Annotated in this window: 60 protein-coding genes, 1 riboswitch and 2 other annotated features; of the genes, 18 read left to right on the forward strand and 42 right to left on the reverse strand. The window is 37.4% G+C overall.

Annotation, left to right across the window (positions count from 1 at the left end; all coding sequences use genetic code 11):
- Window positions 1–359: 359 nt before the first annotated feature.
- The 11 genes from AC6BKE_RS22205 to comGA form a co-directional block, all read right to left on the reverse strand.
- Window positions 360–1,268, reverse strand: coding sequence for a serine/threonine protein kinase (locus AC6BKE_RS22205; protein WP_499858065.1), 909 nt, complete (start codon window positions 1,266–1,268; stop codon window positions 360–362).
- Window positions 1,269–1,404: 136 nt separating this feature from the next.
- Window positions 1,405–2,868 carry an aminomethyl-transferring glycine dehydrogenase subunit GcvPB gene (gcvPB, locus tag AC6BKE_RS22210; RefSeq protein ID WP_089934849.1) on the reverse strand — a complete coding sequence of 488 codons (1,464 nt, stop codon included), beginning with the start codon at window positions 2,866–2,868 and terminating at the stop codon, window positions 1,405–1,407.
- The gene (gcvPA, locus tag AC6BKE_RS22215; protein ID WP_036120201.1) at window positions 2,861–4,207 is read right to left on the reverse strand and encodes an aminomethyl-transferring glycine dehydrogenase subunit GcvPA; all 1,347 of its coding nucleotides are present in this window, start codon (window positions 4,205–4,207) and stop codon (window positions 2,861–2,863) included. Before gcvPA ends, gcvPB begins: the two co-directional genes overlap by 8 nt.
- 25 nt (window positions 4,208–4,232) lie before the next feature.
- Window positions 4,233–5,336, reverse strand: a complete 1,104-nt coding sequence (gcvT, locus tag AC6BKE_RS22220; RefSeq protein WP_089934847.1) for a glycine cleavage system aminomethyltransferase GcvT — start codon at window positions 5,334–5,336, stop codon at window positions 4,233–4,235.
- A gap of 261 nt (window positions 5,337–5,597) precedes the next feature.
- Window positions 5,598–5,690: riboswitch (glycine riboswitch) on the reverse strand.
- A gap of 144 nt (window positions 5,691–5,834) precedes the next feature.
- Complete coding sequence (locus AC6BKE_RS22225; RefSeq protein ID WP_036120210.1) at window positions 5,835–6,350, reverse strand: shikimate kinase; 516 nt, start codon at window positions 6,348–6,350, stop codon at window positions 5,835–5,837.
- Window positions 6,351–6,548: 198 nt separating this feature from the next.
- The gene (comGF, locus tag AC6BKE_RS22230) at window positions 6,549–6,974 is read right to left on the reverse strand and encodes a competence type IV pilus minor pilin ComGF (RefSeq protein ID WP_330493181.1); all 426 of its coding nucleotides are present in this window, start codon (window positions 6,972–6,974) and stop codon (window positions 6,549–6,551) included.
- Window positions 6,967–7,284, reverse strand: a complete 318-nt coding sequence (locus tag AC6BKE_RS22235; protein WP_036120217.1) for a type II secretion system protein — start codon at window positions 7,282–7,284, stop codon at window positions 6,967–6,969. The genes comGF and AC6BKE_RS22235 overlap by 8 nt, the downstream gene beginning before the upstream one ends.
- Window positions 7,277–7,744, reverse strand: coding sequence for a competence type IV pilus minor pilin ComGD (gene comGD / locus AC6BKE_RS22240; RefSeq protein ID WP_051891606.1), 468 nt, complete (start codon window positions 7,742–7,744; stop codon window positions 7,277–7,279). The genes AC6BKE_RS22235 and comGD overlap by 8 nt, the downstream gene beginning before the upstream one ends.
- Window positions 7,713–8,051 (reverse strand): competence type IV pilus major pilin ComGC, encoded by a 339-nt coding sequence (gene comGC / locus AC6BKE_RS22245; protein WP_036120220.1) that lies wholly within the window; start codon window positions 8,049–8,051, stop codon window positions 7,713–7,715. The genes comGD and comGC overlap by 32 nt, the downstream gene beginning before the upstream one ends.
- 10 nt (window positions 8,052–8,061) lie before the next feature.
- The gene (gene comGB / locus AC6BKE_RS22250) at window positions 8,062–9,132 is read right to left on the reverse strand and encodes a competence type IV pilus assembly protein ComGB (protein ID WP_036120223.1); all 1,071 of its coding nucleotides are present in this window, start codon (window positions 9,130–9,132) and stop codon (window positions 8,062–8,064) included.
- Window positions 9,107–10,126 (reverse strand): competence type IV pilus ATPase ComGA, encoded by a 1,020-nt coding sequence (comGA, locus tag AC6BKE_RS22255; protein WP_036120226.1) that lies wholly within the window; start codon window positions 10,124–10,126, stop codon window positions 9,107–9,109. Before comGA ends, comGB begins: the two co-directional genes overlap by 26 nt.
- Before the next feature lie 328 nt (window positions 10,127–10,454).
- Here comGA and AC6BKE_RS22260 point away from each other — a divergent pair, with 328 nt between their 5' ends.
- Together AC6BKE_RS22260 and AC6BKE_RS22265 are read left to right on the forward strand one after the other, a co-directional pair.
- A complete protein-coding gene (locus tag AC6BKE_RS22260; protein WP_036120229.1) occupies window positions 10,455–11,165 on the forward strand; it encodes a helix-turn-helix transcriptional regulator in 711 nt (236 codons plus the stop codon).
- 118 nt (window positions 11,166–11,283) lie between these two features.
- Window positions 11,284–11,526, forward strand: a complete 243-nt coding sequence (locus AC6BKE_RS22265; protein WP_004231035.1) for a DUF2626 family protein — start codon at window positions 11,284–11,286, stop codon at window positions 11,524–11,526.
- Window positions 11,527–11,592: 66 nt separating this feature from the next.
- Here the strand turns inward: AC6BKE_RS22265 and AC6BKE_RS22270 are convergent, their stop codons facing one another.
- Entirely contained in the window at window positions 11,593–12,237 is a 645-nt protein-coding gene (locus tag AC6BKE_RS22270; protein ID WP_058844132.1) for an MBL fold metallo-hydrolase, read from the reverse strand.
- A gap of 169 nt (window positions 12,238–12,406) precedes the next feature.
- On the opposite strand from AC6BKE_RS22270, the gene AC6BKE_RS22275 reads away from it, so the two are divergent.
- Window positions 12,407–12,586, forward strand: a complete 180-nt coding sequence (locus AC6BKE_RS22275) for a DUF2759 domain-containing protein (RefSeq protein ID WP_036120238.1) — start codon at window positions 12,407–12,409, stop codon at window positions 12,584–12,586.
- A gap of 53 nt (window positions 12,587–12,639) precedes the next feature.
- Here AC6BKE_RS22275 and tyrS read toward each other — a convergent pair whose 3' ends face one another.
- From tyrS to rpmG, 5 genes are all read right to left on the reverse strand, one after another.
- Window positions 12,640–13,854, reverse strand: a complete 1,215-nt coding sequence (tyrS, locus tag AC6BKE_RS22280; protein ID WP_499858070.1) for a tyrosine--tRNA ligase — start codon at window positions 13,852–13,854, stop codon at window positions 12,640–12,642.
- Window positions 13,855–13,999: 145 nt separating this feature from the next.
- Window positions 14,000–14,240 (reverse strand) — a binding site (T-box leader).
- Window positions 14,241–14,365: 125 nt separating this feature from the next.
- On the reverse strand, window positions 14,366–16,261 hold the full coding sequence (locus AC6BKE_RS22285; protein ID WP_271910317.1) for an LTA synthase family protein: 1,896 nt from the start codon (window positions 16,259–16,261) through the stop codon (window positions 14,366–14,368).
- 280 nt (window positions 16,262–16,541) lie between these two features.
- Window positions 16,542–16,751, reverse strand: coding sequence for a YqgQ family protein (locus AC6BKE_RS22290; protein WP_036120247.1), 210 nt, complete (start codon window positions 16,749–16,751; stop codon window positions 16,542–16,544).
- Window positions 16,744–17,337, reverse strand: coding sequence for a 5-formyltetrahydrofolate cyclo-ligase (locus AC6BKE_RS22295; protein WP_036120249.1), 594 nt, complete (start codon window positions 17,335–17,337; stop codon window positions 16,744–16,746). Before AC6BKE_RS22295 ends, AC6BKE_RS22290 begins: the two co-directional genes overlap by 8 nt.
- A 103-nt stretch (window positions 17,338–17,440) precedes the next feature.
- Window positions 17,441–17,590: a 50S ribosomal protein L33 gene (rpmG, locus tag AC6BKE_RS22300; protein ID WP_008408521.1), complete on the reverse strand. Its 150-nt coding sequence runs from the start codon at window positions 17,588–17,590 to the stop codon at window positions 17,441–17,443.
- Between the two features lie 150 nt (window positions 17,591–17,740).
- Here rpmG and AC6BKE_RS22305 point away from each other — a divergent pair, with 150 nt between their 5' ends.
- Both AC6BKE_RS22305 and AC6BKE_RS22310 read left to right on the forward strand, forming a co-directional pair.
- Window positions 17,741–18,193: a hypothetical protein gene (locus AC6BKE_RS22305; RefSeq protein ID WP_308221987.1), complete on the forward strand. Its 453-nt coding sequence runs from the start codon at window positions 17,741–17,743 to the stop codon at window positions 18,191–18,193.
- A gap of 3 nt (window positions 18,194–18,196) precedes the next feature.
- Window positions 18,197–18,679, forward strand: coding sequence for a hypothetical protein (locus tag AC6BKE_RS22310; protein WP_036120279.1), 483 nt, complete (start codon window positions 18,197–18,199; stop codon window positions 18,677–18,679).
- A 45-nt stretch (window positions 18,680–18,724) separates the two neighbouring features.
- Here AC6BKE_RS22310 and AC6BKE_RS22315 read toward each other — a convergent pair whose 3' ends face one another.
- From AC6BKE_RS22315 to AC6BKE_RS22355, 9 genes are all read right to left on the reverse strand, one after another.
- A complete protein-coding gene (locus tag AC6BKE_RS22315; RefSeq protein WP_036120254.1) occupies window positions 18,725–19,297 on the reverse strand; it encodes an anthranilate synthase component II in 573 nt (190 codons plus the stop codon).
- A complete protein-coding gene (trpE, locus tag AC6BKE_RS22320) occupies window positions 19,294–20,679 on the reverse strand; it encodes an anthranilate synthase component I (protein ID WP_499858075.1) in 1,386 nt (461 codons plus the stop codon). Before trpE ends, AC6BKE_RS22315 begins: the two co-directional genes overlap by 4 nt.
- Window positions 20,680–20,965: 286 nt before the next feature.
- Window positions 20,966–21,177 (reverse strand) — a binding site (T-box leader).
- Window positions 21,178–21,216: 39 nt separating this feature from the next.
- Complete coding sequence (locus AC6BKE_RS22325) at window positions 21,217–22,287, reverse strand: mechanosensitive ion channel family protein (RefSeq protein WP_271910326.1); 1,071 nt, start codon at window positions 22,285–22,287, stop codon at window positions 21,217–21,219.
- A 75-nt stretch (window positions 22,288–22,362) separates the two neighbouring features.
- Window positions 22,363–23,235, reverse strand: a complete 873-nt coding sequence (locus tag AC6BKE_RS22330; RefSeq protein ID WP_089934838.1) for a vWA domain-containing protein — start codon at window positions 23,233–23,235, stop codon at window positions 22,363–22,365.
- A gap of 176 nt (window positions 23,236–23,411) precedes the next feature.
- On the reverse strand, window positions 23,412–24,071 hold the full coding sequence (gene phoU, locus AC6BKE_RS22335; RefSeq protein ID WP_036120292.1) for a phosphate signaling complex protein PhoU: 660 nt from the start codon (window positions 24,069–24,071) through the stop codon (window positions 23,412–23,414).
- A 13-nt stretch (window positions 24,072–24,084) separates the two neighbouring features.
- Entirely contained in the window at window positions 24,085–24,870 is a 786-nt protein-coding gene (gene pstB, locus AC6BKE_RS22340; protein WP_231745038.1) for a phosphate ABC transporter ATP-binding protein PstB, read from the reverse strand.
- Window positions 24,871–24,930: 60 nt separating this feature from the next.
- Window positions 24,931–25,809, reverse strand: coding sequence for a phosphate ABC transporter permease PstA (gene pstA, locus AC6BKE_RS22345; protein ID WP_036120300.1), 879 nt, complete (start codon window positions 25,807–25,809; stop codon window positions 24,931–24,933).
- Window position 25,810: 1 nt separating this feature from the next.
- Window positions 25,811–26,758: a phosphate ABC transporter permease subunit PstC gene (gene pstC / locus AC6BKE_RS22350; protein WP_036120302.1), complete on the reverse strand. Its 948-nt coding sequence runs from the start codon at window positions 26,756–26,758 to the stop codon at window positions 25,811–25,813.
- A gap of 64 nt (window positions 26,759–26,822) precedes the next feature.
- Window positions 26,823–27,797, reverse strand: a complete 975-nt coding sequence (locus tag AC6BKE_RS22355) for a PstS family phosphate ABC transporter substrate-binding protein (protein ID WP_036120305.1) — start codon at window positions 27,795–27,797, stop codon at window positions 26,823–26,825.
- A 533-nt stretch (window positions 27,798–28,330) separates the two neighbouring features.
- Here AC6BKE_RS22355 and AC6BKE_RS22360 point away from each other — a divergent pair.
- A complete protein-coding gene (locus AC6BKE_RS22360) occupies window positions 28,331–28,522 on the forward strand; it encodes a hypothetical protein (protein ID WP_058844127.1) in 192 nt (63 codons plus the stop codon).
- A 611-nt stretch (window positions 28,523–29,133) separates the two neighbouring features.
- Here the strand turns inward: AC6BKE_RS22360 and AC6BKE_RS22365 are convergent.
- The 4 genes from AC6BKE_RS22365 to AC6BKE_RS22380 form a co-directional block, all read right to left on the reverse strand.
- Window positions 29,134–31,338, reverse strand: coding sequence for a peptidoglycan D,D-transpeptidase FtsI family protein (locus AC6BKE_RS22365; protein WP_342503612.1), 2,205 nt, complete (start codon window positions 31,336–31,338; stop codon window positions 29,134–29,136).
- A 237-nt stretch (window positions 31,339–31,575) separates the two neighbouring features.
- Complete coding sequence (locus AC6BKE_RS22370; protein WP_036120319.1) at window positions 31,576–32,181, reverse strand: superoxide dismutase; 606 nt, start codon at window positions 32,179–32,181, stop codon at window positions 31,576–31,578.
- Between the two features lie 175 nt (window positions 32,182–32,356).
- Window positions 32,357–32,836 carry a DUF456 domain-containing protein gene (locus tag AC6BKE_RS22375; RefSeq protein ID WP_499858082.1) on the reverse strand — a complete coding sequence of 160 codons (480 nt, stop codon included), beginning with the start codon at window positions 32,834–32,836 and terminating at the stop codon, window positions 32,357–32,359.
- A 67-nt stretch (window positions 32,837–32,903) separates the two neighbouring features.
- Window positions 32,904–34,535 carry a Na/Pi cotransporter family protein gene (locus AC6BKE_RS22380; protein ID WP_036120325.1) on the reverse strand — a complete coding sequence of 544 codons (1,632 nt, stop codon included), beginning with the start codon at window positions 34,533–34,535 and terminating at the stop codon, window positions 32,904–32,906.
- A 194-nt stretch (window positions 34,536–34,729) separates the two neighbouring features.
- Between AC6BKE_RS22380 and AC6BKE_RS22385 the strand changes: the two genes are divergently transcribed.
- The 4 genes from AC6BKE_RS22385 (at window position 34,730) to AC6BKE_RS22400 (ending at window position 37,442) form a co-directional block, all read left to right on the forward strand.
- A complete protein-coding gene (locus AC6BKE_RS22385) occupies window positions 34,730–35,248 on the forward strand; it encodes a DUF1189 family protein (RefSeq protein ID WP_036120327.1) in 519 nt (172 codons plus the stop codon).
- 52 nt (window positions 35,249–35,300) lie between these two features.
- Complete coding sequence (yqfZ, locus tag AC6BKE_RS22390) at window positions 35,301–35,645, forward strand: protein YqfZ (protein WP_036120330.1); 345 nt, start codon at window positions 35,301–35,303, stop codon at window positions 35,643–35,645.
- A gap of 105 nt (window positions 35,646–35,750) precedes the next feature.
- Window positions 35,751–36,857: a flavodoxin-dependent (E)-4-hydroxy-3-methylbut-2-enyl-diphosphate synthase gene (gene ispG, locus AC6BKE_RS22395; protein ID WP_170829863.1), complete on the forward strand. Its 1,107-nt coding sequence runs from the start codon at window positions 35,751–35,753 to the stop codon at window positions 36,855–36,857.
- 12 nt (window positions 36,858–36,869) lie between these two features.
- Window positions 36,870–37,442 (forward strand): 5' nucleotidase, NT5C type, encoded by a 573-nt coding sequence (locus AC6BKE_RS22400; RefSeq protein WP_036120338.1) that lies wholly within the window; start codon window positions 36,870–36,872, stop codon window positions 37,440–37,442.
- 135 nt (window positions 37,443–37,577) lie between these two features.
- Here AC6BKE_RS22400 and AC6BKE_RS22405 read toward each other — a convergent pair whose 3' ends face one another.
- A complete protein-coding gene (locus AC6BKE_RS22405) occupies window positions 37,578–37,706 on the reverse strand; it encodes a hypothetical protein (RefSeq protein WP_255358828.1) in 129 nt (42 codons plus the stop codon).
- Between the two features lie 197 nt (window positions 37,707–37,903).
- On the opposite strand from AC6BKE_RS22405, the gene AC6BKE_RS22410 reads away from it, so the two are divergent.
- From AC6BKE_RS22410 to AC6BKE_RS22435, 6 genes are all read left to right on the forward strand, one after another.
- Window positions 37,904–38,389 carry a hypothetical protein gene (locus tag AC6BKE_RS22410; RefSeq protein ID WP_230593778.1) on the forward strand — a complete coding sequence of 162 codons (486 nt, stop codon included), beginning with the start codon at window positions 37,904–37,906 and terminating at the stop codon, window positions 38,387–38,389.
- Window positions 38,390–38,606: 217 nt separating this feature from the next.
- Window positions 38,607–38,948: a MerR family transcriptional regulator gene (locus tag AC6BKE_RS22415; RefSeq protein WP_036120344.1), complete on the forward strand. Its 342-nt coding sequence runs from the start codon at window positions 38,607–38,609 to the stop codon at window positions 38,946–38,948.
- Window positions 38,949–38,980: 32 nt separating this feature from the next.
- A complete protein-coding gene (locus tag AC6BKE_RS22420; protein ID WP_036120348.1) occupies window positions 38,981–40,318 on the forward strand; it encodes a hemolysin family protein in 1,338 nt (445 codons plus the stop codon).
- A 92-nt stretch (window positions 40,319–40,410) separates the two neighbouring features.
- Window positions 40,411–40,815, forward strand: coding sequence for a hypothetical protein (locus tag AC6BKE_RS22425; RefSeq protein ID WP_330493178.1), 405 nt, complete (start codon window positions 40,411–40,413; stop codon window positions 40,813–40,815).
- A 125-nt stretch (window positions 40,816–40,940) separates the two neighbouring features.
- Window positions 40,941–41,390, forward strand: coding sequence for a helix-turn-helix transcriptional regulator (locus AC6BKE_RS22430; RefSeq protein WP_036120355.1), 450 nt, complete (start codon window positions 40,941–40,943; stop codon window positions 41,388–41,390).
- A 261-nt stretch (window positions 41,391–41,651) separates the two neighbouring features.
- On the forward strand, window positions 41,652–42,386 hold the full coding sequence (locus AC6BKE_RS22435; protein ID WP_036120358.1) for a metallophosphoesterase: 735 nt from the start codon (window positions 41,652–41,654) through the stop codon (window positions 42,384–42,386).
- A gap of 85 nt (window positions 42,387–42,471) precedes the next feature.
- Here AC6BKE_RS22435 and cyoE read toward each other — a convergent pair whose 3' ends face one another.
- From cyoE to AC6BKE_RS22460, 5 genes are all read right to left on the reverse strand, one after another.
- Window positions 42,472–43,422 (reverse strand): heme o synthase, encoded by a 951-nt coding sequence (gene cyoE / locus AC6BKE_RS22440; RefSeq protein WP_036120361.1) that lies wholly within the window; start codon window positions 43,420–43,422, stop codon window positions 42,472–42,474.
- 312 nt (window positions 43,423–43,734) lie between these two features.
- A complete protein-coding gene (locus AC6BKE_RS22445; protein ID WP_058844801.1) occupies window positions 43,735–44,388 on the reverse strand; it encodes an alpha/beta hydrolase in 654 nt (217 codons plus the stop codon).
- Between the two features lie 38 nt (window positions 44,389–44,426).
- Complete coding sequence (locus AC6BKE_RS22450) at window positions 44,427–44,984, reverse strand: hypothetical protein (protein WP_058844802.1); 558 nt, start codon at window positions 44,982–44,984, stop codon at window positions 44,427–44,429.
- Between the two features lie 130 nt (window positions 44,985–45,114).
- Window positions 45,115–45,816, reverse strand: coding sequence for a tetratricopeptide repeat protein (locus AC6BKE_RS22455; protein WP_499858091.1), 702 nt, complete (start codon window positions 45,814–45,816; stop codon window positions 45,115–45,117).
- A gap of 659 nt (window positions 45,817–46,475) precedes the next feature.
- Window positions 46,476–46,955: a thioredoxin family protein gene (locus AC6BKE_RS22460; protein ID WP_036120381.1), complete on the reverse strand. Its 480-nt coding sequence runs from the start codon at window positions 46,953–46,955 to the stop codon at window positions 46,476–46,478.
- 196 nt (window positions 46,956–47,151) lie between these two features.
- On the opposite strand from AC6BKE_RS22460, the gene AC6BKE_RS22465 reads away from it, so the two are divergent.
- Window positions 47,152–49,446: a YhgE/Pip family protein gene (locus tag AC6BKE_RS22465; protein ID WP_499858094.1), complete on the forward strand. Its 2,295-nt coding sequence runs from the start codon at window positions 47,152–47,154 to the stop codon at window positions 49,444–49,446.
- Between the two features lie 80 nt (window positions 49,447–49,526).
- Complete coding sequence (locus AC6BKE_RS22470) at window positions 49,527–50,033, forward strand: PCYCGC motif-containing (lipo)protein (RefSeq protein ID WP_036120389.1); 507 nt, start codon at window positions 49,527–49,529, stop codon at window positions 50,031–50,033.
- A gap of 28 nt (window positions 50,034–50,061) precedes the next feature.
- Here AC6BKE_RS22470 and AC6BKE_RS22475 read toward each other — a convergent pair whose 3' ends face one another.
- The 6 genes from AC6BKE_RS22475 to AC6BKE_RS22500 all read right to left on the reverse strand — a co-directional run bounded on the left by AC6BKE_RS22475 (window position 50,062) and on the right by AC6BKE_RS22500 (window position 57,515).
- Window positions 50,062–52,104 (reverse strand): cellulose biosynthesis cyclic di-GMP-binding regulatory protein BcsB, encoded by a 2,043-nt coding sequence (locus AC6BKE_RS22475; protein ID WP_499858097.1) that lies wholly within the window; start codon window positions 52,102–52,104, stop codon window positions 50,062–50,064.
- Window positions 52,104–53,375: a glycosyltransferase family 2 protein gene (locus AC6BKE_RS22480; protein WP_036120395.1), complete on the reverse strand. Its 1,272-nt coding sequence runs from the start codon at window positions 53,373–53,375 to the stop codon at window positions 52,104–52,106. The genes AC6BKE_RS22475 and AC6BKE_RS22480 overlap by 1 nt, the downstream gene beginning before the upstream one ends.
- A complete protein-coding gene (locus tag AC6BKE_RS22485; RefSeq protein ID WP_499858099.1) occupies window positions 53,368–54,816 on the reverse strand; it encodes a hypothetical protein in 1,449 nt (482 codons plus the stop codon). The genes AC6BKE_RS22480 and AC6BKE_RS22485 overlap by 8 nt, the downstream gene beginning before the upstream one ends.
- Window positions 54,806–55,663 (reverse strand): diguanylate cyclase domain-containing protein, encoded by an 858-nt coding sequence (locus AC6BKE_RS22490; RefSeq protein ID WP_499858101.1) that lies wholly within the window; start codon window positions 55,661–55,663, stop codon window positions 54,806–54,808. Before AC6BKE_RS22490 ends, AC6BKE_RS22485 begins: the two co-directional genes overlap by 11 nt.
- The gene (locus AC6BKE_RS22495; RefSeq protein ID WP_499858102.1) at window positions 55,644–56,702 is read right to left on the reverse strand and encodes a glycosyl hydrolase family 8; all 1,059 of its coding nucleotides are present in this window, start codon (window positions 56,700–56,702) and stop codon (window positions 55,644–55,646) included. The genes AC6BKE_RS22490 and AC6BKE_RS22495 overlap by 20 nt, the downstream gene beginning before the upstream one ends.
- 276 nt (window positions 56,703–56,978) lie before the next feature.
- On the reverse strand, window positions 56,979–57,515 hold the full coding sequence (locus AC6BKE_RS22500; protein ID WP_036120402.1) for a hydrolase: 537 nt from the start codon (window positions 57,513–57,515) through the stop codon (window positions 56,979–56,981).
- Window positions 57,516–57,671: the final 156 nt, after the last annotated feature.

A 57,671-nucleotide genomic window follows, 5' to 3' on the forward strand; every position in this document is an offset into this window, starting at 1 on the left:
TGTACTGAACTATGTACGAGAAGCTCTAATTCAACTTTATGCATTTTTTATACAAAATTCACTAATGGTTTTATGTATCACAAAAGTAACTATACAATACCTAAAATCAATGTCAATATTTTCTATAGAATATATTGTAAGCAAAAACATTTTAAGGACAGTTTATTAAAAATATTACATGGTAATAATTATGATATTTTTTAGGGAAATAGTGGATAAATCCTATTTTTTTATAAAAAAAACAACTAAAGGTCCGATTGCTATTAGGTCCTAAGTTGTTCTTTTGAATATCATCCTTTTAAGACTAAAATGAGTAAAAAGTATTAAAAATATAGTAATTTTGGTCTTTTAGAATTAATTTATTTAAAATAGTTCTTTATACATTTGAATTTTCTTTCCAAAATAATCATGTATTTAATAAAAGAAAGGGAAGAACATCTTTTTTTATGCTGCACTTGCAAGCCCCATAAAATAGTCAATGACATAGGAATGCTCACTTTTCTATTATATTTTCTCACATTTGTAAGTTTATCCTCGATTACTCTTTGTGAAACATCTAGTGGGACTTCGTTTGTTAATGCGAAGTATAAAGTTGCCATCAAACTATAAATATCTGTATAAATGCCTTGCTCTCCTTTAACGGAATACTGCTCAATAGGTGAGTATCCTGGTGTAGTAAATATTGGATATTTTTCCACCGTTTTATAATAAATTGCTGAACCGAAATCTAATAAGCAAGGTTTCCCTTGCGTATCAATTATAATATTATTCGGCTTTATATCCCGATGAATAATGCCTTTACTATGTAAATACGAGATGGCATCAATTAAGGGAAGGAATACTTCTTCATATAGATGATGCCTTTCGTGAATAGCATATTTATGTATATATTGGTCCAGTAATATCCCTTCATAATAATCTGTAATCATATATATAGAACCATTTTCAGTAAAATGATGTCTATACTTAACAATATTTTGATGGTTCAATTGTTGGATCATGAATGCTTCACTTAGAAATCTTTCCTTTAATTCCTGAAATTTTTCCTTTGTTGAGGGTACACGATTGATTACTGATTTGTTATCCAAATCACGTAACGCTATTTCCATTGGGAAAAATTCCTTAATGATTAGTTGCTCTCCAGTATTTATATGTTCAGACATATACACAAAGGATAATTTACTAGTGGCAAGAACTTGCGTTATTTTATATGTATTATGTAATAGACTGTTTATTGGTAAGCTCAATTCAAATATTGCTGCCTGCATTTTAATCTCCCTTCAAAAATCAAATATACAAATTAATGTAATTATATCAATTACTATATTTTTATGTATAGTTTGTACTAGCCTAAAGTGCGCAAACAAAAAACCGTTCAATATGAAGTGAACGGTTTTTTGTGGATTATGCTTTTTGATAGCGCAGCACTGGTGTACGAGCAGCGCGTGTTTCATCAAGACGAGATACGACAGTTGTATGTGGTGCTTCTTGCACGATAGATGGATTTTCTTCTGCTTCTTTCGCAATTTGAATCATCACATCACAGAATGCATCTAATGTTTCTTTTGATTCTGTTTCTGTTGGCTCGATCATTAATGCCTCTTCCACGTTTAATGGGAAGTAGGTTGTTGGTGGATGGTAGCCAAAGTCTAACAGACGTTTTGCAATATCTAATGTGCGAACGCCCAATTTCTTTTGACGACGACCTGATAAGACAAATTCATGTTTGCAGTGACGGTTATATGGTAAATCAAAGAATGGCTCTAAACGACGCATCATATAGTTTGCGTTTAATACAGCATATTCTGTAACAGCTTTTAAGCCATCTGGACCCATTGTACGAATGTACGTATAAGCACGAACATTGATACCAAAGTTACCATAGTAAGGTTTTACACGTCCAATTGATTGTGGACGATCGTAGTCGAAGTGGTATGTGCCTTCTTCTGTTCTCACTAGTACTGGTTTTGGTAGGAATGGAATTAAATCTGCTTTTACGCCTACTGGACCTGAACCTGGACCACCTCCACCATGTGGACCTGTAAATGTTTTATGCAAGTTTAAATGCACGCAGTCAAAGCCCATATCGCCAGGACGTGCTTTACTCATAACGGCATTTAAGTTCGCGCCATCATAGTAAACTTTCCCGCCTACAGAGTGAATAAGCTCCGCCATTTCGATAATGTTTTCTTCAAATAGACCGAGTGTATTCGGGTTTGTTAGCATTAATGCAGCTGTATCAGCACCAACGACTTTACGAAGGTCTTCGATATCAACCAAGCCATTTTCATCGGATTTCACAGTGATTGTTTCAAAGCCTGCTACTGTTGCTGAGGCTGGATTTGTACCGTGAGCTGAGTCAGGAACAATAACTTTGTTACGGTGACCTTCACCATTTGCCTCATGGAATGCGCGAATCATCATTAATGCTGTCCATTCACCATGGGCACCTGCTGCTGGTTGTAATGTTACTTCATCCATTCCTGTAATTTCTACTAAAGAAGTTTGTAAATCATAGAGAAGCTCCATCGCACCTTGTACTGTCGATTCATCCTGTAATGGGTGAACATTCGCGAAGCCTGAAAGACGTGCAACTGCTTCATTAATTTTTGGATTATATTTCATCGTACAAGAGCCGAGTGGATAGAAGCCAGAGTCTACCCCATGGTTTCTACGAGAAAGTGCTGTGTAATGACGCATAATATCAAGCTCAGACACTTCAGGTAACTCTGCAGCTTCCGTACGAACTAAGCTTGCAGGCAGTAAATCTGCTAGGTCTACTTCAGGTACATCAAGTGCTTCTAAGCTATAGCCAACGCGACCTTCTTTTGAAATTTCAAAAATGAGTGATTGATTTTCGTTATGCATTAAGAGCCCCCATTTCTGCAACAAGTGCATCAATTTCTTCTTTTGTGCGTAATTCAGTTACTGCAATAAGCACATGATTTTTCAGAGAGTCATAATTTTGCCCTAGAGGATATCCACCGATTATACCCTTTTCGATTAAGCCTTTATTGATTTCCTTCACACATTTATTCGTTTTCACAACGATCTCGTTAAAGTGTGCGCCTTGGAATGCTACTGTAAAGCCAGCTGCTTCAAAGGCATTTTTTGCATAACGTGTTTTGGCAATATTTTGCGTAGCCATTTCACGAATACCTTGTTTACCTAAAGCTGTCATCGCTACAGATGCAGCAAGTGCTAAAAGTGCTTGGTTCGAACAAATATTAGATGTTGCTTTATCACGACGGATATGTTGTTCACGTGCTTGTAATGTTAATACATAACCACGGCGCCCTTCACCATCCACTGTTTCACCAACAAGACGACCTGGCACTTTACGCATTAATTTCGTTGTCACTGCAAAGAAACCACAGTGTGGCCCACCAAATGCTTCAGAGATACCGAATACTTGCGCATCCCCTACACAAATATCAGCACCTAGCTTACCAGGAGGCGTTAAAATGCCTAATGAAAGTGGGTTAGAAGAAACAACGAATAAGCTTTTCGCTTCATGTGCAATATCACTAATAACTTGAATATCCTCTACTTGACCGAAGAAGTTTGGATATTGAGCAATAACAGCTGCTGTGTTGTCATCGATTAACTCTTTTAATGCTTCGACATCTGTCACACCATCTTTTTGTGGGATTGTCACGATTTCAATGGATTGACCATAGGCATATGTAGCAACAACATCGCGATATTCTGGGTGCACTGCTTCAGACACTAATATTTTCTTACGACGCGTATGACCTGCTGCTAGCATACCTGCTTCTGCTAATGCTGTACCACCGTCATACATAGAAGAGTTTGCAAGATCCATGCCAGTTAGCTCGGCAATCATCGTTTGGAATTCAAAGATTGCTTGTAGCTCACCTTGTGAAATCTCTGGTTGATAAGGTGTGTACGCTGTATAGAACTCTGAACGAGAAATGACATGGTCCACGATTACTGGTTTATAGTGATTGTAAACACCTGCACCTAAAAACGATACATTAGCATTTGTGTCCTTATTTTTTGCAGAGAGTGCTGTTAATTCTTTTAATAAAGCAGATTCTGATTTTGCTTCCTTAATATCATAAAGGCCTTTAAAACGGACTTTCTCAGGAATATCCCCGAATAATTCATCAACTGAGGATACACCGATTACGTCTAACATTTCTTTTTGATCTTGCTCCGTCATTGGTAAATAACGATGTTTCATAAATGTAGGTCCCTCTTTTCAACTATTATTTTGAACGCTTGTAAAACGGTGTTTCTACTGTTACTACCTTTAAGTGTTTCCCACGAATTTCGATTTCTAGCTCAGTTCCGATTGTTGCGAATTGACTGTCAATTAAAGCGTGACCAACATTACGTTTAGATGAAGGAAGCTGTGTACCCGTTGTCACTTCACCGATTTCCTTACCGTCCTTGAACACTTTGTAGCCATGACGTGGAATGCCTTTATCAATCATTTCAATGCCTACCAATTTGCGTGTAAGACCATTTTCCTTCTGCGCTACTAATGCTTCATGACCAATGAAGTCTTCTTTATTTAATTTCACAGCAAAGCCAATCCCAGCCTCAAGTGGAGAAATTGTTGCCGATAGCTCTTGACCGTATAATGGTAGCCCTGCTTCAAAACGTAGTGTATCGCGGCATCCTAAACCTGCCGGTACTACGCCTTTATCATGACCAGCATCTAAAATTTTACCCCATAGTGCTTTAATATCTTCTGGAGCACCGTAAAGTTCAAAGCCATCTTCTCCTGTATAGCCACTACGAGAAACTAATACTTGATGACCCGCAACTTCAACGCCCTCTTGGAAGCGGAAAAATTTAATGGCACGAACATCAGTCGAAGTAAGGGATTGAAGAACTTCCTCTGCTAATGGTCCTTGAAGAGCAATTTGTGCATAAGCATCGGACTGGTTATCAATCGTCACATCATATTGATGTTGATTTTCCATCATCCAATCATAGTCTTTTTCAATATTGGCTGCATTGACACATAATAAATAGTGATTATCAGCTAATTTATACGTTAATAAATCGTCAACAACGCCTCCATCTTCATAACACATGGCTGTGTATTGCGCTTGGCCATTAACAATTTTAGATACATCATTTGATAAAAGATTTTGTAAAAAACCTAATGCATCGGGACCTGTTACTAAAATTTCTCCCATATGTGATACATCAAATAAGCCTGCACGATGACGCACTGCATCATGTTCTTCTTTAATGGAAGTAAATTGAACAGGTAGTTCCCAGCCACCGAAGTCTACTGTTTTTGCACCGTATTTCGCGTATTCTTCAAATAGAGGTGTACGTTTTAATTCATTCGTCATTCTTTTTTGCCCCCTTATTGTTCGTTACATTTTTACTGGTAGTAGTTCGTCTGCTTTTGTATTAATACAGTCAGTGCGTATCGTTTCCAATCTTTAAAGCACCTGTGGACATAAAAAAAGACAGACGAACCCCTTTTCGGGATTCTCTGTCCTTGCACCTGAAAGTTACACCAGACTGGCTCGCAAGTTTTCACACTGCCAATCAGCCGGCTTTCCCCTTTGGTGGCTGTTATTGTTATACTACAGCTCTCTCCAGAGTTGCGTCTTGTACGAGTCCTTTTACCTGAGAGATTCATAGCCATTTACTACTTGCTCCTTCGGTGGCGTCTACACGCGCTCTCCCCGCACAATCATCCGCCCAAGATAGTTCTTGGTACTATTTAGTAGTCAATGAACATTTAGTTACTTATTTGTCTATATCCTAACATTAAATGCATTGAAAAGGCAATCATTTTTTAAAAGATAATAAAACACGAACATAATTTATCAATAATACAATCATCGTTCGTTTTTTAATCTTTTCACTTGAAATACTAAATACTCTAGAATATGACGGATAGTTCTACCTTCTGTCAATACTTGGATATGTCCTACCTCACGGTAAAACTTCCTTCTGTAATGATACAGGCTTTCTAGCTCTTCCTTTGTAGAGCTCTGGACAATGGGTCTGTTTGGATCATGCTGTATTCGTTTATAAATATCTTCAAAAGACGCATCTAAAAAAAACACTAATCCACTACGTCTCATAATTTTTCGATTCTCAGCATTAATGGCAACGCCACCACCTGTAGAAATAATACAAGCCTCATCTCTGAAATTTTTCAAAAATTCTGTTTCTATTTCTCGAAAATGGGCCTCTCCGTATTTTTCAAAAATCTGTGGAATTGTCATTCCCTGCTGGCGCACAATCTCACGATCCATATCATAATATGGCATCTTTAATAAATAACTTAAACGTCTTCCTAACGCACTTTTCCCACTGCCCATAAAGCCAACTAAATATATTTTTCGCAATTCGGATCACCTTCTTATAACTACGATTCTACACTGTCTGACAAAATTTGTCCTAATAAATTTATCGTAGTTTGAACATTTAATTTTTCTAGCCCATCATATGTTCGAAACTGCATTTCATAAGACATACAATACGCAAGAACAAAAGTAGTTACAAAAAATAATAATGCAATTGCGATCAAAAAAATAGCCCCTCTGTCATTTTTCAATAATTGGCACATAGAAGCTTCGCTCCTTTTGAATACCGCTAGTCATTTCGACAGCTACCGTCAGCATGTTTTCTGTATAGTTAAATTGGCATTTATTAATTCCGATTAGCATGGGAACATGTCCACCATTTATTTGCTCACGAATAATATTAGGATAGCAATCAATGTGATGGATTGTATTTGCAGTTTGAAAGCTCACTCTTTTTCGATCTTCCCGAATAGCAAACGCAGAGACATTCTGTAGAGAATGATTTACATCATAAACAAATAGCTCCCACTTTGTTTGTTCATCTGTTAGCATGGTTGATTTCATTTCAGCAAACCACAGCATAATAAGAACAAAAAGATGAGATACAAGCACAAAAACAACCAATTGAAATATGGCTTCTATTAATGTATAGCCTTTGTCATTCACGGACTTCACCTGTATCTTGTATACATTTTTGGCGCAGTTCACGCATGTTTTGAAAACGGACACAAATTTGTTGTCCATCAAATTCCCAATGATACTCTACTTGTTCAATGGTCCTAGAGCCTTCTGTTTGCTGTACTGCCTGATATTGCTTTAAACCTTCATAGGCAGTTTCAGCTGCGATGAGTTCTAGTTTTTTATTTGTAAGATTCGTCTTCATCGTATAGGTAAGCGGTATTAACGACATACACAATATTGTTAAAATCCCCATAGCTAAAATGGTTTCTACAAAAGAATAGCCTGACTCATTCAACTCTAGCTCTCCCTCGTCCTAATGTAATAACGACCTTTTTCTTTCCTTGAGGGGTTTTAAAGGCAATGGTTCCAGCTGACATAACATTTCCTTTAGTATTATAACTAAGTGTATGAATAGAACTTTCTGCGTTCAAAAACTCCACTCCTTTTGGAAAAGGACGTTCATATAAAATGGTATAAAAATCTTTTTGAATAACATAACGATTACTGGGACTTATTATTTTCATTGCTATATATTGCCGTTCATTCATGCTATAGGTTTGAATATACTGAATATCTAGTTGCATTTGCGTAAAAAATCGTTCCAATTCCTTTGCTTCTGCTATTTTGAATGAAAATTTACTAACAATCGCTGTTAAACTCATAACAAGAAACAAAACAATCAGTATTTCAAGAATTGTAAAACCACCATTTTTATTATGTTCATCAGCTATTTGACCCTGTTTCCAAATCTGCATTGGCTAGTCGTACCTCTCCCTCATTCGTGATGACTATTTCGGCTTTATTTGGGCAAGTCGTTTCATGTTCTTTTAAATAGCCTTTCATCACTAGATCATCTAATGTTGGATAGGTCATAAAATCTACTCGATAGGCCTCGACCTGCCCTTGTACCATAGATATATAAGCCTTACAGCCCTTCTCATCAATGGTAGCAAAATGCTTCGTAACATTTGGAATCGTAATTAAAATAAGGATTGAAATGATTAATAAAACAATTAGCATCTCGATTAAAGTGAACCCTGCTTGTTCGTTGATACGTTTCATCTTTTCCCTCCTAAACTAATTCAATCATGTGATAGATGGGTAATAATAAACTGACATAGGCAGCTACTATACAGACTGCTATGAGGATAAAGAAGGTTGGTTGTACAAATGCTAATACTTTTTGCAGAAGTTGTTCCTGTTTTTCCAGTAATAATTCGCTATACAACACTAATTCTTTTCCTAAATAGCCGCTTTGCTCACCGTGCTCTACAAAAACAGGAAAATCCTTTTGAAAAACAGCTAGTCTCATTACGGCAAGTGTTAGTGACTCTCCAAAAATAACCCTTTCTTTTATGCGCTGCGAAAGAATTTGCAGAAAAGGTTGAAGTTGTTGCTCTTCTAAAAGTTGGAGGCTGGCTTGTAATGAAAATCCACTTTGCAGTAAGCTTCCTAAATAAGCAGCAAACTGTCTTGTTAATATCAGTCGCATATAGCGTTGAATAAAAGGAATCTTGAATAGGATGGTGAGTTGATGTGCAGTAGGCTGTCGATTGAGATAGAGACGAACAATAAATAAACTGCCTGTTGCGATGAAAATGGTGAGGATGACTACATCAGGAACATGTAATAACGTAGTGGACAACGTAATACTTGTTTCTGTTTCTGCGGTTCGGCCGGCTACCAGTCTTTCGATGTTTGGTAAAAAGATGGTACGAAACACCAAAAATAATAACAGCAAAAATACGATCAGCGTGACAGGATAGATCAGCAGCTTTATGAGCTTTTTCTTGGTCATTTCACTTACCTTTATTTGCTTAGCTACACCTTGTAAAGCTTCTATCATATGACCATTATTTTCTGCTACCTTGATGGCCATTAAATAATGCTTGCTCAGCTGTAAAGTTTCAAGTATCCCTGCAACCCCTTCCCCTTGCTTCAGTTTTTCATCAATTTGCTGCTGCATATCTTCATGCGCCTTTATATGATGAGGCAATAGCATTGAAATGGCCTGTGGAAATAAATATCCTTCTTGCATTAACACACATAATCGATTAAAAAATTGTGCCTGCTCCCTTACTCGCCATTTTGTCGCCCTACTATAATAAAGCAAAACATTATGGATATATGTTTGTAGGTGCATAAAAGCTCTCCACTAATTCTTTTTGTCCCATTAATGTTAATTCATAAGGGAGTTCATAGTTGACCTTTTCTTTAATCGCAGAAATGGCTCTTGTTAAATGAACATCCTGTAAAATTTCATATACCGCACGGCGCTCATCTTGTACTGCTGAAGTCTGAACAAGTATTTGTGCCACAATACCGATAATCGTTTGATGAAGCTCCTCTATCGACACATCTAAGTCCATTAAACGATACAGGCAACGAATGGTATCTTTTGCATGAATGGTTGAGACAACTAAGTGTCCTGTTAAGGCAGCTTGGATAGCAATTTTTGCTGTCTCTTTATCTCGAATTTCACCAATCATGATAACATCAGGAGAGTGACGTAAAATGGCTTTTAGTCCCATAGCATATGTAACGCCCGCTCGCTCGTTCACTTGAATTTGAAGTAAATTTGCTTGGCTATTTTCTACAGGATCTTCTAAAGAAATCACATGCCGATTTAATTCTGTGGAACAATAGTGGATTAAGGAATAGAGTGATGTAGATTTGCCAGAGCCTGTTGCGCCTGTAAAAAACAGAAGACCTTGACGATGTTGCACAAGCTCCATTAAATTGTGTGCTGCACTTTTGGAATAGCTTAATGACGTTAGTGGGAATGTATGATTTTGGAGAAGTAAACGGATAATCAGGCTTTCTTTTAAAAAGACGGAAGGCAGTGTGGATACTCGAAAGGCGTATGGATTGTGTTCCATTGCTTTTTGAAAGGAGCCGCTTTGAGGTTTTCGTCGTTCACTGATATCTAATGCCGCAAGAAATTTATAGTAGGAAATCATTCTTTCTGCAAGTTCATTTGGGAGCTCACCAGCTTGGAGTAGCTTATCATATTTTCGAAAATAAACCTGATATCTTTTATTACCTGGAACGAGTAATAAATCGGATGCACCAAAATGATAGGCCTTTAGTAAAAGTTGCTCACATTTTTGTTCGACAACTGTTTCAAAATTCTGCATATATGCACCTCACTTCTAGTTCATTCGAATATGACCGCTCTATTCGTTATTTCCTAGTATAAAGAGGAAAATGCCACGAGAAAAGCCCTTTTCTGAAAATAAAAATTTGTTGTACATTTTCCTGTCAATCATGTTTTTTGCTATAAAAATGTGGATAAAGTGCAGTTTCCCACTAAAAAAGAAGATAAATGCATGAAAAAATTAATATTTATGCCGAAATGAACTGTACCTTTTTCAATAATACAATATAATAGAATGAACATGATTATTTTCCTAACACTTGGTAGGCGAACATAATTTTTTAAAAAAATTTAAAGAGGTGAAGCGCATGATCCATCCATTGAAAATTACTAGTACATTAGCCGATGAAACAAGGTACTCTATTTATGAGTACATATTGCAAGAGAAAAAAACAGTCACAGTACAACATATTGCTGATCAATTCGGCATCCATCCAAACGTTGCTCGGCTTCATTTAACAAAGCTTTCAGAAATCAATATTATTTCTGCGGACTATGTCAAAACAGGCAAAGGTGGTAGACCTGGACGTGTTTATAAAGCTTCAGAGAAAGGCGTATCTCTAACATTTCCAAGACGCGATGAAGATCGTTTATTAAAATGGACGATCCAATTAATTGAAGACATTGGACCATCTGCCTTAACGAAGTGCCAAGAAATTAGCTACCAAGACGGATACCAGCAAATGAAAAATTATATCAGCGCTGAATTAACATTAAATAATTCTCTATCCTTCGATGAAAAGCTTCAGCTGTTAACGGACAATGCCGCTTTAATTGGCTATATTCCACAAATTCAACAAACCGAACATGGCAAAAAAGTGACCTTCTCCATCTTCAATTGTCCTTTCCAGGAGCAACTTACTTCGCATTCTGATATTGTTTGTTCATTACATGAATCCTATTTAAAAGGTCAATTAGATGCATTGTTTACGAACAATGAATTTGTGCAAATTGAAAGTATGATACATAATTGCGATTTATGTAAATATGAAATAAACGTGACAGAAATCGAAAGCTAGATTAAAAATCCATTTGTTTGTCACAAAGACGGAGAAGTTCCAGTTTACAGACACCTTTCATATCATTTATAATGAGTAAGAGATTATTGTGTCGTGGGCAAAAGGAGGGGAAATCTTCATGGATAATATGTATAAAGTTATGGCATTCTGGACAGGTATTTTTGCCGTTATGTTCTACCTTGGTGGTATGAACGAGGTATCGCTATTATTCTTAGGTAATACAGGTTTATTCTTATTATTAGGCTTCTTAAACCTTTCAGAACGTATGTACATGTACATTTTCGGAGCATATTTAACTGTATTCTTCGCTGGCTTCACGTACTATACAACATTCATTCACGTACCTGGTGGCGGTCATTAATACAAAAAAAATCGCGTATCTCACAATGCTGAGATACGCTTTTTTATGCGCTTTGGTTATTCCTTTTTAAAATCCATTTAAGAAAGGATTTGTCTCCATTTCTGCGCCTACTGTTGTATAATTTCCGTGTCCAGGATAAATAATAGTATCCTCGGGTAATGTCAACAATTTGTGATGAATGGATGCTAATAATACTTTTGTTGAGCCACCTACTAAATCTGTACGTCCCACACCTTGTTCAAATAACGTATCTCCAACAATGGCAAAACCGTCATTATCAAAAACATAAGAAATACTACCAGGTGAATGTCCAGGCGTAAAAACAGCTTGGAAAGCAAAATTACTGATCTCAAATAGCTGTTCTTCTTTAATAATTGTGTCTTGCGCTGGTGCTGCTACCCTATAATCTGGTAATGCAGCATATTTACTAGAGCCATTCTTCGTTGGATCTCCTAGCCAGCTAACTTCCTTTTCATGAATCCATACAGGAATATCAAACACTTCGCGTACAGCATCTACAGCCCCTATATGATCAAAATGGGCATGTGTTAAAAAGATAGCAAGTGGTTTTAAGCCATTGCTACGAATTGTTTTAATAAGACGCTCTGCTTCCTCACCTGGATCAAATATAATACATTCTTTTTCTTTATTCGATACGATATAGCAATTCGTTTGAACAGGTCCAAGAGAATAACTTCGTACGTTCATCATAGTGATCACCTCAACTTTCTATTATACAGGCTTTGCCACAATTTGACGATAAATGTTCATAGTTTACGCTATTTTAGTTCTCGACAAAAACAAACAGAACGTTTACAATTAAGGAGGAATATTGTTTGCGACATTCATTTTCTGATGTCGAAAGGAGTGTCTATTTTTAATGAACTTATTAATGGTTATTTTTGGTCTAGTAGCGATTTTAGCTGTAGTTGGTACATTCCAAGCAATTAAAGAAAAGAACCTATTAAGCGTTGTTTTCAACTTATTAAGTGCCGCTGTATTTGGATGGTTCGTCATCATGACGATTGTTCACAGTGGGTATCCACCACAATTACACTAAAATTCAGACAAAAAGGAGCAGTCTCCCTGGAGATTGCTCTTTTTTTGTATTTATTATTTATTTAATTTAAGAAATCGTTTCTTACCAATTTGAATGACATCATCATTCATTAGTACAAGTGATAAATCATCCATCACTATTTTTTCTCCATTCAAGGATACTCCATTTTGCTTGATTAACCGCAGAAATTCACTCTTACTATGAATATAATCCATTGCCACTAGTTGTGGGATAATATCCACTATTCTTTCCTTATCAATTTCTAGGAGCAGTATAGGAATATTTTTTGGTATTTCCTTTCTTTGAAATGCAGCTTGGAAATAGGATTTAGCTTCCTCCATTGCTGTAGTCCCATGGTATAAGGCCGTTATAATTTCTGCTAACTGTAATTTTACATCACGGGGATTCTCTCCCATTTGCAGTCTATCTTGAATGGTTTGCACTTGTAGTGGATGCTCATCTGTTGCTAGTTCAAAATATTTGATGAGTAAGGCATCTGGTACTTCCATTACCTTTTTAAACATGACCTCTGGCGCTTCACTGACACCAATATAATTGCCAAGGCTCTTACTCATTTTTTCAATGCCATCTAAACCTTCGAGTAATGGCATAAAAATGGCAATTTGTTTTTCTAACCGCCGTTGCTTTTGTAAGGTGCGGCCCATTAAAATATTGAATGTTTGATCTGTTCCCCCTAATTCAATATCGGCCTGTAGCTCTACCGAATCATATGCTTGCATAAGCGGGTAGAAAAATTCGTGGATGCCAATTGGTATTTGCTGACGGTACCGTTTTTGAAAGTCCTCACGTTCTAACAGTCGAGCAACGGATGTCGTGGCTGCCAGCTGAATGACTTCTTCAAATGACAGCTTTGCTAACCATTCACTATTGAAACGAATAGTTGTCTTGTTCATATCTATCACTTTAAAAATTTGCTCACAGTATGTTTTAGCGTTTTGCTTGACCATGTCATCACTTAACGCGACACGGCCTTTTGCTTTACCCGTTGGATCACCAATACGCCCTGTAAAATCACCGATAACAATGACCGCCTGATGCCCTAAATCCTGCATTTGCTTTATTTTCCGTAGAACGACTGCATGCCCTAAATGAATATCCGGGGCGGACGGATCAAGCCCTAACTTAATGATTAAAGGCTTCTGCTCCTTATAGGATCGCTCTAATTTTTCGAGTAATTCCTGCTCATCAACGATTTGATCAGCACCCTTCTTAATTATCGCTAATTGCTCTTTTGGTGTTAAAAACATATGAAACATCTCCTTGTAATATTAAATATTAATATTGCAAGCTCTATAAGAGTTCACTAATCAACTACGCCTCAGCGTAAGAGGACGGCCAAATCAAGATAAACACTTGGGCTGTAAAGGCATAAAAAAAGCCCTTAGGACTAATCCTAAGGACGTTCATGAACGTGTTACCACCTTTTTTCGAGAGCTATTCACACAGCCCTCCTCAATAAGTACAGCCATAGCGATACTTTTGCAATGATTACGGATGCAACCCCGTCGTAGCCTACTAAAATTTCGGTACGCAGCTCCAAGATGTATTCACTTTAATATCCCTTGCGCCTCTCAGCAACCGGCTACTCTCTGTCAGTTCGATTAAAGCTACTCGTTCTTTTCCATGCCTTTCACTCTTATACTCCGAAATGCAAAAACAAATCTTCGTTATGCAGATATTTAAATTTATTATAATTGCTTATAGTAATTTGTCAATCAAAAAAGAAAAGAGAGACCTCAACTTGAGATCTCTCTTTTGTTATTTGACGGAATCCTGTTTTAAATTACCTGTCTTTTCATCATAGAAACGTAGCAGGTCTCCATTTATGATAGCATCGGAATTTTCCAGCTCCATTGTCGCACGATCAGCATATGACTGGCATGGCTCACCATCTATTTCTTCACCAGTTGCTTTGTCATAGCAAGCTTCTCCAGCATAAACATATTTATCTGTTATAAAGCGTCCATCACGGAAGACAACAAAATCCTCATGCTCTGGAGAGAATAAATCTGCACCCATTTGCATGTCTTTTGACGTTTCAACGCCAAGAAGATGTAAGATTGTTGGACGTAAATCCATTTGTCCTGAAATCTCTGTCATTTCTTTACCATCGTCAGATCCTGGGATATGGATGAATAAAGGCACTTCTTGAAGCAATGCATTGTCCATTGGTGTAATTTGTTCTTTTCCTAAATATTGTGCCATCGCTTTATTATGGTTTTCAGAAATACCATAATGGTCTCCATACATTACGATAATAGAGTTATCATAAACACCTTGATCTTTTAACTCTTGGAAGAAGTCTTTTAAAGCTTCATCCATATAACGTACTGTCTGGAAGTAACGATTTAATGTACCTGAATTTGAATCATATTCAGGAATCATAATATCTTCAGGATCCAAAGTGAATGGATAGTGGTTCGTTAACGTAATTAATCTTGAATAGAATGGCTGTGGCATGTCTTTCATTAAAGCAGCAGATTGCTCTAAGAATGGTGTATCTTTCATACCCCAGTTGACAGCTTGCCCTTCTTCAACCGTATATGAATCTATATCGTAGAATTTATTAATTTTTAACGATTGATACATGATATCACGGTTCCAGAATGATTTATTATTCGGGTGCATGACATTTGTAAAGTAGCCATTTTCTCCAAGGCGTTCAGCCATTGAATTATACGTATTTCCACCATGCGTGAAGAATACAGCACCACGACCTAATCCAAACAATGAGTTTTCAACAATAAACTCTGAGTCAGATGTTTTTCCTAAGCCTGTTTGGTGATAGAAGTTACTGAAATAATACGTATCTTTATCTTTTGTTAAAGAGTTTAAGAATGGCGTAATTTCATGACCATTCATATCATTATTGATGACAAAGTTTTGTAAAGACTCCATCGACACAACAATTAAGTTGCGACCTTTATATTTCCCAAACATCTCTGGGTTAACGGCAGCCTGATTAGAACGCACATAGTTGTTTACTTCAACTAATTCACTGCCATCCGCTAATGCACGCTGAGCAGATGATTTAGTTTGAATATAAATATCATACAAATGGTAATTGTACGTACCAATATTTTTTACTAATAATTCGCGGTCAAAACTACGTGTTAATAATTGTGGACGCTCTGTTTCAGCTAATCCTAAGTTTAAAAATGAAATTGCGACTGCTAATACAAAAAATGCACGTCGGAATTCAATATTCACTTTAAATGCTTCTTTCATTTTCGGTAAAAATTTATTCGCTAAGATTAAAATAACGACATCAACGAAATATAATACATCCCATGGCTCAACAATGGCTGCTACTGATGTTCCTAAGTCACTGAAATTACTTGTTTGGAATAATACTGGTAGCGTAATAAAGTCATTGTAGAATCGATAGAACGCTACATTTCCGTATAAAACAATGGATAAAATAACGCTGACCGTAATCAGATAACGATTTCTAGCTTTTGCTGATTTAAAGAATAGTGATAAACCATACGTAAATAGCAAGAAGCTTAATGGATTAATAAACAAAATAAATTGTTGCATTGCATTTTCAATTTTCATCTCAAAGCTTGTGTGGTAAACAATGACCGTTTTGATCCATGTTGCTATAATTGCTAGTATCATAAATGAATGTTTAGGCCACTTTATTGATTTCATTCCTAACATCCTCCCTACTTCCTTACAAAAAAATAATAATTTTTTACATTTTGTTACGGAAACAAAATATATCTTAATCCTTTTTTAACAGATAATCAACACATATCTTTTGGAAATTTTTTTCTCCGCGCTCTTTTTATGCACCAGACATCTATATATACGTTTTGGAATGTAAAAAGTTTCTTAAAAACATAAAAACAGCGGAAATCCACTGTTTTTAAGAATATTACATACTTGTTACATTATTTTCACAATACTCCATTACATTATATTTTAAACATTACTTTTTATTTTCTTCCATACGAAGTTTTGTTGTTTCTTGTCGAATGAGTAACAATGCCATTTGATAGTCTTTTATGTCTAGTACATTTGCTTTATAGAGCTCACGTATTTCATCCTCCATTAACATCAAATCGCCAATGGGATCACGTGTATAAATAAAAGTACCATATGTTTTCAAAAGTTCATAAATATCTAACATTTTATCCATTTTCGCTCGCTCCTCGTTGTGCTAGACAATCAATACGTTCTGTCGGTGTCATAATGATGTCTACTGGGCAATCATGCTCCTCGGCTGGGACACAATCAATGATTTGCTCATCAAAGAGCAGCGACATCAGCTTCCCTTTTTTATAGTTTAATACATAGCGGTCATAATAACCACCGCCATAGCCGATTCGATAGCCATTACGGTCAAAAACAACGCCAGGCACAAGGATGACATCCATGTCATTTGCGTCAACTAACTCACATCTTGCTGGAATAGGCTCACGCAAATGCATATATACAGTTTCAAGCTGGGCAAATGAATCAATAATGTAAAATGACATTGCTCTTGTTTTTGGATGACATTTCGGAACAGCGACCTTTTTACCAAGTCGCCATAATTCTTCAATTAAAAGAATGGTGTCGACTTCTGGCTTATTTGAAATGGTCATGCCAATTATATTTGCTTCTATTATATATGATTCCTGTAGCACCTTTTTTACGATAGCTAATGATTGATATTGATAAGCTTCATCAGTCATTGTCGCAAGAGCTTGTCGCATCTTATTTCGTAATGTTGTTTTATCCATCCAGGCTACCTCCTATATCATCATACTTCGTATCCTTATACCCGAAATGATTTCATAAAATGTAGAAAGCCAAAACCACTTGTGGTTTTGGCTTAATGAGCGATTACTTAGTTTCACGGTGAAGAGTGTATTTCTTCTCGCGAGAGCAATATTTTTTAAGTTCAAGACGCTCTGGATTGTTACGCTTGTTCTTTTTAGAAATGTAGTTACGTTCGCCGCAATCTGTGCAAGCTAAAGTAATGTTTACGCGCATCATTAACCCTCCCACTCTATATCAAGAATTAAAATTTGAGCATGATTTATACGACTAACCTATTATAACATAAACTGAAAAAAAATCTACCTTCATTTCATATTAAGTTTGCATATGGTAAAATATCTTATAATTACATACTACATTGAGGTGAAACTATTGGATTTATCCATCTTACTAATGAGTATCGGCATAATTTTAATCATCCTATCGTTCTTTTTCAAAAATAGCTCGAAAAAAATCGAAAAAGATGTCGAAGAATTATCCATCTCGATCTTCCAAGAAACAAATAATTTAAAGCGTCGCCTAAAAATTGTCGAGGAAGAACTTTTATTAGAGCCTGAATTCCAAGTGAAATCAACATCAGCTCCGAGTCAAAAAGGACAAAACCCTAAAGTTCAACAAGTCATGCAAGCTGTTCAACAGGCTGCACAAGCGTCAAAAATTGCACAAACGACAACCCAAGTCAAACCGATTCATCAAATTATTGTTAGTCAGGTGCTCGAATTAAATAAACAAGGTCTTTCTGTAGCTGATATCAGTATTCGTTCTAATTTAACAGAAGAGCAAGTTCGTCAAGTCATTGCAAATGGAGGTCGATAAGTGATGAACAAGTCCGCCATCCGCGCATTTGGCATTGCCATTTTTCTTGTCGGAGCTTTGCTAGCACTCTCCAGTCGCTTTGATGTAAATATTGGTCTCCCTACTAAAGAAGCTGGCAATCTGCAACAGGTAGAACAACTGCAAGATAAGCTAAACAAGGCCAACCAAGAAATTGCCTCGTTAAAGGGACAATTAAAGCCAGTACATACAACAGAAGAAACGTCTACGACAGATTCTGATGAACAAGCCGTTGAAGAAACAAACGGTGATGTGACAAAGATGACATTGCAATTATACAGTGGAATCACACCCTATATTGTGGCACAAAAGCTTGAAGACGGCGGCATTATTACCAATAGTGTTGAAATGGAGTTACTACTCGCTAACGCAAAATATGCCCGCAGCTTACAAATCGGCTCCTATGAAGTCAATTCTTCCATGTCTTTAGAAGAAATTGCTAAGTTAATTACAGGCAAAAAGCAGTAACCTAAAAAGCTGTCGTCACATTAGACGACAGCTTTTTTGCGGCCATTACGCTATACTATCGAGGAAGGCTTGCATCATGATATTGCCTTCTTTTGTGCCGATTGATTCTGGGTGAAACTGCAGACCATAAAGAGGATAATTCTTATGTTGAATGGCCATAATCTCCCCATCATCACCGGCTGTTGCAATTATGTTAAAATCCTTATGCAATGTCCTTGCTTCAATAATTAAAGAATGATAACGCATTACTTCAATATCACCCTTTATTCGCTTAAATAAACCTGTTTGCTCGTATTGTAATGGTGACAGCTTTCCATGCATAATATTTTGGGCCTGCACAATATTGGAGCCAAAAGCCTGCCCAATCGATTGATGGCCAAGGCATATACCTAAAATGGGGAAATTTTGATACAGTTCCTTGATGACAGCTACCGTGATACCTGCTTCAGCAGGTGTTCCTGGTCCAGGAGATAAAATGATGGCTTCAGGCGACATTTCTTGAATTTCTTCTATTGTAATAGCATCATTTCGCACGACTTTAACGTTTTTTCCCAGCACGCTGATTTGTTGAAATAGGTTATAAGTAAAGGAATCATAATTATCGATTAATAAAATCATTTTTTGACCTCCAATAGCGCACGGGCTTTATTGAGCGTTTCCTCGTATTCCGACAATGGGATGGAGTCATAAACAATTCCCGCCCCTGCCTGTACATGGGCTTTTTGATCCTTAATGAGCATTGTTCGAATAGCGAGTGCTAAGTCCATATCACCTGTTGTTGAAATATAGCCCACCGCTCCCGCGTACACGCCCCGCTTCACTGGTTCCAATTCATTAATCAGTTGCATGGCTCGAATTTTAGGTGCTCCTGACACAGTCCCAGCTGGTAGACAAGCACGCAGTACATCCAGAACATGGAGGTCGTCTCGTAATTCTGCCATTACCTCTGACACCATATGCATCACATATTTATACCGTTCAATATTCATGTATTTCATTAGCTTTACAGAACCGACTTTGGCAATGCGTCCAAGATCATTGCGACCTAAATCTACTAACATACGATGCTCCGCTATTTCCTTTTCATCTGCTAATAGAGCATTTGCAATTGCTTCATCCTGTTCTGTTGTCGCGCCACGCGGCTTTGTACCAGCTATTGGATTGGTTGTCACCTGACGATTTTTTACCTTTACCAGACTTTCCGGAGATGTTCCTAAAATAACATAGGATCCAAAATCCATATAGAACATATAGGGTGACGGATTCGATGTGCGTAATTGACGATAAAGTGAGAATGGTGAACCTGTGAACGGTGCTGAAAAGCGTTGTGATAATACGATTTGAAAAATATCTCCTCTTAAAATATGCTGCTTAGCACGTTCCACCAAAGAAACAAATCGCTCCTTTGTCATCATTGGTGTAAAATGTAGTTCATCTACCTTCAATGCCTCAAAGGTCGTACCTGCACAAAGCTGTTGCTCTATTGTCGCAATAGCAGCCTCCATCTCCTCTATTGAAAGCCCCTCCTGAAATAGATCAATCGAGGCTAGTGTGATTTCCTGTGTTACATGATCAAAAACAATAAAGGTATCATAGAAAAAAACATGCACATCAGGCATGGCTAAATCATCCTGTAAATAGTTTCCGATTTTTTCTGTATAAAAAGCTGTTTCATAGCCAAAGAAACCTATGATCCCACCAAAAAAGGCGAATGGATAGTGCTCCTCATGAAATGGCATAACTTGCTTTAATTGATCGAGCACATTCCCACTAATTGTGTCCTTTTCCATTCCTCTTGAAAAGATGAATTCTTCCTTGTTCCCTTTCAATTCAGCCACTGGATTGATGGCGATAAAGGAATATCGCCCACTTTCCTCATGCTTGGCTGATGATTCGAACAACATTTTATGCTGCCCGCTCAGTGATTGATACACAGAGATAGGGGTCATCATATCCCCCTGTAATACTTTCATGGCATACTTTCTAAGCTCAACTGTCATACTCTTCTCTCCTTCTCTAAGCTCTTCTCTGCTCTTCTACACCTATCTATCGCCTCCTCCTCAGCGTATGTGTGTTCAGATTTTTTCAAGTTACTAACATAGCATCTCTTCAAAATCTGTGACATCCGATGGAGGGGCTTTCTCTTGCTTCAGCGAGTGTTTGAATCTGCTAAAAAAGTAAAACAAGCATCTATCTCCCCTACACAAGAGGAAAATTTCTGCACCTCACGCTTCACTTTCAGACAAAAACATGACTGAATCAAGATAAAAAAAGGCCTTTCCATCACAAAAGGACGGAAAAGCCGTGGTGCCACCTTCATTGGTCTCCAATCTAGAAGACCCTCTTGAAGCCTTATAACGTAGGCATACGCTAATCCCTACTGTCGTTCAGGATTAGAGCTCCGAAGTCCATTCACCATTCATTTGTACTAGTTTCCACCAACCACTAGCTCTCTATGACAAATTTAAATAGCTACTACTCTTCATCAACGCTGATTTGTAAGTTATATTGTAATGCAAACTATCTCACAATTCAATTTATTTTTTATTTCGTAGACTGTCATCCTCGTAAGGGGTAGCTAACGTAATGGATAACTCCTCCATTATTTGACGAATAGCAAATAAAATATCCTGACGCACTTCTAGCATAACAGCTGTATCATTTGTAGCAATAAAGAAACGAACAAGTACACGATATGAATCATGATGAAATTCATCAATAAAAACATGGATCATCTCTTTCTCCGTTTTGGCATGCAAATAAATTTCCTTATGAATGGCTGTTAAAGCACTACGTAAATGGTCCTCCTCATTTTCGGCTGCTACATAGATAAATTGCTCACATTTCCGTTTTTCTCGTTTTGATAAATTATAAATAGGGCGGTTGACTAAATAGGAATTCGGCACATAGACAAGCCCCTTATCCCCTGTTTGAATTAAGGTACTTCGCAGATTGATATCTTCAATTGTGCCTTCAATTTTTTGATCTTCCGTTGCGATCCAATCTCCTATTTGGAATGGATTATCCAACGCGACAGACATACCACCAAATACATGTGCTAAAGTATCACGAATCCCAAAGGCAATCGCCACACCAGTTAAACCGATCCCTGTTAAAAAGCCATTGAGGTTAAAATCCCAAAACGAAGCAATCGTGAACATAGCAAAAATCATAATGATTACTTTACCAATTCGTAGAAAAAACGGTAATAAGACATTCTGATCCTCTTCACTCGTTAATTCGAATGGTTGTTTCGTATAAAAATTTAACACATCATAAATCCCTTTAAACGCAAAAAACACCAGAATTGACAATACAAAATTTTTCGTTGATCTATGCGTAAATAAAGGAACTTCTATTAAATAAGATAAACTCAGGACAATGACTGTCGTCATAAATGCATAGCCAATTGCTTTACTGAATTGGGCAAGTACATTCGCCTGGAATTTCCGCTGGCGATTTCTTAAAAAAGTCACTACACAATGAATGATTTTTTTTATGATGAAACGTTGAATAAGCCAACCAACTAAACAAATAATGGCGGCAATCAAGACATCCATCCAAGTTGGGACTGTAAATTTAGGTAATAACCAAAGTAATGAATCCATGTATTTCTCCTTTAAAAACCTATGTATCTCCACCAAAAAGGAGCAAACCTTCAGAAACGGTTAGCCCCTATTTTTTTATTGTATAGCATCATCCGCAAAAAAAGCCTTATTGGCAAACCAAAACTGCTGTTTATTAAAATTATGTTCGTGCATGGCGATCACTGAAAATTCAGCATGGTATTTCCGCTTCATTTCCTCTAGCATCGTTCTTGCTTGTTTAGTTATGAGATGCTGTCCATCAATAGGCGTTCCTTCTGTAAAAATAATGACATCCGCTTCAGCATCGAGTTGATTTTCCTGTAGTAATGCTTTAACAAACTGTAAAACAGGCAATATTGCGGCTTCTCCTTGTGCCTTATATTCGATAAAACTTTTAAAATCAGCTAAATTTAAATGACCATTTTCAAAGCGATAGTGAACATGAATTTGACGATCATATGGAACAATATATAAATCGCGACCTTCACGATGAGCATTCATAAATAACGGTAAAATCATACTTTTACAAAGATCAGAGTAAGCAGCCATCCCCGTCGTTTGTTCTAAACAAATAATCATAGGCCCAGGTTCCTGTTGATATTCATGAAATGGCACATAAAAAATATTACCACTTTTTGTTGTCTGTTGCTTGAGCTTTTGACGTCTCAGCTCTGACCATTTTCGTTCATAATATAGGTATTGCTCATGGCCGTTTGCTAAGCGTTCAGCTTTTTCAATAGCAGGGATATTTTCTCGAATTTCATGCATAATATCTGCCAATTCTAGTGCAAATGCTGCCATATTTCGTAATGGCTCGCTCTTGAAAAAATAGTCGATAAAATAATGTTGTTCTCCTTCACTTAACTCCTCTAAATGTAAGTTTTTATAGAGAAAACGTAAATAGTCTAGTTGTTCGTTTGACATCTGCTGGTCAAATTGCTCAATGAATGTTTCGATTGCATCTTTCACGTAGCAGCACCTCCTAAGCATCACATTTTTCGGATAATGTCTATAGTATAGCCAAAAAAAATTTTTGACAATACAATAGTGCTCGTTATAAAGACGCTAGGGAAAAAGACAATGTTGCTGCTACATAAAATTTTTTTATCCAAATGAAAAGAAGAGCTAAAAGTAGCTCTTCCTCATTAATTATTTAATTCATAATGCTTGCCTTTGACTAAGTAAAATAGATGTTCTGCAATATTTGTCGCATGATCGGCAGAGCGTTCTAGATATCGGCAAATAAATGTGAGATGGGTTATCTGCGAAATATGTGCAGGATTTTCTACACCCGCGCGAAGTAAAAGTGTAATTGTTGCCCCGTATAAATCGTCTACATAATCATCTAATTCTGCGATTTCTTTGGCACGTACCGTATCTTCCTCTGTAAAGGCCTTCATGATACTCTCTAGCATTTCGACTGTTTTATTACACATCGTTTGTAGATTGGTTATCGGAAACACTATTGGTTCTTTTCCAATTCGAATCGCTTCCTTAGCAATATTAACCGCATAGTCGCCCACTCTTTCCATATCTGCTGCCGCTTTTACAAGGACCATAAGGCGACGCAAATCTGTTGCCACTGGTTGTTGCTTAGCAATCATTAAAATCACATGGTCATTAATTTCCTCTTCAAGACGATTAATGACTAAATCATCTTCTAAAATTTTCAAGGCTTTTTCTAAGTCCTGCTCTACTAATGCTTCAAAAGCCGTTTGTAGCGCTAGAATACTGCTGTTGGCAAGGGCAATAAATTGACCCTGTACCTCTTGTAACTCTTGTTCAAAACGCTCACGAACTACCATCTATTGCTCCTCCTTAGCCGAAACGTCCTGAAATATAATCTTCTGTGCGTTGATCCGCTGGTGTTTGGAAAATAATATCTGTTTTATCGTATTCAACAACCTCTCCACTTAGGAAGAATGCTGTGCGATCAGAAATACGAGCCGCTTGCTGCATATTATGTGTCACGATGATGATGGAATAATCTTTTTTCAGCTCTTGCACAAGCTCTTCCACCTTCAACGTAGAAATTGGGTCCAAAGCAGATGTTGGCTCATCCATTAAGATGACATCTGGTTCAATCGCTAAGCAACGTGCAATACAAATACGCTGTTGCTGACCACCCGATAACCCATAGGCATTTTGATTTAAACGATCTTTTACCTCATCCCAAATCGCTGCCCCTCTTAGTGACTTCTCCACAATCTCATCCAAAATCTTTTTATTTTTAATCCCATGGATTCTTGGTCCATAGGCAATATTATCATAAATAGATTTTGGGAATGGGTTCGGCTTTTGGAACACCATCCCTACACGTGTCCTTAATTCCTCTACTGTATAGCTTTTATCTAAAATATTTCGCTCACGATAGACGATTTCACCTGATGTTCGAACGCTTGGTACAAGTTCTACCATTCTATTTAATGTTTTTAGATACGTAGATTTACCACAGCCAGATGGCCCAATAATAGCCGTTACTTCATTTTCATAAATACTTAAATTAATATCTTTTAAACCATGGTGATCACCATACCATAAATTTAAGTTTCGTGTATCGTAGACAATATTCTTCGCTCTATCATCTGAAGACTTAGTTGCCATTTGATTCAACTTGACAATCGTTTTTTCCTCTTTTAAATCTAGCACCATAAGGTCACCTCATTAATAACGTTTTTGGAATTTATTTCGTATAAAGATAGCAATAGAGTTCATTAATAGCAGAACCGTCATAAGCACTAAAATACCTGCGGCCGCCACATACTGAAAGGCTTCTTGTGGTCGCTTTGCCCAATCATAAATTTGCATCGGTAATGCAGTGAATTGACTCAATAAACTATTCGGTAAAAACTGTAGAATAACTGGAATCCCGATGACAACAAGTGGAGCTGTTTCTCCAATGGCACGAGACATGGCTAAAATACTTCCTGTTAAAATACCCGGAATGGCAGCTGGTAGCACCACGCGTAAAATGGTTTGCCATTTCGTTGCACCCATACCATATGATGCTTCTCTTTGTTCATTTGGTACGGCACGAATAGCCTCCTGTGCAGCTACAATGATAACAGGCAATATTAATAAACTCATCGTAAACCCTGCGGCTAAAATACTTTTGCCTAGCCCCATCATACGGACAAAAATTGTTAATCCAAGTAATCCAAAAACGATGGAAGGTACACCTGCTAGATTCGATATGTTCATTCGAATAAAGTCGTTAATTCTATTTTTCTTAGCATACTCCTCTAAATAAATCGCAGTACCTACACCTAAAATAATAGATACTGGCGCAACAACTGCCATTAACCACAGTGACCCAATTAAGGCAGCTTTAATCCCTGCCTTATCTGCAAATCGTGATGCAAAATTAGTTAAGAAATCGATATTTAAATAACCAATTCCCTGTGACACTATGCGATATAACAAAATAGCTAAAGTCACAAGCGCAAACATAGTTGCTAAGAAAAATAAGGTTTTCCAAACTTTATTAAATGTAATACGCTTGGTCAATCGTTTCATGACGACCGTGTCATCCATATAGCGCATGCTAATAAACCTCCCTGAAGCGTTTCGAAATATAGTGAGCAAGTAAATTCATGATTAGTGTAAAGATAAATAATGTAAATCCTACTGAATAGATAGAGTAGTAGATTGTTGTACCATAACCTGCATCACCTGTTGAAACTTGTACAATGTACGCCGTCATTGTTTGAATGGAATCCGTTACATTTAAATCAAATTTCGGTGTAGATCCTCCAGCAAGTGAAACAATCATTGTTTCTCCAATTGCCCGGGAAATAGCTAACACGATTGAAGCAATAATTCCCGATAGTGCAGCTGGTAATACTACTTTAATAGCTACCTCAAATTTCGTCGCACCTAGAGCTAAAGCTCCTTCACGCATACTATTTGGTACGGATGACATCGCATCCTCTGATAGAGATGTAATCATAGGTAAAATCATGATACCTACAACAATCCCAGGACTTAATGCATTAAATAATTTGAGTCCAGGTACAATTTCTTGTAAAACAGGTGTGACAAACGTTAATGCAAAGAAACCATAGACGATTGTTGGTACACCTGCTAATACCTCTAAAATCGGTTTCACTGTACGTCGTGTTTTCTCACTTGCATATTCACTTAAATAGATAGCTGAAGCAATTCCAAATGGTACGGCTACTACAACTGCAATAAGTGTCACTTTTAATGTACCTGCGATTAATGGCAAAATTCCAAATAACGGTTCATTTCCTGAAAACGGTAACCACTTTGTCCCAAATAGGAAATCCGTAATCGACACACGTTTAAAGAACTCAAACGTTTCAAAAATAAGGGTGAAAACAATGCCAAACGTTGTTAAAATCGAAATAATAGCGGCAGAAAATAATAGAGCTGGCATTGCTTTTTCCACTATTTTCTTTGTTTTTTGATTGCGAGAATTTGCAATTAATTGCTGCACAGATGATGTCTTATTTTCCTTTTGAGAAACCATTGGGAGCTCCTTTCAAATAAGTGAGGGAAAGAGCATACATCTCTTTCCCTCTATGCATGTCTACTTATTTTAAGCCTTCTAAAGTTTTTAAGCCTTCAGTATATTTTTCTTCTGGTAAACGAACATAGCCAACTGCCTCAGCCATATCGCCTGCATTTTCAAGTGTAAATTGAATGAAGTCATATGCTGCTTCATTATCTTTCATAGCACTATTTTTCACGTAAGTGAATAGTGGGCGTGAAAGTGGTGTATATTCGCCACCCTCTATTGTTTCATTTGTTGGTTCAACACCATTTACTTTGACAATGTTTAATTTATCTTTATTTTCAAGATAGTAAGCATAGCCGAAGAAACCGATTGCGTTTTTGTCACCAGCTACACCTTGCACTAGCATATTATCATCCTCTGATAATGTTGCTGAGCTTACTAGATCCGCACCATCTAAAATGACTTCATCGAAGTAATCGTATGTGCCTGAATCAGTACCTGGTGAATAGTAAACGATTTTTTCATCTGGCCATGATGGATCAATATCAGACCATTTTTTCTCTTTTCCATCTTCAACCCAAATTTTTTGTAATTGTTCTACTGTTAAATCCTTTGCCCAATCATTTTCTGGGTTCACCACTACAGATAAACCGTCATATGCTAAAGCTAGCTCTGTAAAATCAATACCCGCTTCTTCTAATTTCGATTTCTCTTCATCTTTTATATTACGAGATGCATTTGAAAAGTCTGTTTCACCTGCGATGAATTTTTCAAAACCACCACCAGTACCAGAAACCCCCACTGATACTTTGACATCTGGTTGTGCGCCTGCATACTCTTCAACAACTGCCTCAATGATTGGTGCTACTGTTGATGAGCCATCTCCAGCTACAGATCCTTGTAGCTTTTCATCAGCAGCTTCTTGTCCTGAACTAGCTGGTGCGTTCGTTTCTGCATTGTTTCCATTTTGTGCAGAATCGCTACCACATGCACCTAGCATTAATGCAGAACCCATTACTGCTGTCATCGTTAAGTACTTCCACTTTTTCATCTCATTTGCCTCCGTCGTGAACTGTTTTATAGTTATTTGTCTTACAATCTTTACTATAATGACTGATTGTTGAAGTCGTATAAACGGTTCGTAAAAGAGATGTAAATGAATGTAATGCTTTGTAAACGATTGTAAAGACGCATTTACAATCGTCACGGTAAAATGGCGTCCTGAGAGTAGATGATTCGACACCTAACGAAAAGAGACCACCCCCTCATTCATTTCACTATCTTAAGGCGCGAGGGTCTTCTTCTACTTGCTTCCTATAGGAAAGATGCTATAATAAGCACTTGTGTCAGGAAATATTTTATGTTGATGCAGTGTTGAAGGCCCCCTCCTTAATCGCGGGAGATCAATACTTGTTTTGCTTTTTAGCAGGTGTTCAAACGTCCTCTGCATCGAAATAAAGTTTCCGGCGATTGTTACAAATGGCAGGCACGAAAAAATCTAGACGTATTGTTTTTCTGAACAAAAGCGAAGCATCAGCGACAATCACGTTGAGGCTAATGGATGAGGAGAGTTTGACCTTTGTCATGAAACATGCAAAAGTACAAAATGCCGATTATTTTAAAACCTATCTATTACTAGTAATGGAACATCGGGAATATTCACTTCAGGAGGCGATTGATTTTATGATAGCTTCTTATTTCTATCACAATATAGAGCTTTATGGAGTAAAGCCAAGAGAGCAGTTTGAATTGGCTATTCAGCAATTATCTGTGTAAAGCTTACTTTAATAAAAAAAACCGCTAGGCATTCTCATGCCTAGCGGTTTCATAGTGTTGAAAAACAAAACCATCCATAGAATTTATGTGAAAGGTGAAAAAGGATTTCCGTTGCAGGCTACTTGCTTTCCTGTGGGCGAGCGCCGAGCCGCTTCCTCCGTGCAGGGGCTCGCCTGTCTCGCTATTCCCACGGGAGTCAAGTAGCCTTCCACTCCAATCCATAAAATAAAAATGTTCACTTTTTAGCAAAAAAGTGAAGGTATTCACTACTCTTTTATGGTGGGGTGTTGTCACACATCACTTCTCCACATTGAAAGTAAGAGGCTATCCTCTCTTATAATATAAATAATGGGCTATTTTGTTCAGGAAAAGACACTTTTGCAGAATGGCTGATTGGAGTGGAGCCAGCGTCACTCCTAGGGGATTTAGCGTCACAGAGGAGACCCTGGAGCGAACGCAGTGAGTGAAGCGGCTCATCAGACGCCCCCTGGAAAGGACGCTGGCGGAACGGAAATCACCCCCTCGCCTTACAAAATTGCTTATTATGCCGTTGACATTACCTTTTTTCAACAACATGAAACCGCTAGGCATTCTCATGCCTAGCGGTTTTCTTATTGTTGCTCATCCTCACCAATTTTCTCTTGTGTAACGGCAGGTAAAATTGGTTGTTTTACATTGCTATCTGTCACTTTTTCAGCTTGATATTTTGCTTTTAATTCAAAATACTTGTCTAAAGCACGTCTAGCAATGACATTATTTTGATAGTAGTGTGGAGCTAAGTTTGTATTAACCCATGGGATAACAACTGCATAGGCAATTTCAGGGTTTTCATATGGTGCAAAACCGACATGTGTTAAGTTAATCGTGTTTGTACCATAGTACTCTCGTAATGGACCATAATAAACTACCTCTGCTGTCCCTGTTTTCCCAGCAGCTGTATATGGAATATCCGCAAATTGAGCTCGTGCTGTACCGTGTTTACCAGTGTATACACGACGCAATCCTTGCTTTACATAATCGATCTCTTCTTTGGAATTATCAATTTGATTCAAAATAGTTGGTCCTACTTCTGTTACTAACTGGCCTAATTGTTTACCATCTTGAGATGGATCACGAACCTCTTTCACGACATGTGGCTGAATACGATAGCCACCATTGGCAACTGTTGAAATATATTGTGCTAATTGCAGAGGTGTATAAGTGTCATACTGACCAATGGCCAAGTCAAGCGTTTTCCCTCCCATCGTTGCACCTGATGGACCACGCACCCCACTAAATTCATTTGGTAAATCAATGCCTGTTTTCACACCTAAACCAAATTGCGCATAATTATTACGCATTCTTGGGAACGTATCGTCCTTTAAGCGTAATGGCATACCATAGCTATAAGGTGTTCCATTAAGCAGCAACGCAATTTTAAACATATAGGAGTTGGAAGAACGTTCTAAAGCCATTAAATCATCCATTGGAATATATCCACTACGGTTAAAAATAGACGTTTTAGGGTCTGTACCAGCTAATACAATAGGCTCATCTCCCATAGAAGTACCCATCGATATAACACCTTGATTGTATCCAGTAAGAACAGTTGCTGCCTTTACAGATGAACCTGCCTCATAAGCTGTTGTAAATGATCCATATGCATAGTCAATGACTTCATTTTTCCCTGTCTCAGGATTTTTTTCTATTTTCTTACCAGTCATGGATAGGACATCCCCTGTATTCGGGTCCATCATGATTAAGAAGGCGCGATCTAATAAATACGAGCCTGGGAGTGCTTTTAGGTTAAGCAGCTCTTCTTCCAAAATTTTCTCTGTTTCCGCCTGTAGCTCACTATCCATTGACAGGATTAAGTCTTTACCTGGCTCACCTTCATAGGTTGTCACCGTATCGACGACCTGCCCTTTTTTATTGGTAATATTTTTGACAACTGTTTTTTGACCTTGTAGTAGCTCTTCATATTGAGCTTCGATATAACTTTCCCCTACTCGATCATTTCGTGAATAATCACGGGCTAAATAATAATTCAGCTTCTCTTTTGGTATCCCTTTTGTTGGGACCGTTGTACGACCAAGAATCGATAGAGAAGATAATTTTACGCGTTTCCAATCTGTCGTTGTGTTAACTCCTGGCAGTTCCGTTAAACGCTCGGAGACACGTGCAAATTCTTCTGCCGAGACATCTTCACTTTTTATAATTTGAGGTGATAAATTATAACCAGATGTCATCTCTCTAAAGATTGCTAATACTTCTAAATCTTTCTCTGACAATTGCAAAAGTTCTTCATTCGTAATGCGTTCACGTACTAGTTTATCAATCTCTGCATTGATTTGACTTGTCGTAATATTTTCTTTCGCTCGAATTTTAGCTTCTTCTGCCTTTGTCACTTTTTCATAAGCCGCATCATGATTTTTGATAATCCAAAAATCTTGTTTATCACGCAATGTGACGCGTTTTGTTGGTTGTTCAATTAATTGCGCCAGCTTTTCAGCTATATTTAGCATTTCATCTGTTGTAGTCGTTTGCATTTTCGTATAGGTAATGGCATTTTCAGGGTGATTATCGACTAAAATACGCCCGTAACGATCATACATGCGGCCCCTTGGCACACTTGTATTAACAGGAACTTCCTCTTTACTCTCTAAAAGTCGTACATACTCTTCCCCTTTGACGATTTGCATATAACCCAGTCTAAAAATTAACATTGAAAATACGATAAATATTGCAAAGAAAAGGATATTCATACGAAATGTTAAATTAGAATGATGTTTTGCTTTAACACTCGCCGCGCGATTTTTTCCGGGTGCTTTGCGCATATGTATTCCCCTCCTCATCTTCTGATCATTTCAATACACGATACTTAGTATACCATTCGAAGGTATGACAGAAAAGCACGCACTTACGAAATCTTATGTAAAACATCATTTATTTGACGGCACTTTCTGAGGAAAGGTTGCTTTTTTTTATACTTTCCCTCACGCTTACTTTTCTATCCAATAAAAAAGGCTATGCCTTGGTGATTACTCACCTTTGGCATAGCCGAAGATTCATCATTATTTTGCAGCTTGGAATTTAGCTTCTACTACGTCCCAGTTTACTACATTCCAGAAAGAACCGATGTAATCTGGACGACGGTTTTGGTAGTTTAAGTAATATGCATGTTCCCAAACATCTAAGCCTAGAATTGGAGTTTTACCTTCCATTACTGGAGAGTCTTGGTTAGGAGTAGACGTAACAGCCACTGAGTCACCATCAACGATTAACCAAGCCCAACCAGAACCGAAGCGAGTTGTAGCAGCTTTAGCAAATTCTTCTTTGAAAGCATCGAAAGAACCGAATTTAGCATCGATTGCTTTTGCTACTTCGCCAACTGGTGTATTTGAACCGCCTGGAGCGATAACTTCCCAGAATAATGTATGGTTAGCATGTCCGCCACCGTTGTTGCGTACAGCAGTTTGTTTGTCAGCTGGAAGAGCGTCAAGGTTTGCGATTAAGTCGTTAATGTTCTTTTCTGCAAATTCAGTACCTTCTACTGCTGCGTTTAAGTTTGTTACATAAGTATTGTGGTGTTTAGAATGGTGAATTTCCATTGTTTTTGCATCGATATGTGGTTCTAATGCGTCATAAGCGTAAGTTAATTGTGGTAATTCGTAAGCCATTGTTAAGTTCCTCCCTAAAATAAGAAATAAATAGTACATCCTTAGATTATCAAAATTGGTCAAACCATTCAATGAAAAATACTTCAAATTGAAGATTTCAGCCTTTTGACTGAAATACCAATACGTTTACTATCTTACCCTTTCATCATAAACACTAAACCTTAAAAGTGAAGCATTAAATCGCGATAAAAAATACAATAATCATCACGATTTGAATAACAGCCTTTGCAATGGTAGATGTTAAAAAGCCTATTAGAGAGCCCACACCACTTTTCACAGCCTCATTAAAGGTACGTTTCTCAACAATAAGTTCTGCAATCACCGCGCCTAAAAATGGACCAATTAATATCCCTGCAACGGGAATAATAAATGGACCAATTAATAAACCGATAGTACTTCCCCACATTCCTGCGTTAGAACCACCAAACTTTTTAATACCGAACGCATTTGCCACTGTATCGGCACCAAATAATAGCACTACAAATAGGATTTCAATCACCCAGAACCACCAGCTCAGCTCTGCGAATGAGAAAAATACACCATAAAGCAAAAATCCGCCAACTAAAAATAGTACACCCGGAATAATCGGATACACTAAACCAATAAACGAAATAATAAAGCAGGCAATCACTAAGATCCAGCCAATAACTTCCATAAAGTTTCTCTCCTTTTACCGTGCATTGCCTTTCATACGGAATAACAAAGTGAAAAGTTTCATCTCGCTAATGACGAATGCCTAAAATCGAGTCGGCAATGTTTACTGCATGGTCTCCTATACGTTCTAGATTGCTTACAATATCCATATAAACAATTCCCGCTGCTCCACTGCATTCATTAGTGTTCAAGCGAGCGATATGTTTTTGACGGAGTTTATCTTCCATATCATCTATTAAGCTTTCTAGCTCTGTTACCTCCTGAGCTAAACTTAAGCTCGCCGTATCTAAAGCTTCAATGCTTTTCCGTACTGCTTCAATGGCTAAACTAAACATACCAATTAAATCTTGTCGTGCTGATTTACTTAAACTCACTTCATGATGATCTTTGTATTGTAGAAGCTCTAATATATTTTCAAAATGGTCTCCAATCCGTTCAAAATCTCGCACATTTGTTAATAAGGTATGGTGTCTTACTGAGTCTGCTCGAGATAGCGGCTGCTTAGACACCATGACTAAATAATCCGTAATTTCATTGTCGAGATGATTGAGGCCGACCTCTAATTGCAAAACCGTTGGAATATGTTCTGCTTCCCCCGTTTTCATATATAAAAACGTTTCTTCCAGCCCTCGCAATGCATGTTCACCCATTCGTAACACTTCCTCTTTCGCTTGACCAAGGGCAATGGCTGGAGAGGAATCAATAAAGGATGGGTCCAGATGCTTAGTTGTCACATTGATATGACCGTCATTTCCTGGCAGCAACTTCGTAACTAATGTTGCAAGTCCAGCGATAAATGGAAGTTGAATCATCATATTAAATACGTTGAATGAACCATGTGCAAGAGCAATTTGCATGCGAGGCTCTAAATGAAATAACTCACTTACCCACTGGACAAACTGTATAAATGGTGTAAAGAATAGCATGAAAATGATCGTGCCGATGACATTAAAAAGGACATGTGCGGCAGCTGCACGCTTTGCATAAATAGAAGCACCAAGGGAAGCTAATACCGCTGTAATGGTCGTGCCAATATTTTCACCAAACAAAATAGGTAATGCACTATTTAAACCAATTAAATGTTCAGCATATAACCCTTGCAGCACACCAACCGTCGCAGTAGAACTTTGCACCAATAATGTGAATACGGTTCCTAAAAATATGCCTAAAATCGGTTGATTACTTAAATGAAGCGTTAATGATGCAAAGTCTGCCAATTGATGTAGTGCCTGCATACTTGCACTCATTAGCTCTAGCCCTAAAAATAAACCACCAAAGCCAAAAAGAATCTGGCCAATATGTTGATACGTTGCTTTTTTCAAGAAAAACAAACAACCTGCACCGATTGCCAACAAAGGGTAAAAATAGATACCAATATTAATGCCAATAATAAATGCTGTAATGGTTGTACCGATATTTGCCCCCATGATGACGCCAATGGCTTGACGCAATGTTAAAAAACCAGCACTCACTAAACCTACAGTTATGACTGTTGTTGCAGAACTTGACTGAATACAAATCGTTACAAATATACCCACTAAGACACCCATAATCGGGTTTGTAGTAAAGCGATTTAACCATTCACGTAATCGATCATCCGCTGATTTCTGAAGTCCATCACCCATAAATTTAATGGAAAATAAAAATACCCCTAACCCACCTAAAAATTGAAAGAGTATGCTTTGCCAATCTATTGTCAATTGTTTTCGCTCCAATTCCTACATCTCTACTACTCTATTTGTAATCATTAAATGATTACCAACAAAAAGTAAAGAAATCCTTTAACTTCTTTACATAATGTTAACATTTTATCATCTAGTTCCTCTTCATTTATACTTCTTTCATATCCTGTCCTCTTTGAACATGTTAAAATATCGATTGGAGGAGATATAGTATGAAACACTCACAGCTTTTTATCGATAGTCTCATTCATCCTAAAAAACTAGCAGCCTATCGTTTATTACCTATTGGAAAGGTTATTCAATATACTTTTCTACTCATTACCATTGTGTCCGTATTTTCTTTAGGTCGCTTTGCAGCAGGTATGTCTGTTGATACATTTGATATGGATAGTTTAACTGGTTTAACGGAATATATAGAAGGCATTAAATGGCTCTTATATCCATTCACCTTCCTCATGCTTTTTGTTGTGACAACCATGCTCATATTTGCACAAATTGCTCTCTATGCTTTAGCTGGTTTATTTATCTTAAAGGCAATGAAGCGTCGAGGTGAATATCGTCACATCTGGCGAACAGCTACCTTTGCCATCACTTGGGCAACTTTGCTATCAATGCTAGCAGACTATTTACCAATTAACAGTACCATTATCACTGTATTCTCTTTATTGTTAACCATTACTCTATTAATTGTGGCCTTTACAAAATATCCAAAACAACCAATTACAAAATAATGTGCATGAATCCCCTCTCTTCTCAATATAGTGTAGAAAAGGAGGGGATTTTTTGCGCGCATTCATCTTAACAGCCATCATCATTGTGATCGCCTTTGTCGTCAAAGTAGATTTAACCGAAGGATCTATCCCACTGGCAGCTTTATCTACCAAAAATACAGAAAATAGTCTTTGTGAAAAACAGCGTGAGCCAAATTATATTACAGTACAAACGATTGAAGGTGACACTATCCATAGTTTATTTGCCCTACATCCTGCAAAAGTTCCTATGACCTTTCCAGAGCGCTTACAACTTTTTTACAACTTAAACCCACACTTACAATTACAAGCTCTCATTCCAGGTGAAAATATCAAGCTTCCACTGTCGTTTGAGCTTGAAAACAAATGTGGAAAATGAAAAGTTAGCGTTTCTTCCTTGTCCTTATTTTCCTACACTGCTAAAATAAATGACAGTGACGGCTGAAAATAGTGGCCCGAAAAGGAGAGAAAGTTAATGAGTGAAATTTGTCACCGTTCAAATACGCGTCCCGTACGTGTCGGTAACTTAACAATTGGTGGTAGTAATGAATTATTCATTCAAAGTATGTGTACAACCAAAACACATGATGTAGAAGCAACAGTTGCGGAAATTCTTCGTCTTGAGGAAGCGGGCTGTCAGGTTGTTCGTGTTGCTGTACCAGATGAGCGTGCAGCGGATGCGATTGCCGAAATTAAAAAACGTATTCATATTCCATTAGTAGCTGATATTCATTTTGACTATAGATTAGCATTAAAAGCCATTGAAAATGGTATTGATAAAGTACGTATTAACCCAGGTAATATTGGCCGTAAAGAAAAAGTGGAAGCTGTTGTTAATGCTGCCAAAGCGAAAGGTATCCCCATTCGTATTGGTGTTAATGCCGGCTCATTAGAGCGTCATATTTTAGAAAAATACGGCTATCCTACAGCTGATGGTATGGTTGAATCAGCTCTACACCATATTAAAATTTTGGAAGACTTGGACTTCCACGATATTATCGTGTCAATGAAGGCATCTGATGTTAATCTTGCTATTGAAGCTTATGAAAAGGCGGCGAAAGCCTTTAATTACCCGCTTCATTTAGGGATTACAGAATCAGGGACACTGTTTGCTGGTACAGTAAAATCAGCAGCTGGTCTTGGAGCCATCCTTTCAAAAGGCATTGGGAACACATTGCGTATCTCCCTTTCAGCTGACCCTGTAGAAGAAATAAAAGTAGCAAGAGAATTATTAAAATCATTTGGTCTAGCCTCTAATATGGCCACACTTATTTCTTGTCCTACATGTGGGCGCATTGAAATTGATTTAATTTCGATCGCAAATGAAGTGGAAGAATATATTTCAAAATTAAAGGTTCCTTTAAAAGTAGCTGTGTTGGGCTGTGCCGTAAACGGTCCAGGTGAAGCACGAGAAGCGGATATCGGAATTGCTGGTGCTCGTGGTGAAGGCTTACTTTTCATGAAGGGAAAAACAGTTCGTAAAGTACCTGAAGAAACGATGGTGGAAGAACTGAAAAAAGAAATTGATAAATTAGCAGCAGAAATGGAAGAAAAGCAAGCAGCAGAAGCAGCACAAAAAGCGAATGCTTAAGGAGGTGCTAGCATGAAAAAGCCTCGTTTTGGTATTGATATCGATGGGACTGTGACATGTCCAAGTACACTCATTCCACATATTAATAAGCAATACAATGTAAATATTACACTTGATGATGTTTGTGAATATGATTTTTTATCCGCCTTTCCACACCCTGTTGACCGCAGTGCATTTAATACATGGTTTAAGGAAAATGAGCCTTATATGTATGAAGTCTCTGAAGTGGCAAAAGATGCAAAAAATATTCTAACCGCTTGGAAAAATAATTTCGAGCTGTATTATATTTCTGCACGAGGTGAAAATGTAGCAAACATCACTGTCAATTGGTTTAAAACGCAAGCTATACCATACGATCATATCGAACTTCTAGGTAGCCACGATAAACTAGCTGCCGCGAAAAAGCATCATGTAGAAGCTTTCTTTGAGGATAAGCACGATAATGCGGTAATGCTGGCGGAGGAACTAAAAATCCCTGTTGTGTTATTTGACACACCATATAACCGCCTCACTGTTCCTGATAATGTTATACGAGTATATAATTGGCAGGAAGCCAATCAGTTTATTACAGATTATTTCAAATAAAGCAGAGTCGTGTTCAAACATGGACACGACTCTTTTGTTTAACTTGTCTACTAAATCGAGTGTTACCGTTTTTTCAACTTTTCAGAGCATGCTCAAAAAATTCGGACATCATTATCAAGGCGGCATTGATGATTGCTATACCTCAAGAATTCCTCGTAGCCAACGATCCACAAAGTTTTCAAAGGTAATACCATAATTATCATAAACAGCATGATAGACAAAATAAGTTCCTAATCGATCAAGCATTTCATCATTAATTTTCATCCAAACCGCTCCCTTTCTCTCATCATTTTACTAAATCTTCAGACTTATATACTTTCCAAATGCCGAACAATCAAGTGGAGATCGCATCGTTGCAAAACCGTCACAAACTGCCGCCTTCATGCCCTTTCTTCGTATTTTTCTTTTCGTTAAGATAGTAATAACAACTTACTAGACTGGAGGGACTACTTGTGAAATGGATGACGAAGGTAGCTTGTATAACATGCATCTGTGCTTTACTAACAGGCTGTGGTGATCGATTAGCAGAAATTAGAGATGCTGCTTCAGGCATCAATTCAGCGGCCAATTCCGCAGCTAGTGCAGTTAGTCGAGATGTCCATGCCATGCGCGCTATAGACATTAACTATCAAGATACATCTTTTACAGTTAATGACCTATTTAAAACTATTTTACGTGACATCCGCTGGGATTATGACCTTGAAAAAAATGAGCTACATGTGAGAGGCACTTGGCAGCCCCCACTATTTTCTGACCAGCCCTGGGATGGAGATATGAAAGAAAAGCTAGCGGAAGCGGGCTTTGTCACGGTAACGTGTAAATTCATTGATGATAAAATCGATAGTAAGCACACAAACGTCATACTTACATATAATGAGGAAATTCTCTTACAAGAAAATGGTGAGGAAGCACTCCATCACCTATACGATACCTATTTACTTCCCTAATCTTAGTAACGTTTCTACCAGTTAACAATGGCAGAAACGTTATTTTTTTATTAAAAAAATCTTACAATTTTGAAATATTGACGCCTATCATTTGAATATATTTAGACCATCACGTTATAATCAAAGTATCACGTGATGGTTTGGAGGTGTTTGCATTGGGACAGAGAAATTAAAAATTGGCGAACTTGCAGAAAAAACAGGCATTACTAAACGAACAATCGATTATTATACCAATATTGGTTTGTTGGATGCAGAACGTTCTGCAACAAATTATCGCTTCTATGATCCAATCATGATTGAACGACTTCAATTTATTGAACAACGCAAACAACAGGGGCTCTCACTCGTAGCAATCCAACATGAATTGAACATCACACCCTATGAAGAAATCGATGTACAAATGCTTCGTTTAAAAATGCAAGATTTAGAGCATGATGTAGCTTCATTGCTAGAGCAAATGAACAAACAAGATGATAAAAAAATTGAAACCATTAAGAAAAACGTTTCACCCGAAAGTATTGCATTAATGCAATCCTTACTATTACTTATTCATAATTAGGAGGTGACGTTCTGTTTTTACAGAACGACTATTTGGAGACCATTATAAACCTATCGATTTTTACCATTTTATTAGCTTTAACAGGCTTTTTCGTAGCAACAGAATTTGCCATTGTCAAGGTGCGCTCCTCAAGACTCGATCAGCTGGTTGCAGAGGGCAATAAAAAAGCAATTGCTGCTAAGCATGTTGTCCATCATTTAGATGAATACTTATCTGCCTGCCAATTAGGTATTACAGTAACCGCACTTGGTATCGGGATGGTTGGTGAAAAAACCTTTGAATTTATGCTTCACCCACTTTTTGAAATGGTCGGCATTTCTGATAAATATATGACGATCTTTACAATTGGTACAGCCTTCGCTATCGCAACGTTTTTACATGTAGTAGTTGGCGAACTAGCTCCAAAAACGGCAGCTATTCAAAAGGCTGAAGCTATTACACTTCTTTTCGCAAAGCCAATTATGTTTTTCTACAAAATCATGTACCCATTTATTTGGTTTTTGAACGGTTCTGCACGTGTTTTAATTGGACTATTCGGCATGAAGCCCGCTAGTGAACATGAGCTTTCTCATACAGAGGAAGAATTGCGATTATTAATGTCTGAAAGCTTTAAAAGTGGTGAAATCAATAAATCTGAGCTTAAATATGTGAACAATGTCTTTGAATTTGATGAACGTATTGCTCGTGAAATCATGGTTCCCCGAACAGAAATAGTTGGTATTGAACAAAATGAATCGTTTACCCATATCATTCATACCATTGCCGAGGAAAAATATACGCGCTACCCTGTATACGATGGTGACCGCGATAATATTCTAGGCTTTATCAATGCCAAGGAACTATTTACGCATGGGTTACTTGAACAACTTACAGACGATACATTAGTTTTAGAGGATTTCATTAATCCTGTCATTCGTGTTATTGAAACAATTCCTATTCAGGAATTACTTGTACGCATGCAAAAAGAACGAATCCATATGGCCATTTTAATGGACGAATATGGTGGTACGTCTGGACTAGTAACGGTTGAAGACATTTTAGAGGAAATTGTTGGTGAAATTCGGGATGAATTTGACGGTGATGAAATTGCTGATATTCGAAAAATCACAGATCATCACTATATTTTAAATGCCAAAATGCTTGTGGAAGATGTTGAAAATCTATTAAACATTACGCTGGATGCAGAGGAAGTAGAAACATTAGGTGGTTGGTTCTTAACAGTGAATAATGGCATTAAAGCTTCAAGAAATATTGAATTAGACACCTATCTCTTTAGCATCTATGAGCAACAAGGGCATCAAATTCATTATATTGAGGTTCGACCTCTACGAAAAAGTGCACCAGTTATCACAGAAGTACAATCAACATAAGGGAATGAAACTGGTATTTATTATTCCATTATTAGCCATTCCACTATATAATGGATAACGTAATAAGATTCTAGTTTCAGGGGGCAATACACATGACATTGTTTAAGCTATATCATTCAGATGGTATTCACATTATTACCGACGTAAAAAAACACAAAACAAATATTGAATTAAAAACGGTTACAGGAGAAATTTTATATATTATCGTTGTAACAGACGAAAATTACACAGTCTATGACGATCGTTTTGCAGGAGCTTCTAAGCAATTAAATTCTGTGGAAGCCTTCGATATTGATGGTAGTTTCCGCAGTTTAGATTTCGATAATATGCGTGCCTTATTTAAGGAGGCCTTTACAAAGCTATTACATGAGATTGCCTTATGTGTCAAAAATAAAGAAGAACTGGTGGATATTGATACGCTCCGCCATAAAGTAAGTGCACAGATTAAAGGCATCCATTTCCGTGTAATCTCTGATACGAAAAAATATGAGATTTAATCATCCAACAGACTGTTCCATTATGGGCAGTCTGTTTCATTTTTAATTCCACTATTGAAAGAAAAACACGTATCTTTACTTTCATGTATAATGGAACATAACAATCTGAAAAAAGGGGTGTTAGGATGAATCGTGAACAATTAATCACACTCATTTCAGAAAAACTGAAATTAATCCGTACAGAAAAAGCTTTTACACAGGATCAAATGAGTGATTTATTAGGACTATCTAAGAAAACACTTGTACAAATTGAAAAAGGCCGTATCCTAGCTGGTTGGACAACTACTGTTGCCATTTGCACTTTGTGTCGTGACAGCTCGATTTTACAGCATGAGCTTGGCGGTGATCCATTGGAGGTAGTAGATTTAATCGCGAATAACGGAACATTGCAGCCAAAGGAAAAAACAATGGGTGGATACATATGGTGGAAAAATATTCATGAGCACGATGGTTATAAACTACAGCAAAACGTTATCAGTCAGCATTTCCGCATTTTAGACAATAATAACTTTCGCCTTATTTCAACATTTGATGAACAAATCGTTAAACAAGCTTGGGACGAATTAATGATTTAATCTAATAGGTTAACAGTATAAGTATTCTAACCTGCTTCTGCTGTTAACCTTCAGCCCCTCCCCTCTCGCAAAACCCCCACCCCTGACAAATGAATAAGGAAATAAAATCTCCTTTCATATGATAAAGAAAAATAGTAGGAAGTGAATTATTTCTTCGACCATTCTATGTAAAAAGCCAGTAAAAGCTGGAAAAGTCGAAATTTGTAGAAGAATTCTCTATACTGAATAGTAATGCTTTACTATTAGAAAGGATGCTCGGAAATGAATCGAATACTAGCAATTAGTGATATACATGGAGAATTAGGGCTGTTAGAAGAATTACTTTTAAAAGCAAACTACGATCCACCGAATGACCAACTTTTTTTACTTGGTGATTACGTAGACAGAGGTCCCGCTTCTAGTGGTGTATTAAATTTGGTTAATGAATTACAAGCAAAGGGTGCACGTGTTTTGCTAGGTAACCACGAGGCAATCATGCTCAATGCCTGTCGTTCTGGCCTTGCTAAGCCATGGAACCATTGGGTCGGACTATGTGGTGGAGAGGCCACACTGGCAAGCTATGGCTACCAGTTGGAAGATTTTGAGGAAGCTATTGAAAACAATACATTGCCTAGCTTTATTCAAACATTACCGAAGCTTGAAGAACATTTACAACTAATTGAAACATTTGAAATATATATTGAGTTAGAGGATGCTATTTTTGTCCACGGGGGCGTTGTTCCTGGTGTCGCTATCGCAGACACTGACCCCATGCGTTTACTGTGGATTCGTGAGGAATTTCATGCAGGTTATAATGGGGATAAAACGGTGATCTTTGGACATACCCCTACGTATAATCTTCACCAAAATCCAACGGACTATCGTGTCTATTTCGGAGAAAATAACATCATAGGCATTGATGGTGGCGCAGTTTTTGGCGGACAGCTACATGCATTAGAGTGGCCAAGTCGCCAAATTATTTCAGTGGCTAATAAAAAACCAACAAGTAACGAATAACTTGTTGGTTTTTATTTTGAAGATTGTTTTTTCAAGCGAGCTCTATAAATCTGGACGCCATGACGTCTAGTCATCATTGATTGAATCAATATAACTTAAAGATAACCCCTACTAATGAGTATACAATGACAGTTGAAAATAGTATTGTCATATGGAAAAGTGAAAAGACAAACATTTTAGTAGCCCATTTCACTTGATCCGTATTACTATGATAGCCGTAAATACTCATCACTAACCAAGCAACACTTAAAATCAATGCCACAAGCATAATTCCAACACTTAACGAGCCAAATAAAAAGCTTGATAGAATCAATAAAACTAAATAAAAATTGGTTTGATAATACGTACGGCGCATTCCTTTGACAACGGGCAGCATAGGTACGCTGGCTGCTTCATAGTCTACACGTTTGCGGATCGCAATGGCATAAAAATGGGGCATTTGCCAAATCACCATGACAAAAAATAAACCAAGTATCGCAGGATGTGTAATATCTGTTGATACCGCAGACCAACCAATTAATGGCGGCACTGCCCCACTAATACTACCAATTTCCGTATTATAAATCGTACGACGTTTTGTCCACATTGTATAAGGGACTACATATAAAAACACACCTAATAGACCAAACGCAGCTGCTAATGGTGAAGCCAGTGCCAACACAGCTACCCCGATGATCAACATCGCAACGGCTAAAGATAGCGTCGTTTTTGCTGACATTTCCCCTGTTACAGTTGGTCGGCTTTGTGTACGAGGCATAATCGCATCAATATCACGATCATAGACATTATTAAATGCCCCTGCTGCTCCAATTACAAGGGCAGAACCGATTGTTGAAAAAATAATTTCTGGTATATTGTCCATTAACGTCATTTTATTTTTGTACATGCCTAGCGTTAAACCAGCCCACATCGGTATTAAATTGGATTTGATAATGCCAGTTTTGACCGTTTGCGCTAAAATAGCAGAGCGTGATGACTTCCCTCGTGATTTTTCGGAGGATTGCGGTTTATGCTCCGTTTTCAGATTTTGTTCCATTCATCTTAATTCCTTTTCTCCATAATTTCTACCCGCTTCCATCGATAGAAAGCGACAAAATTTGCATCTAGCACATCAAATTATTATTTTACCCCTTTTAGATTGGTTCTGTCTCTATGTTCACATAAAGTACATGTTTTCATCTAACCAACCACGCTCATTCACAACATCTTCTATGATACCACCGACTGACATGAATTTGAACCTTCTTGCCTCGATTCTTCTAATCACTATTGGAGAAAAATAATTTGATAAGTGATCTTTTTTCCATAGCCAAAAAAACCGAGACATTTATTTGCCTCGGTTGTCATTTTATTGAAGATCTTCTTGTAATTGCTGTGCTAAAAATGCTACAAGGTCACGAAGATTATCAGGTGTGACACCATGTCCATCTGGATATTGCTTAAAGGTTACCTTTGCACCAAATTGTTCAAAAATCTCCTTACTCTCCATGCCCCATTGAGAAGGAATGACATAATCATAATCACCATGAGAAATAAAAGCATGTAAATGCTCTACTGAGCGAATGGCATATTCCTCCGTTACAAATTTAGGGGTATAGCCACTTAAAGCAACGATTCCTGTCACTAAATTCCCCATGACAAAGGCAAGTGATTGTGCTAATACGGCGCCTTGGCTAAAGCCTAAGACGAATACTTTATGAGGATCGATTTGATATTCATCGATCGCTTCTAATATAAAACGTTGAAGCGCCATTAATACTTTATCAAAAATTGCGCGATCTGGTTGTCCCACCTCTTGAATCGTGAAAAAAGCATAGCCAGGATTCTGTGTAATCGGCCCTCGTAAGCTAAATATATGACATTGCTCTTGAAAATCTTGCACTAATTGTGGTAAGTCCTCTTCATGACTACCCATACCATGCAATAAAAAAATAGCAGGATATTTTTTCGTAGAATCCATTTCAGTTGGTTGTGTATGTTTAAAAGTAAATGGTGTATTCATTCAATTAAATTCCTTTCACGTAAAACTTCGTAACAAAGTTAGCATAATTTTGTTTTATTAATCAAACCATCTGTATGATAAGCAATATACCCATTTACAATACGAATTGTTTCTTCTGGGTCTGCATCAAAAAGTACTTTTGATTGCTCTGGCGTTGATACAAAAACAGTTAATAAATCCATCCGCATTGAATGACCGGCTGAGCTATATGCATAGTCATAAATGATGGCTTCCTCTGTCATGTTTTCCGTCTCATACTGCTTATGGAATAATTCCTTCGCTGCCTCCATTTGCTCTGCTACTTGCTGACGAATTCGCATCTGGTGCATTAATAACTCTTCCTCCAGCGCTGCAGGCTTTAGCCAATTTTTTGCATGAAGCATTTTTAAAAATTGTTGCTCCCAAGCCTGTTCATTCTCAGTAAAAAAGAGCATATTGACCATCAGCATATCCCAAAAGTCCTTAGTGGATGCGGCTGATTGTCGCTGCACGGCAATGGTTTCTTTAAAATGCTCTTCCACCTTCGTTATATTCATATTGCGAACTAAATGATTACATACGTTTTCAATAAATTTATTTGCCACTTCTTGTGCCATAAAAAAATCCGTCCTTTATATCTACAAATCATTTTCTTTCTTATCATACCATGATTGTGGAATATGGCAACGAACCTCTCTCAGCCGAAAAAAGATGCCTCCATTTACAGTTGGAGACATTCTACATAAATTAAGAGAACACATAGCTATCCATAGTATCCATTGTATTTTGAATGGCATCTTTCAATGATCGTTGCTGTTCTCCGCAAGAGGCTAGTGCATCCTCCAAAGCGAGTGCGGCATTCGCCATAAATGGAGCCATTTGTAAATCCTTCGCCAATTGAATAAGGACTAGTGCTTTATTCCATTTCCAACGAGGATTTATAGGATCTAGTTGAATCGCTTGCTCTAAATAACCAAGTGCATCAAAAGGCATCCAACCAAAGCGATGCATTGTCTGCCCCGTAATCCCCCAGTAGACAGCCTTATTTGGGTTTTCCTTTACTGCTTGTTGAAAGCAGTGAACACTCTCATTGTAGTGGTGAGCAAATAAAAACAGCTCCCCTTGTGTAAAAAAGGATTGAGCCCTATCGGATGGTGTGCCTGTTTTCGCAGCTTCCTCTAATTGCTGAATACGCTTGGCAAATGCCTCTTCCTCTTCTATTGCACGTATTTCCACCACCAAATCCGATTCAGGGTAGCTTTCATCAGCTCTTTCTGCATGCTGTACTTCCCCATGTGCTGTAGGCTTTGGGTAGCGATCAAGATCATATTGTTCGAATAAAGCCATGTATTTTTGTGCCCGTGCTTTTTCTTCTTCGCTTGTCACCTGCTTCGCCAATTCATAGCATTTCATCAGTTCACCGTTATAAAAATAATCATCCATTAACATTGTCGATTCCTCCAGTGTACAACTTTTCAGTATTTTTAGTATACACTACAAAAATCAAAAGAGACTGTATCAAAAGTTATTTTGATACAGTCTCTTAATGTAGAAAAGAAAACCATCCATAATAGCATTTTTGCGAAAGGTAAAAAAGGATTTCCGTTGCAGGCTACTTGCTTTCCTGTAGGCGAGCGCCGAGCCGCTTCCCTGTTTAGGGGCTCGCCTGTCTCGCTATCCCACGGGACTCAAGTAGCCTTCCACCCCATAAAATAAAAATGTTAACTTTTTAGCAAAGGTTCAAGTGAAGGCATTCACTACTCTTTTATGGAGGGGTGTTGTCACACATCACTTCTCCACATTGAAAATAAGAGGCTATCCTCTCTTATAATATAAATAATGGGCTATTTTGTTCAGGAAAAGACACTTTTGCAGAATGGTTGATTGGAGTGGAGCCAGCGTCACTCCTAGGGGATTTAGCGTCACAGAGGAGACCCTGGAGCGAACGCAGTGAGTGAAGCGGCTCATCGGACGCCCCCTGGAAAGGACGCTGGCGGAACGGAAATCAACCTCTTACCTTGTTAAAAAGTCTTGTTCTGCTATTAACATCATCTTTTTCAACAACATGAGACTGTATCAAAAGTTATTTTGATACAGTCTCTACTTCTCTATTTCTTTAACACGACGGTATTTAAAAAAGTACGTAAATCCTCTTCTTTAAGAGCTCCTACAAAGCGATTTACTTCTTTACCACCTTCGAAATGAATAAATGTCGGTGTTGCTTCAATATTATACTTATTCCATAAATCTTCATATTCATAGACATTCAATTGTGCAACATCAACACCTAGCTCATCGGCAACTGGCATTAATACTGGTGTAAATGCTTGGCAGTGAACACAAATTGGACTGAAGAAGTAAGCATTAACCGCTTCACCAGCTTCAATTTTAGCTTCTAGTTCATCTGGTAACATAATGTTTTGATAGTTTTTATCGTCTAATTGATCGATTGTTTCTTGTTTTAGCTTTTTATCGCCGTAAGGGTTGTTTGCGCTTTCTAATTTACTCTTGTTTGAGACATTGGTAAGCACAATAATTGCTGCAAATAATACAACAATCACTGAGCCAATAATTAATAATTTTTTCACTAAAATAGTGACCTCCTTTTTTACACTAAAAGCCTAATTTTAGTGTATTCGCGTTTGATTATAAAGTGTTTTGAAAACCTAGTAAACTAATTTGCCTTTAAATGAAGATATTTCACATTTATAACATAATTTTAAGTATATTTGGGAACATACATAATGAGAGATCATGCAAATTTTGAAATGTGGGGTGATTTAGATGAAAAACTCGTTCCAGCATGTTTTTCAAATTTATACAAAGGATATCCGAAATATTGTTACCAATTGGGTCGTAGCTGTCATTATAGGTGGACTTATTTTCCTGCCTTCTCTTTACGCATGGTTGAATATTTATGCTTCCATGGACCCGTACGCCCACACAGCTAATATGAAGATCGCAATAGTCAATGAAGATAAGGGAACTACTGTTAGAGATGATGCCATCAATGTTGGAAAAGAGGTCATAGAGAATTTACGTACTAATAATAGCTTTACATGGGAGCTAGAGACGGAGAAACAAGCGCTGGCACAATTAAAAAATGGCGAATACTTTGCTGCCATTGTCATCCCCCATGATTTTTCCGAAAAGCTAACTTCCATTCTAACCGATCAACCAACGAAAGCTCATATCGATTATTATGTAAATGAAAAAAAGAATCCTATTGCCCCTAAAATTACAAGTAAAGGTGCAAGTGTCCTTACACAGCAAGTTTCGAATGAATTTGTGTCGACTGTCAATGGCACTCTTTTTTCCATTTTCAATACAATTGGCGTTGAAATGGAGCGTGACATTCCTGATTTTCGCAAATTTGAAAACTATGTCTTTACAATCGAACAGCATTTACCTGATATCAATTCATTTTTGACTCAAGCCTCTACGCAAGGGCAGGATGCAAATCAATTACTGAATCAAGCACTTACACAAATACCTCAAGTAGAACAACTTACAACAGATGGTTTAACGACCATTCAGAAGGGTTTACATTTAGTGAATGAAGCGGATGTTCTGTTTAATGAGCTGTCACCTGTTATCAAACAAGATGTAGCCACTGTCCAAACTATCGCACAACACTTTTCAGATATCATAAATAAGCTCAATAATATCGACTTAGATCCATCCTCCTTTGCTCAAACGAAGGAAGCATTGCAACAGCAATTGACAACCGCCAAAGATAACATCACTAATAGTATTCAAACGCTTGAAGCTTTGCAAAAATTAATTCAAGCTGATGCCTTAACACGACAGCAATTAGAGAAGTCTTTGACAACTATTATCAATTCTTTACAGGAAAATAATGCCGAAGAGAATCAGTCACTCATTGAACAGCTTACAACGATCCGTGAAGCCTTACAGCATCAACCAAGCTTCATTGATTCCACGACAAACGCTCTTAGCGCATTACAACAGTTACATGCTTTACATGACGATGTACTAAATAAACTGGCACAAGTAAAGCCAATTGATAAGGAAGTCATCAAGCAGGATATTGTCGCTATTAAAAACATGGCACAAAACGCAACGACTAATTTGCAGAAATTTTTATCCTATTATAATGATAGTCTAGAGCCACAAATTCGATCCACCTTAGCTAGTGCTAAACAAACATTAACAAATGCTTCGGCTATGCTGACGGATGTAAAGCAATTCATTCCACAAGCAACAGCTAAATTGTCACAGGCTAAAAATACACTAGGAACGGCTAATAATGCTATTCAAAAAATACAAACGGAATTTCCGACTTTAAGCTCAAAAATTAAGGAATTAGCGACTAAACTGCGGACACTAGAAGAGGAAGCCGATATTGCAGAGATTGTGCAATTACTGAAAAATGACGTCAATGCTGAACGCGATTTCTTTGAGGAACCTATTAAACTGCAGGAGCATCGCTTATTCCCTATTGCAAATTATGGAACAGCTATGACACCGTTTTACACTGTGCTATCTATTTGGGTAGGTTGTTTACTGTTAATTTCATTATTATCTGTGAATCTTCATGGCAATTCATCTTACAGTATTCGTGATATATACTTTGGTCGACTTTTAACATTTGGAACTTTTTCTTTTATCCAAACATTGATTATTACCATCGGCGATACATTTTTAGTAGACGGCTCTATTCAAGCACCCGTTTACTTTATCTTATTTGGTCTTTTCATTAGTCTCGTATTTATAACCGTTGTGTATACACTCGTATCCGTCTTTGGAAATGTAGGGAAAGCATTAGCTATCGTGATGCTTGTGCTACAAATTGCAGGGTCTGGTGGGACATATCCTGTGGAATTATTACCAAGGTTTTTCCAAATAATCAATCCATTTTTACCTTTTACGTATGCTATAGAATTAATGCGTGAAGCTGTAGGAGGGATAATTTGGTCCACAGTTTGGGTGGATCTCCTCTTCTTAGCAGGTTTCTGGTTCATTTTTATCCTGTTCGGCTTTTTCTTAAAGAAATTATTGAGCGAGAAAATGGAACATTTCATGAACAAAACACGTGGATTAGATATATTTCATTGATTTTCAAATAGACTGCCTGTAAATGTTTACGGAAACGATGTTATAATGGAAGTATTGTAAACATGTAGGAGGCGCTATTTTTGAAGAAAACGATTTCTATTTTTGTTGTATTGGCGTTATTATTATTAAGTGCATGTGGTAAAGATAAAAACAGTGTTGAATCGAACCATGAAGCTAATGACGCTTCACATGAAGGACATACACAAGCTTCAGGTGATATACAGGAAGAAACCGCTTCGGCTGATGTCCTGCCATCCTTTTTAGACGATAAACAGGAAAATATTCGTTTAGTCTATCAGCTTGCAGGACAATCGACAGAGGTTCTAGAATGGATGCCATGCTATTGCGGTTGTGGCGAATCAGTAGGCCATAAAAGTAATTTAAACTGCTTTATTCAGGACAAACGAGAAGACGGATCCATCGTCTGGGATGATCATGGAACACGTTGTTTAGTATGCTTAGAGATTGCTGTACAGTCCGCACAAATGCATAAAGAAGGAAAAAGCCTAAAAGAAATTCGTCAGGTCATTGATGATACTTATAAAGAAGGCTATGCAAAGCCAACACCAACTGATATGCCTGCATAAAAAAGCAAAGTCGCACGCGACTTTGCTTTTATTTTTTCAATTGATTTTTCTTCCTTTTGCGAAGAATGATATATAGAATTACTGCGATGACAATAATCAGCCCCACAAATTCCGCAATTAAGACATAGGAGATCTCACCTTTTTTATCTACGTTTATAACGCCGTTATTAGCATGCTGATTCACTGCCACTACAAATTGTCCTTCTTTTGTTTCAATCGCAGCAGCTATCTGTGAATCCGTCTCTTTTAAATGGCTATAAAAGTCTCCCGTTATGGGAGTATCTCCAAATGAATGAATCCATAGTAAAGGCTCATTAACCTGCCAGAAATTTTTTGTTATAAATGCATATTGACCAATAGCCTCAGGTAAAAATCCTTGTTTGATGAACTGCTTAGTTGTATGCGGAATCGTGGTAGCATGTTGTGACAGCCATGTCAGATGCTCCATATCTCCCGTAAAAATAACTGCATGCTTTTGTAACTTTTCCTTTGTGACATTTTTGTCCTTCATCAGTGTGATTTGCGCCATTTTTCCATTCATCATTAATGCTTTATAAAGCGACACCATTTTTGTATCATCCATATTTTCGTTACTAGGGATGACCATTAACGTATTTTCATGAAAGGCATTGGGGAAATCACGTAATGTAAAGGTTGGCTCTGCTGTATCTTTTACAATGGACAATGTGCTGTCACTATCAATATACAGCCAGTATCGCTCATTAGTTGTTTCACACGGATCTTCAAGTTGGAAGCCCGTTACCTCAAATTGAAGATCTGTCATTGATTGCTTGTTAAGCACGTTGGTTTGGATCGGTATGATCGCCTCGTACATATCTGATGTTGTTTGTTCTAATTTTCGTAAATCTACAGCATGTGGCACATTATTAATATAAGCAATCAATTCTAATTTTCGATCCTCGTCCTCTTTACTGCTCGGTATAGTAGCAGATTTTTTTAAGATCAATCGCATCGTCGCTTCTTTATTTGCCTCTAGTTGCGGCAAGGAAACATAATAATGAGGTGTCATTGTGACTTGACTAGATAAAAGTCGGTCCTCAAAGCCAAATTGCTGGAATGGAATCGTTGTGTCGGATGTCTGTTCCACTGTCGGTACATCTTTAATCGCTACTGTATTACCGATTAATTGCTCGAATAGTCTTGCTTCGGTTAAAAATGATAGTCGATCCTGTATCGCTTGAGCATTCGAAGAGGTTACCACTAAAAGTTGAACTTTTCGATTAGAGTCTGTATTCAAAAGTTCCTGCATTGTCAGTGTCATTGCATCACCCGTAACACTTATGTTGTTTACTATTTTTTTCAATAGGCTTGTACTAAATTCGGTTTTCGCCCCGACGATAATGATTGGACCTGACGCTTTACTAACAGCATCTTCTCGTTTAATCTGTACATCTATATCACCATGTTCGGATAAAAAAGCAGCAAGCTGATAGCCACTGTTTAATGTGGCTTCAGAGGCCTGCTTCGGTAAAACAACCGTCGTGACATAGCCCTCATAACCTAAAAATGCAGCAGGATAACTTGTTAAGGACCCTGCCTGACTTTCCTCGCTGAATGCTGAAATAGATGATAATATTTCGATGCGTAACCAATTCCCTGCATTGCCTGGAGCGACGCAAATTCCTTCTTTCAGAATGCCATAAAAACTAGCTGTTATTTTATGTGAGCCTTGTAACAGTGCTTCTTTTGGAAGATTGACCGTAACAGTTTGTTTTAATAAATCGGCTCTCAATGGCACTGTTTTAAGTGCTACATCATCCACTTTCACCGTGAAGGAGGACGGTGCTATCAGTAGTTCTGAATGCTGAATTTGAAATGTCACTTGTTGATTATTTGAGGGAACATCCTCAGTTAAATTGTAGTAAAAATCTCTGGACGAAGAAGGCCCCTGTAATTCGATTGGCTGTGCTAATAACGGCTTTTTCTGCTGTTGATTGCCTTCTATTGCAATTATGTTGTCATCCACGGTAATGGTTGCCGCAACTGCATCGTTAGCAAAACATAAAAAACCAATACAAAATAACAATGAATAGAAGAATTTGGTTCTCATTATTCTGCTCCTTTATCTGATTGCTTGGAAAAACGCTCTGTTTTATACCATTGAACTTCCTGCCCTGTAAACATGCGTTTTATTTCTAATAGTAATGACCAAACGACTAGCACGATCCACATTTGCGAATAGGTAAAATACATAAGTATGACATAGAAGAAATTTTTTCGATTCATTTCTGTTTTTTCAATACTTAAAGTAATCATAACTTCACCTAGGAAAAGTAAAAAGGCTAATACCCATAAAACAAGGGCAATATCGCCAACGGTCAAACCAATATCATAAAATAAATTAATGATAAACAAAGTATTGGATAATATAACGCCAAAGAAAAATAAGAAATACGTAAAGAAGAAGTAAAATAAATCAAACATAATACTTTTTCTTTTTAAGGTAAAAAATTGACTCAAGAACTTTAGCACTACATATTGATTGCCCCTTGCCCACCTTGTGCGTTGCTTCCACCATACTTTTAATGTTTCTGGCTCTTGCTCCCATGTAATTGCCTTTGGGAAAAAGCGAATGTGGTAGCCTAAATTATAAACACGAATGGTCAGCTCTGTATCTTCTGCTAATGCTTTTACATCCCAACCACCTAATTGCTCTAAAACAGTGCGCCGGATAGCAAAATTAGTGCCAGGTATGGTAGCCACCTTAAACCATTTCCAACGCCCTCCCTGAGCCATCCATTGGAAACATATCGTTTCAATATTAATAAAGCGTGTCAACCACGTTTCCGCTGCGTTGATAACACGAAACTTCCCTACAGTAGCAGCTGCTTTCGGATCATTTATTAATCCCATCACTAAATACCAAACTGCCATCCGTTCAGGAGTATTATCAGCATCATAGACCACTACGATATCGCCTGTTGAATCAGCAAGTGCCGAATTTAACGCAGAGGATTTCCCTTTCCCCTTGTTCGGCTCTACTGTTTCAATCACACGAATAAATGGAAATTTCTTAGCGTATTGCTCTGCAATCGCACCTGTTTCATCAGAGGAATTATCATTAATGACAATCACCTCTAGTTGATCTTTAGGATAATATAAACGAGACATGGCCCTTAGTGTCTGGTCGATCACGAGCGCTTCATTGTGAGCAGGGATAAAGACACTAACAGAAGGAACTTTGTCCATTTTTTTAGCCCATTCATCAATCGGTTTTTCAAATGTACGAAAGTGTAAATAACCACCCTCCATTAAAAACATATGATAGAGTAACATGATCCAAATGAGGAAAAGTGAAATAAAAAATAATGTATTAGCCATTTGTTTTCCTCTCCTCAAATAATCTCTTACGTAATGTGATACGTAAACGTAAGGTACTTATAAAAAATAATGTAACAAATAGGGAAACAATGAAAACGAGCGCCCATAATATTAACTCAAATGGTCGTTCATCAAATGAAATTTTTAATCGTTCTAAGTTCGAAAACGATAAGTGAATAGTTTGTTTACCCTTTTCATCCTGCACAATCGAAACGTTCTCTGATGTTACTTGCTGTTTCGTATGACGGAAATCGAAAAATTCGATTTGTGGATGTTCCCTTAAATAAGCTACAAGATCCTCTACATAGGAAGCATTTAAATAGGCTGGATATTGAATACCAATGATGGAGCTAGGCACTTTTAATAATCGATCTATTTCCTGTTGGACAGGATATAGAGGAAGATTGTCCGTACTGTCAATAGACCCAACCGTCATCGGGTAAATGATGCGATTGTCACTTTTCGATAGATATAATTGTTGATTTCCTTGTTGTATACTCCCTTTAAATAAGGGGCTATCACCATTGATGACTGTAGGATAAATTTTACGAAGTACTAAATAATCAAGACTTCTTTCAGTTGGAATAGTAGTGGATGATGAAAGAATAAATGGATAATTTTCCTTTTGCAATTGTTGCAAATAACTTAATAATTTTTTATTGTCGTGCAAGTGATAGGATTTTTTTTCATGCTCATCCATGAAAATGGGTGTGACTTCAAGAGCAATAGGTATTTTTTTTTCAGAAAATCCCATCACTACCTCTTTTAACTTTTGCACATCTGTTTTCATATTAATATCTGTTAACACAATATAGCCAGGATGTATCTGTGGCTTGGGTAATTGTAAAAGCTCGCCTATAATAGCAGGCCATTGATAGGACCATGTATCTTTATTGATGAATTCTCCAATAAATGACCATTTGTCCTTGCTGATGATAAAAGGATAGGATTGGTTTACTGATAAAGCCCTCTGGATTATTTTTGAATCATCGGTTGGTAGTAAACTGTTCCACCGCACAGGGCTGTGTAAACTTTCTTCTCCTATCGCTCTAAGTTCCACTACTGGACCTTCCTGCCATTTGGAAAAGGGTGCAAATTGAAGCGCATTGTCACCTATCAACAGTACGAACCCTTTGAATTGATTCAGTGCAGACAGTGCTTGTGGAGGAAGTTTTGTTGGGTAGGCGTTCATTACAACGATGCGTTTGTATGGTTGCAGCTTTTGTTTGTTGATATCTTCTATCGAAACAACATCTACTGATGTGTAACTCTGCAATATGGCTTGCAATGCGATTACATCCTCATTTGGCTGTTGGTTACTTGTGACATAGATCAAAGCTACGTCCTTATCAGAATCGGCTGCAAAGACCAACTCTTGGTTGATGAAAGTATAAAAACAAAGCATGCCAATGGCGAACCATAAACGATAGTTAGAGCACACTTGTTTTCATCTCTCTTTCCAGTTCTTCTAGTAATTCATCAAATGTTGATTCCTTCAGTGGATGATAGGTAAAAAAGCTTGTTTTATAACGGAGCGTCACCCATTTTTCATTTAACAATTGGTGATTTTTTAAAGCCTGGTCCAATTTGTCATAAATAACTTCCATATGCTCATCCGTCGTATCAATTAGCAGTAAGCCGATATGGTCTTCACGAAATCGAAATTTTTTATCTGTCTGCCTAACAGTTTGTTGAATCCTTTGAGAGAGCTGTTGCCATAAATGTTGGACTTCTTTCGCTCCATAAAGTTGTTGGAACTTGCGATAATTTTCAATCTTCAACACCATAAAAACAAAGGTATGCTTATGTCGATCCGCTCGTCGCATTTCCTCATTGACACTAATATACATACGTGCCTCATTATCAAATCCAGTTTCAACATCAATCGCTACATATTTTCTAACATCTTCTTGCAACTTTTTTAAATAGTTTTCCTGTTCTTTCATTAATTCATGCATCTTACCAGCACAAAGAATGAGTAGCAGCAATATGATGCCATATATGAAAAATATCTGCATAGAGAAGGTAGAATTTAAAAATGTCATGGATCCAGATATTCCTGTATAGAGAAGTGTTGATCCTGTAATAAAAATAAAGACAAGGCTACTGATAAGCCCAAATACCGTCCCTCTCCAAAGGGTGAGAACAAGTAAGAGCATTAAAAACATGTATAGTAATAAGCCTTCAACATCCTGTCGCAATAAAAAATAAGCAGGTATTTGCAAGAGTAAAATAAGAATGGTCCCATATACCAAAATCGCTCTATTTTTAGTCATTGTTGTACGCATTTTCTACCTCCCTTTCTGCTAATAGTGGTAGTAAATTATCAAAACTATGCGTTGACTGCGTTTTTTTATCAACATAGCCTGTTGTAGGGTCTTTCAAAGCTGACATTTTTTCGATGAACTGTTGTGCTAATTGCTGCTCATTTAAGGCAATCATATAGCGAGCTGCCATTGCATAAACGGCTGGTGATTCATAGCTAACTGTTGATTCATTTGTTTGTGCATTGTATCGACCATACAATTTATCGTCTCTTTTTAGAAGGTTTAACAGCCAGTTTTTAAATGCGGCTGTATCTCCATTCATTGAAGCCAGATGATAAGCCGTATACAACTGATCAATCATGTGTAGTTCCTCGTCAAACACATAGCTTTTAGAAGGAATATCATAATATTTTGGAAAGAACCCTGCCTCAGTAAGTGGCGCATTTTGCAAAATTGCTAACTGATGCTGAACTTGTTGTTGTGATAACACATCATATTTTTCCATTTCTTTGAAAGCAGAAGGCATAATATAGCTAATTGTTAGTGTCTGGGCTTTATCATGAGTATAAACATCCACATAATCGACAAATAGATTTTGATTCATCCCATATTGAACTAACTGATCTCCCATGTTTTTACCCAATTGTATGTAAGACGAATCATGCCATTTTTCACCTGCTTCCAGTAAAACACGAATGATTCGTAAATCATCAATCAGGGCGTTTACCGTAGCTTTTTTTGAGCCCTCTATTCTCCAGACAATCATATCATTTGTTAAAAAATAGGATTTCATGACATTCACCTGGTCATTGAAACGAGCTTGATCGTCTTTTTCTAATAGGTACGCAAGCCATAACCCTACTGATTCTGATAAAAATAAATCCTTTTGGTTTGTTAAATCTGTGCTTAACAACCCTTTATCATTTAGTAAATCTTGAATAACAAACTGTTCCGTTGGTGAAAGAGGTTCTTTTTGAACAGTCATTTCTTTGGCCGTACAACTAATCAAAAAAAGAACAACACTACCTATAAACAGCAACCATTTATTATTTTTACGCATTGTCATCATCCTCATTAATCGTTATTTCCCTATAATGAAATCCCGCCTTTTTATTATAGTATACAATAATTAGAATGGCGAAGCTTTTATAAGAGTAGTGTCCTACGCGTATCTGTTTCCATAAAAAAAAGATGTCCGAAAAAGGTCTATAGACCCATCGAACACCTACCATATTTATATAAAATCATTATATTTTTGTACATTATTATTAAAAGCAAAAATTATTATTACAAAGATTGCATGTTCCAGACCAATTGTTTCAATTTTAACTTCCTTTTACTTCACTAACTGTAAAATTGTTTTAAAATGTTCATGGTCTGCACGTTGTAACAGCTCGTATAAAATCATCTCTGTGCTCGTTGGATAAATACCAAGTGCATTCATCTTAGTTAGCCCGATTTCTTTATTTGCCTTTGTTCGAGAAGACACAGCATCTACCACAACTTCCACTTCAAATCCTTGTTCCTTCAATTGTCTCGCCGTTTGGTACACACATATATGTGTTTCGATACCCGTGACAATAAATTGTGAACGTCCGCTTTCCTTCATCGCCTCCACAAATGCCTCTTCCTGGCAAGCACTAAAAGCCATTTTAGCAATGGGTTGCCCTTGTAAATGCTGGGCTATATCCAGTGCTGTTCCACCTAAACGACTTGGATTTTGTTCGAGCCATAAAATAGGTACTTCAAGTGCTTGCATGGCTTGTACCAACTTTGCTACATTGTCAATCATCGCTTCACTGTCATCCACAATTGTCGCTAACTTTCCTTGTACGTCCACAACCACTAAACAAGCTTTCTCTACTGTAAACATTTTGAACACCTCTTTTTCCTATTCTCTCTTATGATTATACAAAATCTTGCTTTACCTGTCGTAAAGTAAGAAGTCCCTTTCTTCAAAAATAGAGAGTACTGCAATCGATTTTGCTTGTTTTGGTGCTTCTTATACATTTTATCTATAATGGTAGAA

This window comes from Lysinibacillus sp. COL-1 (assembly GCF_059814265.1).

Excerpts from the sequence above, each read along its gene's own strand:
- phoU (WP_036120292.1), bottom strand. The coding sequence starts at position 24,071 with ATGGTAGTTCGTGAGCGTTTTGAACAAGAGTTACAAGAGGTACAGGGT.
- gcvPB (WP_089934849.1), bottom strand. The coding sequence starts at position 2,868 with ATGCATAACGAAAATCAATCACTCATTTTTGAAATTTCAAAAGAAGGT.
- AC6BKE_RS22405 (WP_255358828.1), bottom strand. The coding sequence starts at position 37,706 with ATGAAAATTAATGATGAAATGCTTGATCGATTAGGAACTTATTTTGTC.
- AC6BKE_RS22480 (WP_036120395.1), bottom strand. The coding sequence starts at position 53,375 with ATGGCTAATACATTATTTTTTATTTCACTTTTCCTCATTTGGATCATG.
- pstB (WP_231745038.1), bottom strand. The coding sequence starts at position 24,870 with ATGGCAACTAAGTCTTCAGATGATAGAGCGAAGAATATTGTCTACGAT.
- AC6BKE_RS22465 (WP_499858094.1), top strand. The coding sequence starts at position 47,152 with ATGAAAAACTCGTTCCAGCATGTTTTTCAAATTTATACAAAGGATATC.
- cyoE (WP_036120361.1), bottom strand. The coding sequence starts at position 43,422 with ATGGAACAAAATCTGAAAACGGAGCATAAACCGCAATCCTCCGAAAAA.
- AC6BKE_RS22375 (WP_499858082.1), bottom strand. The coding sequence starts at position 32,836 with ATGGAAGTTATTGGCTGGATCTTAGTGATTGCCTGCTTTATTATTTCG.
- comGD (WP_051891606.1), bottom strand. The coding sequence starts at position 7,744 with ATGCAGATTTGGAAACAGGGTCAAATAGCTGATGAACATAATAAAAAT.
- comGC (WP_036120220.1), bottom strand. The coding sequence starts at position 8,051 with ATGAAACGTATCAACGAACAAGCAGGGTTCACTTTAATCGAGATGCTA.
- AC6BKE_RS22295 (WP_036120249.1), bottom strand. The coding sequence starts at position 17,337 with ATGGATAAAACAACATTACGAAATAAGATGCGACAAGCTCTTGCGACA.
- AC6BKE_RS22385 (WP_036120327.1), top strand. The coding sequence starts at position 34,730 with ATGAAACACTCACAGCTTTTTATCGATAGTCTCATTCATCCTAAAAAA.
- AC6BKE_RS22270 (WP_058844132.1), bottom strand. The coding sequence starts at position 12,237 with ATGATGAACGTACGAAGTTATTCTCTTGGACCTGTTCAAACGAATTGC.
- AC6BKE_RS22425 (WP_330493178.1), top strand. The coding sequence starts at position 40,411 with ATGACATTGTTTAAGCTATATCATTCAGATGGTATTCACATTATTACC.
- gcvPA (WP_036120201.1), bottom strand. The coding sequence starts at position 4,207 with ATGAAACATCGTTATTTACCAATGACGGAGCAAGATCAAAAAGAAATG.
- AC6BKE_RS22285 (WP_271910317.1), bottom strand. The coding sequence starts at position 16,261 with ATGAAATCAATAAAGTGGCCTAAACATTCATTTATGATACTAGCAATT.
- comGB (WP_036120223.1), bottom strand. The coding sequence starts at position 9,132 with ATGCACCTACAAACATATATCCATAATGTTTTGCTTTATTATAGTAGG.
- pstA (WP_036120300.1), bottom strand. The coding sequence starts at position 25,809 with ATGCGCTATATGGATGACACGGTCGTCATGAAACGATTGACCAAGCGT.
- AC6BKE_RS22325 (WP_271910326.1), bottom strand. The coding sequence starts at position 22,287 with ATGGATTCATTACTTTGGTTATTACCTAAATTTACAGTCCCAACTTGG.
- comGA (WP_036120226.1), bottom strand. The coding sequence starts at position 10,126 with ATGCAGAATTTTGAAACAGTTGTCGAACAAAAATGTGAGCAACTTTTA.
- gcvT (WP_089934847.1), bottom strand. The coding sequence starts at position 5,336 with ATGACGAATGAATTAAAACGTACACCTCTATTTGAAGAATACGCGAAA.
- trpE (WP_499858075.1), bottom strand. The coding sequence starts at position 20,679 with ATGACAGTTGAGCTTAGAAAGTATGCCATGAAAGTATTACAGGGGGAT.
- AC6BKE_RS22365 (WP_342503612.1), bottom strand. The coding sequence starts at position 31,338 with ATGCGCAAAGCACCCGGAAAAAATCGCGCGGCGAGTGTTAAAGCAAAA.
- AC6BKE_RS22495 (WP_499858102.1), bottom strand. The coding sequence starts at position 56,702 with ATGCGTAAAAATAATAAATGGTTGCTGTTTATAGGTAGTGTTGTTCTT.
- AC6BKE_RS22455 (WP_499858091.1), bottom strand. The coding sequence starts at position 45,816 with ATGTTAATGGATGATTATTTTTATAACGGTGAACTGATGAAATGCTAT.
- AC6BKE_RS22435 (WP_036120358.1), top strand. The coding sequence starts at position 41,652 with ATGAATCGAATACTAGCAATTAGTGATATACATGGAGAATTAGGGCTG.
- AC6BKE_RS22445 (WP_058844801.1), bottom strand. The coding sequence starts at position 44,388 with ATGAATACACCATTTACTTTTAAACATACACAACCAACTGAAATGGAT.
- AC6BKE_RS22475 (WP_499858097.1), bottom strand. The coding sequence starts at position 52,104 with ATGAGAACCAAATTCTTCTATTCATTGTTATTTTGTATTGGTTTTTTA.
- rpmG (WP_008408521.1), bottom strand. The coding sequence starts at position 17,590 with ATGCGCGTAAACATTACTTTAGCTTGCACAGATTGCGGCGAACGTAAC.
- AC6BKE_RS22500 (WP_036120402.1), bottom strand. The coding sequence starts at position 57,515 with ATGTTTACAGTAGAGAAAGCTTGTTTAGTGGTTGTGGACGTACAAGGA.
- AC6BKE_RS22430 (WP_036120355.1), top strand. The coding sequence starts at position 40,941 with ATGAATCGTGAACAATTAATCACACTCATTTCAGAAAAACTGAAATTA.
- AC6BKE_RS22490 (WP_499858101.1), bottom strand. The coding sequence starts at position 55,663 with ATGCGTACAACAATGACTAAAAATAGAGCGATTTTGGTATATGGGACC.
- pstC (WP_036120302.1), bottom strand. The coding sequence starts at position 26,758 with ATGGTTTCTCAAAAGGAAAATAAGACATCATCTGTGCAGCAATTAATT.
- AC6BKE_RS22310 (WP_036120279.1), top strand. The coding sequence starts at position 18,197 with ATGAACAAGTCCGCCATCCGCGCATTTGGCATTGCCATTTTTCTTGTC.
- AC6BKE_RS22315 (WP_036120254.1), bottom strand. The coding sequence starts at position 19,297 with ATGATTTTATTAATCGATAATTATGATTCCTTTACTTATAACCTATTT.
- AC6BKE_RS22205 (WP_499858065.1), bottom strand. The coding sequence starts at position 1,268 with ATGCAGGCAGCAATATTTGAATTGAGCTTACCAATAAACAGTCTATTA.
- AC6BKE_RS22355 (WP_036120305.1), bottom strand. The coding sequence starts at position 27,797 with ATGAAAAAGTGGAAGTACTTAACGATGACAGCAGTAATGGGTTCTGCA.
- tyrS (WP_499858070.1), bottom strand. The coding sequence starts at position 13,854 with ATGTTTTTAACACCAAAAGAGCAATTAGCGATAATTAAGAAGGGTGCT.
- AC6BKE_RS22400 (WP_036120338.1), top strand. The coding sequence starts at position 36,870 with ATGAAAAAGCCTCGTTTTGGTATTGATATCGATGGGACTGTGACATGT.
- AC6BKE_RS22410 (WP_230593778.1), top strand. The coding sequence starts at position 37,904 with ATGACGAAGGTAGCTTGTATAACATGCATCTGTGCTTTACTAACAGGC.
- AC6BKE_RS22265 (WP_004231035.1), top strand. The coding sequence starts at position 11,284 with ATGGATAATATGTATAAAGTTATGGCATTCTGGACAGGTATTTTTGCC.
- AC6BKE_RS22260 (WP_036120229.1), top strand. The coding sequence starts at position 10,455 with ATGATCCATCCATTGAAAATTACTAGTACATTAGCCGATGAAACAAGG.
- AC6BKE_RS22450 (WP_058844802.1), bottom strand. The coding sequence starts at position 44,984 with ATGGCACAAGAAGTGGCAAATAAATTTATTGAAAACGTATGTAATCAT.
- AC6BKE_RS22370 (WP_036120319.1), bottom strand. The coding sequence starts at position 32,181 with ATGGCTTACGAATTACCACAATTAACTTACGCTTATGACGCATTAGAA.
- AC6BKE_RS22360 (WP_058844127.1), top strand. The coding sequence starts at position 28,331 with ATGAAACATGCAAAAGTACAAAATGCCGATTATTTTAAAACCTATCTA.
- AC6BKE_RS22290 (WP_036120247.1), bottom strand. The coding sequence starts at position 16,751 with ATGGATAAAATGTTAGATATTTATGAACTTTTGAAAACATATGGTACT.
- AC6BKE_RS22275 (WP_036120238.1), top strand. The coding sequence starts at position 12,407 with ATGAACTTATTAATGGTTATTTTTGGTCTAGTAGCGATTTTAGCTGTA.